47 protein-coding genes, 1 tRNA gene and 1 other RNA gene (1 of these 49 running past the window's edge) are annotated in these 44474 nt (G+C 45.8%); 18 read left to right on the top strand and 31 right to left on the bottom strand.

The annotated features are described in order from the left end of the window. Window positions 1–59 precede the first annotated feature (59 nt). From ACF8OV_RS02690 to mutY, 4 genes are all read right to left on the bottom strand, one after another. Window positions 60–135, bottom strand: a tRNA-Phe gene (locus ACF8OV_RS02690). Window positions 136–235: 100 nt separating this feature from the next. Further along, the gene (mltC, locus tag ACF8OV_RS02685) at window positions 236–1375 is read right to left on the bottom strand and encodes a membrane-bound lytic murein transglycosylase MltC (RefSeq protein WP_005490305.1); all 1140 of its coding nucleotides are present in this window, start codon (window positions 1373–1375) and stop codon (window positions 236–238) included. 88 nt (window positions 1376–1463) lie between these two features. Continuing rightward, entirely contained in the window at window positions 1464–1736 is a 273-nt protein-coding gene (locus tag ACF8OV_RS02680) for an oxidative damage protection protein (RefSeq protein WP_005482430.1), read from the bottom strand. Between the two features lie 19 nt (window positions 1737–1755). After that, complete coding sequence (gene mutY, locus ACF8OV_RS02675) at window positions 1756–2832, bottom strand: A/G-specific adenine glycosylase (protein ID WP_005482480.1); 1077 nt, start codon at window positions 2830–2832, stop codon at window positions 1756–1758. 203 nt (window positions 2833–3035) lie between these two features. Here mutY and trmB point away from each other — a divergent pair, with 203 nt between their 5' ends. The 3 genes from trmB (at window position 3036) to glsB (ending at window position 5808) form a co-directional block, all read left to right on the top strand. After that, entirely contained in the window at window positions 3036–3755 is a 720-nt protein-coding gene (gene trmB, locus ACF8OV_RS02670) for a tRNA (guanosine(46)-N7)-methyltransferase TrmB (protein ID WP_025510552.1), read from the top strand. An 11-nt stretch (window positions 3756–3766) separates the two neighbouring features. After that, a complete protein-coding gene (locus ACF8OV_RS02665; protein WP_005482466.1) occupies window positions 3767–4795 on the top strand; it encodes a TRM11 family methyltransferase in 1029 nt (342 codons plus the stop codon). A 92-nt stretch (window positions 4796–4887) separates the two neighbouring features. Then, window positions 4888–5808, top strand: a complete 921-nt coding sequence (gene glsB, locus ACF8OV_RS02660) for a glutaminase B (RefSeq protein ID WP_317676124.1) — start codon at window positions 4888–4890, stop codon at window positions 5806–5808. 61 nt (window positions 5809–5869) lie between these two features. Here the strand turns inward: glsB and hemW are convergent, their stop codons facing one another. The 7 genes from hemW to ACF8OV_RS02625 all read right to left on the bottom strand — a co-directional run bounded on the left by hemW (window position 5870) and on the right by ACF8OV_RS02625 (window position 10897). Further along, on the bottom strand, window positions 5870–7048 hold the full coding sequence (gene hemW, locus ACF8OV_RS02655; RefSeq protein WP_005482442.1) for a radical SAM family heme chaperone HemW: 1179 nt from the start codon (window positions 7046–7048) through the stop codon (window positions 5870–5872). A gap of 18 nt (window positions 7049–7066) precedes the next feature. Next, the gene (locus tag ACF8OV_RS02650; RefSeq protein ID WP_140292787.1) at window positions 7067–7669 is read right to left on the bottom strand and encodes an XTP/dITP diphosphatase; all 603 of its coding nucleotides are present in this window, start codon (window positions 7667–7669) and stop codon (window positions 7067–7069) included. 117 nt (window positions 7670–7786) lie between these two features. Beyond that, window positions 7787–8218, bottom strand: a complete 432-nt coding sequence (locus ACF8OV_RS02645) for a DUF4426 domain-containing protein (protein WP_203505266.1) — start codon at window positions 8216–8218, stop codon at window positions 7787–7789. A gap of 127 nt (window positions 8219–8345) precedes the next feature. Continuing rightward, window positions 8346–8636: a DUF167 family protein YggU gene (gene yggU / locus ACF8OV_RS02640; RefSeq protein ID WP_005482461.1), complete on the bottom strand. Its 291-nt coding sequence runs from the start codon at window positions 8634–8636 to the stop codon at window positions 8346–8348. Continuing rightward, window positions 8636–9193, bottom strand: coding sequence for a YggT family protein (locus ACF8OV_RS02635; protein WP_005482440.1), 558 nt, complete (start codon window positions 9191–9193; stop codon window positions 8636–8638). Before ACF8OV_RS02635 ends, yggU begins: the two co-directional genes overlap by 1 nt. A gap of 52 nt (window positions 9194–9245) precedes the next feature. Further along, the gene (gene proC / locus ACF8OV_RS02630; protein WP_005482485.1) at window positions 9246–10064 is read right to left on the bottom strand and encodes a pyrroline-5-carboxylate reductase; all 819 of its coding nucleotides are present in this window, start codon (window positions 10062–10064) and stop codon (window positions 9246–9248) included. Between the two features lie 119 nt (window positions 10065–10183). Further along, complete coding sequence (locus tag ACF8OV_RS02625; protein WP_021450047.1) at window positions 10184–10897, bottom strand: YggS family pyridoxal phosphate-dependent enzyme; 714 nt, start codon at window positions 10895–10897, stop codon at window positions 10184–10186. Window positions 10898–10925: 28 nt separating this feature from the next. Here ACF8OV_RS02625 and ACF8OV_RS02620 point away from each other — a divergent pair, with 28 nt between their 5' ends. Both ACF8OV_RS02620 and ACF8OV_RS02615 read left to right on the top strand, forming a co-directional pair. Then, window positions 10926–11966 (top strand): type IV pilus twitching motility protein PilT, encoded by a 1041-nt coding sequence (locus ACF8OV_RS02620; protein ID WP_005461712.1) that lies wholly within the window; start codon window positions 10926–10928, stop codon window positions 11964–11966. 30 nt (window positions 11967–11996) lie between these two features. Then, the gene (locus ACF8OV_RS02615; RefSeq protein ID WP_005461714.1) at window positions 11997–13103 is read left to right on the top strand and encodes a PilT/PilU family type 4a pilus ATPase; all 1107 of its coding nucleotides are present in this window, start codon (window positions 11997–11999) and stop codon (window positions 13101–13103) included. 61 nt (window positions 13104–13164) lie between these two features. Here ACF8OV_RS02615 and ruvX read toward each other — a convergent pair whose 3' ends face one another. The 8 genes from ruvX to metK form a co-directional block, all read right to left on the bottom strand. Next, window positions 13165–13590: a Holliday junction resolvase RuvX gene (ruvX, locus tag ACF8OV_RS02610; RefSeq protein WP_005461715.1), complete on the bottom strand. Its 426-nt coding sequence runs from the start codon at window positions 13588–13590 to the stop codon at window positions 13165–13167. Window positions 13591–13638: 48 nt separating this feature from the next. After that, on the bottom strand, window positions 13639–14202 hold the full coding sequence (locus ACF8OV_RS02605) for a YqgE/AlgH family protein (RefSeq protein WP_193294127.1): 564 nt from the start codon (window positions 14200–14202) through the stop codon (window positions 13639–13641). A 113-nt stretch (window positions 14203–14315) separates the two neighbouring features. Then, window positions 14316–15266 carry a glutathione synthase gene (gene gshB, locus ACF8OV_RS02600; protein WP_005425823.1) on the bottom strand — a complete coding sequence of 317 codons (951 nt, stop codon included), beginning with the start codon at window positions 15264–15266 and terminating at the stop codon, window positions 14316–14318. A 14-nt stretch (window positions 15267–15280) separates the two neighbouring features. Then, complete coding sequence (rsmE, locus tag ACF8OV_RS02595) at window positions 15281–16012, bottom strand: 16S rRNA (uracil(1498)-N(3))-methyltransferase (protein WP_005461719.1); 732 nt, start codon at window positions 16010–16012, stop codon at window positions 15281–15283. Between the two features lie 124 nt (window positions 16013–16136). After that, window positions 16137–16832 (bottom strand): deoxyribonuclease I, encoded by a 696-nt coding sequence (endA, locus tag ACF8OV_RS02590; RefSeq protein ID WP_023585351.1) that lies wholly within the window; start codon window positions 16830–16832, stop codon window positions 16137–16139. Between the two features lie 119 nt (window positions 16833–16951). Beyond that, window positions 16952–17449, bottom strand: coding sequence for a SprT family zinc-dependent metalloprotease (locus ACF8OV_RS02585; RefSeq protein WP_025554527.1), 498 nt, complete (start codon window positions 17447–17449; stop codon window positions 16952–16954). Window positions 17450–17515: 66 nt separating this feature from the next. Next, window positions 17516–18313, bottom strand: a complete 798-nt coding sequence (locus ACF8OV_RS02580) for a DUF2189 domain-containing protein (RefSeq protein ID WP_005461722.1) — start codon at window positions 18311–18313, stop codon at window positions 17516–17518. Window positions 18314–18657: 344 nt separating this feature from the next. Further along, window positions 18658–19812: a methionine adenosyltransferase gene (metK, locus tag ACF8OV_RS02575; RefSeq protein ID WP_005461723.1), complete on the bottom strand. Its 1155-nt coding sequence runs from the start codon at window positions 19810–19812 to the stop codon at window positions 18658–18660. 316 nt (window positions 19813–20128) lie between these two features. On the opposite strand from metK, the gene tkt reads away from it, so the two are divergent. Beyond that, entirely contained in the window at window positions 20129–22123 is a 1995-nt protein-coding gene (gene tkt / locus ACF8OV_RS02570) for a transketolase (protein WP_086585629.1), read from the top strand. A gap of 77 nt (window positions 22124–22200) precedes the next feature. Here tkt and ACF8OV_RS02565 read toward each other — a convergent pair whose 3' ends face one another. Further along, the gene (locus tag ACF8OV_RS02565; RefSeq protein ID WP_203503792.1) at window positions 22201–23094 is read right to left on the bottom strand and encodes a LysR family transcriptional regulator; all 894 of its coding nucleotides are present in this window, start codon (window positions 23092–23094) and stop codon (window positions 22201–22203) included. 136 nt (window positions 23095–23230) lie between these two features. Between ACF8OV_RS02565 and ACF8OV_RS02560 the strand changes: the two genes are divergently transcribed. The 5 genes from ACF8OV_RS02560 to mscS all read left to right on the top strand — a co-directional run bounded on the left by ACF8OV_RS02560 (window position 23231) and on the right by mscS (window position 30220). Further along, entirely contained in the window at window positions 23231–25189 is a 1959-nt protein-coding gene (locus tag ACF8OV_RS02560; protein WP_203503802.1) for a ligand-gated channel protein, read from the top strand. Window positions 25190–25319: 130 nt separating this feature from the next. Next, window positions 25320–26357: an erythrose-4-phosphate dehydrogenase gene (epd, locus tag ACF8OV_RS02555; RefSeq protein ID WP_005461726.1), complete on the top strand. Its 1038-nt coding sequence runs from the start codon at window positions 25320–25322 to the stop codon at window positions 26355–26357. 153 nt (window positions 26358–26510) lie between these two features. Then, on the top strand, window positions 26511–27671 hold the full coding sequence (locus ACF8OV_RS02550) for a phosphoglycerate kinase (protein WP_005482432.1): 1161 nt from the start codon (window positions 26511–26513) through the stop codon (window positions 27669–27671). A 154-nt stretch (window positions 27672–27825) separates the two neighbouring features. Further along, window positions 27826–28902 carry a class II fructose-bisphosphate aldolase gene (fbaA, locus tag ACF8OV_RS02545; RefSeq protein ID WP_005482445.1) on the top strand — a complete coding sequence of 359 codons (1077 nt, stop codon included), beginning with the start codon at window positions 27826–27828 and terminating at the stop codon, window positions 28900–28902. A gap of 451 nt (window positions 28903–29353) precedes the next feature. Next, on the top strand, window positions 29354–30220 hold the full coding sequence (gene mscS / locus ACF8OV_RS02540) for a small-conductance mechanosensitive channel MscS (protein ID WP_005482477.1): 867 nt from the start codon (window positions 29354–29356) through the stop codon (window positions 30218–30220). Between the two features lie 46 nt (window positions 30221–30266). On the opposite strand, the gene ACF8OV_RS02535 is transcribed toward mscS, so the two are convergent. Continuing rightward, entirely contained in the window at window positions 30267–30749 is a 483-nt protein-coding gene (locus tag ACF8OV_RS02535; protein WP_005493893.1) for a YbaK/EbsC family protein, read from the bottom strand. Window positions 30750–30773: 24 nt separating this feature from the next. Further along, complete coding sequence (locus ACF8OV_RS02530; RefSeq protein WP_021450042.1) at window positions 30774–31403, bottom strand: LysE/ArgO family amino acid transporter; 630 nt, start codon at window positions 31401–31403, stop codon at window positions 30774–30776. A 139-nt stretch (window positions 31404–31542) separates the two neighbouring features. Between ACF8OV_RS02530 and ACF8OV_RS02525 the strand changes: the two genes are divergently transcribed. Both ACF8OV_RS02525 and ACF8OV_RS02520 read left to right on the top strand, forming a co-directional pair. Then, entirely contained in the window at window positions 31543–32439 is an 897-nt protein-coding gene (locus tag ACF8OV_RS02525; protein ID WP_005482449.1) for a LysR family transcriptional regulator ArgP, read from the top strand. 223 nt (window positions 32440–32662) lie between these two features. After that, window positions 32663–33355 carry an oxidative stress defense protein gene (locus tag ACF8OV_RS02520; RefSeq protein ID WP_005482489.1) on the top strand — a complete coding sequence of 231 codons (693 nt, stop codon included), beginning with the start codon at window positions 32663–32665 and terminating at the stop codon, window positions 33353–33355. A gap of 64 nt (window positions 33356–33419) precedes the next feature. On the opposite strand, the gene serA is transcribed toward ACF8OV_RS02520, so the two are convergent. The 5 genes from serA to ACF8OV_RS02495 all read right to left on the bottom strand — a co-directional run bounded on the left by serA (window position 33420) and on the right by ACF8OV_RS02495 (window position 36757). Next, the gene (serA, locus tag ACF8OV_RS02515) at window positions 33420–34652 is read right to left on the bottom strand and encodes a phosphoglycerate dehydrogenase (RefSeq protein ID WP_005482463.1); all 1233 of its coding nucleotides are present in this window, start codon (window positions 34650–34652) and stop codon (window positions 33420–33422) included. Between the two features lie 274 nt (window positions 34653–34926). Continuing rightward, window positions 34927–35583, bottom strand: coding sequence for a ribose-5-phosphate isomerase RpiA (gene rpiA, locus ACF8OV_RS02510; RefSeq protein ID WP_005493901.1), 657 nt, complete (start codon window positions 35581–35583; stop codon window positions 34927–34929). 59 nt (window positions 35584–35642) lie between these two features. Then, complete coding sequence (locus ACF8OV_RS02505) at window positions 35643–36236, bottom strand: 5-formyltetrahydrofolate cyclo-ligase (RefSeq protein WP_024699283.1); 594 nt, start codon at window positions 36234–36236, stop codon at window positions 35643–35645. 19 nt (window positions 36237–36255) lie between these two features. Further along, window positions 36256–36440: non-coding RNA, 6S RNA (gene ssrS, locus ACF8OV_RS02500), on the bottom strand. 8 nt (window positions 36441–36448) lie between these two features. Beyond that, the gene (locus ACF8OV_RS02495) at window positions 36449–36757 is read right to left on the bottom strand and encodes a cell division protein ZapA (protein WP_392404322.1); all 309 of its coding nucleotides are present in this window, start codon (window positions 36755–36757) and stop codon (window positions 36449–36451) included. Window positions 36758–37006: 249 nt separating this feature from the next. On the opposite strand from ACF8OV_RS02495, the gene ACF8OV_RS02490 reads away from it, so the two are divergent. Genes ACF8OV_RS02490 through ACF8OV_RS02480 form a run of 3 tightly spaced genes read left to right on the top strand, consistent with a single transcriptional unit; the run spans window position 37007 to window position 40044 of the window. Continuing rightward, window positions 37007–37585, top strand: a complete 579-nt coding sequence (locus ACF8OV_RS02490; protein ID WP_005457285.1) for a YecA family protein — start codon at window positions 37007–37009, stop codon at window positions 37583–37585. Between the two features lie 22 nt (window positions 37586–37607). Next, on the top strand, window positions 37608–38786 hold the full coding sequence (gene ubiH, locus ACF8OV_RS02485) for a 2-octaprenyl-6-methoxyphenyl hydroxylase (RefSeq protein ID WP_203503804.1): 1179 nt from the start codon (window positions 37608–37610) through the stop codon (window positions 38784–38786). 49 nt (window positions 38787–38835) lie between these two features. Beyond that, on the top strand, window positions 38836–40044 hold the full coding sequence (locus ACF8OV_RS02480; protein ID WP_203503806.1) for an FAD-dependent 2-octaprenylphenol hydroxylase: 1209 nt from the start codon (window positions 38836–38838) through the stop codon (window positions 40042–40044). A gap of 82 nt (window positions 40045–40126) precedes the next feature. On the opposite strand, the gene ACF8OV_RS02475 is transcribed toward ACF8OV_RS02480, so the two are convergent. The 3 genes from ACF8OV_RS02475 to ygfZ form a co-directional block, all read right to left on the bottom strand. Beyond that, a complete protein-coding gene (locus tag ACF8OV_RS02475; RefSeq protein ID WP_005380970.1) occupies window positions 40127–40333 on the bottom strand; it encodes a DUF1107 domain-containing protein in 207 nt (68 codons plus the stop codon). Between the two features lie 647 nt (window positions 40334–40980). Beyond that, complete coding sequence (locus tag ACF8OV_RS02470) at window positions 40981–41454, bottom strand: aminoacyl-tRNA deacylase (protein ID WP_005481229.1); 474 nt, start codon at window positions 41452–41454, stop codon at window positions 40981–40983. Next, a complete protein-coding gene (ygfZ, locus tag ACF8OV_RS02465) occupies window positions 41447–42415 on the bottom strand; it encodes a tRNA-modifying protein YgfZ (protein WP_086609278.1) in 969 nt (322 codons plus the stop codon). The genes ACF8OV_RS02470 and ygfZ overlap by 8 nt, the downstream gene beginning before the upstream one ends. A gap of 404 nt (window positions 42416–42819) precedes the next feature. Here ygfZ and ACF8OV_RS02460 point away from each other — a divergent pair, with 404 nt between their 5' ends. Together ACF8OV_RS02460 and ACF8OV_RS02455 are read left to right on the top strand one after the other, a co-directional pair. Beyond that, on the top strand, window positions 42820–43080 hold the full coding sequence (locus ACF8OV_RS02460; RefSeq protein ID WP_005458651.1) for a succinate dehydrogenase assembly factor 2: 261 nt from the start codon (window positions 42820–42822) through the stop codon (window positions 43078–43080). Continuing rightward, a complete protein-coding gene (locus ACF8OV_RS02455; RefSeq protein WP_074531431.1) occupies window positions 43040–43474 on the top strand; it encodes a protein YgfX in 435 nt (144 codons plus the stop codon). The genes ACF8OV_RS02460 and ACF8OV_RS02455 overlap by 41 nt, the downstream gene beginning before the upstream one ends. Window positions 43475–43492: 18 nt before the next feature. Here the strand turns inward: ACF8OV_RS02455 and nadB are convergent, their stop codons facing one another. Continuing rightward, window positions 43493–44474, bottom strand: the 3' portion of a protein-coding gene (gene nadB / locus ACF8OV_RS02450; RefSeq protein ID WP_021450035.1) for an L-aspartate oxidase. Its footprint extends 641 nt past the window's final position; only the last 982 of its 1623 coding nucleotides appear in the window; its start codon lies beyond the right edge, outside the window; the stop codon is at window positions 43493–43495.

Below are 44474 nucleotides of genomic sequence, written 5' to 3'. Positions count from 1 at the left end.
TATTCTTTGTGCTTTTGTTCGTGTAATAACTTTTGCTAAGACACCAACAAATCAAATTGTGGTGCCCGGAGGCGGAATCGAACCACCGACACGAGGATTTTCAATCCTCTGCTCTACCGACTGAGCTATCCGGGCAACGGAGCGCTATTAAACGGATTTTCCCGCTTTGCGTCAACCACTTTTTTTAAATAATTTCAAAAAAGTGGTTGTTCGAACGCTTTTTATTCAACTGTCATTACAAAGTGTGCTCAGAGTTAAATTCCTTTTTGAAATTTGTAACTTTTTCTAGGTAACGACGCGCTTCAGCGTTCGGATGTTTCTTAGTTAGCGCCCAATAAACTTGGTTGGGTTGCAAAGAATTGAGATCTCGCATCGCGCGTTTTCGGTCACTGCGATTAAATGTGTTTAAAACACCACCAGTTCCACCGTTGTAAGCGGAAATCATACTGTACTCTAACGAAGTTGGATGCTGAACTTCGCGTAAATAACGGTTTTTGAGGATGTAGAAGTAGGCGGTTCCTGTGTCAATATTGTTTTCTGGGTTGAACAAATACTCTGGGCTAGGTTGTCCTGATTTGTTCTTTACGAGCTTAAATACATCACGACCAGCGGTTTTAGGCACTACTTGCATCAATCCATAAGCATTGGCCCAACTTACTGCGTAAGGGTTAAAACTGCTCTCGGTTTTGATGATGGCGTAAATCAGATCTTCAGGAATGTCGTATTTTTTTGACGCGCGACGCACGATATCCGCGTATTGGTAACTACGCTGAGAGAAGTGATCCTCTACCATTGGAATCTCAACGTAATACGCTTTTTTAAAGTCTACATCTTTGGTTTTGATATTATTGGCAATCAGATAGTCAGCGAAGCGATTCGCGCGCCATGACCATTGAATGGGCTTTTTATCTTGATCGAGCACCTGTTTGTACAAAAAGGGTTGGCCTTCGAGTTTGATCTCTTTCGATGAGAACAAGTCGACGTTTGCTGGATCATCTGGCGTTAGCAATGTGGTGATGATCGCGTTCTTCAAGTGTTTTTGTGGTTCGGTCGGAGAAACGGTCTCGATAGTGATAAGACCTTTCTGGAAATCCACTTCTGCCCGACTTAAATAATTGTCGATGTACTTAACGTAGTTACTTTTACCTGCGAACTTCACTTCACGTTGTCCCCAACGCTTTTTGATATTGCCTGAGAAGCTATTGATCAACGCATCGAGTGCGGCGGTATCTTTCTCAAACTGACCTGGTAGCTCTGCTAGGTTGTTTGCAAAGCGGTTGGTTGGCTCGTAGTTCACGTCATAAATTTTTTCGACGAATTCGCGGCTACAGCCCGCCAATAAGAGAGCGGTGGCAATAAAAGCAATTTTCTTCATAAGTTTTTAGGTGATGAGGACAAGACGCTGGAGGAAAAATGACATCACAGTTTAGGTTGTGATGTCATTGCTTTTGAACAAATTGGCTTTATTCGCTTGGTGGTGTGTAACCTTCAATGTGAACGTCTTTGCCTTCGAATAGGAAGTTCACCATTTCGGTTTCGAGCAGTTTACGATGCTCTGGATCCATCATGTTGAGCTTTTTCTCGTTGATCAACATGGTTTGTTTGTGTTGCCACTGAGCCCAAGCTTCTTTCGAGATGTTATCGAAAATGCGTTTACCTAGTTCACCTGGGTAAAGTTGAAAGTCCAGACCTTCGCCTTCTTTCTTTAGTCGAGCACAAAACACAGTGCGGCTCATAATGACTCCTTGTATTCAATTAACGAAGTTCGTGAGGTAGCGCTTCCAATAAAAGTTTTACTGGTGCGGCTAACCCCACTTCTTCAGGTTGAGATAAGTTATACCAAAGACCTTTGCTGCCTTCCATTACCACATCGGGTTGCTTTGACAGGTCAATCAAAATCGGTGTGATATCTAGGTGGTAATGACTAAATGTATGGCGAAACGTGATTAACGTTTCCTGCTTATTGATGTCGCTGGCTTTTATACCACGTTGCTCAAGTAGTAAATCGATATCGCTTTCGACGTCCACATGTTCGGTTTGTGGGAAGCAAAATAAACCTCCCCAAATACCAGTTTGTGGTCTTTGTTCTAGCCAGACTTCGTGTCCGTTCTCATTGTGGTGATGAAGCATCACGAAGCGGGTTTGTTTGACCGGTTTTTCTTTCTTCGGCTTTTTACCCGGGTAGTCGAGCACGTTCCCTTGTTTTTTCGCCACACATAAATCAGCAACAGGGCATAGGGTGCACTTAGGTTTGCTGCGGGTACAAACCATCGCCCCCATGTCCATCATGGCTTGGTTATACTTATCTACATCAGTTTGCGGAGTATGCGCTTCGGCAATTTCCCATAACTGATTTTCAACTTTCTTCTGGCCTGGCCAACCTTCTACAGCAAAGCAGCGTGATAGCGTTCGTTTTACGTTGCCATCAAGAATGGCATGCGGTTGCTTGTGTACCGATGACAATACGGCTGCTGCGGTTGAGCGACCAATTCCAGGAAGCGCATTCATTTGTTCTAGATTAAGTGGAAACTCGCCACTGTATTTATGGGCGACCTCTTTAGCTGCTTTATGAAGGTTGCGAGCACGCGCGTAATAACCTAGGCCAGTCCAAAGGTGTAGCACTTCATCTTGCTCTGCGTTTGCAAGGTCGACGACAGTCGGAAAGCGTTCCAAGAAGCGTTGGTAATAAGGAATAACGGTAGTGACCTGTGTTTGCTGAAGCATGATTTCAGACAACCAGACACTGTATGCGGTTTTGTTTTGTTGCCACGGAAGATCTTTTCTTCCGTATGCGTCATACCATTCTAAGATGGCACTGGCGAAAGGGGTCACGACTTGCTCTGTATTCTATTATTGGTTAGGGGCAAAATTGCACCACAGAATGGGTAAGAAGTACAACTGGTAAACAGTGGGGATATTACAGGGGGTGTGATGGCTTTTGGGTAGCGATAGGCCACAAGCTCAACAAATACTTGCACCCGAGTAAATTCTTTGGATAATCCCCGCTTTGATTAATCAATGTGCAGGCAAAATCAATGAGTGAAGTAACCACTAACGAATACAACGAAGACGGCAAGCTGATCCGTAAAATCCGCAGTTTTGTACGTCGCGAAGGTCGTCTAACGAAAGGCCAAGAGAACGCGATGAACGAGTGCTGGCCAACAATGGGTATCGACTACAAAGCAGAACTTCTTGATTGGAAAGAAGTGTTTGGTAACGATAATCCAGTCGTACTAGAAATCGGTTTTGGTATGGGTGCTTCATTAGTTGAAATGGCAAAGAATGCGCCTGAGAAAAACTTCTTCGGTATTGAAGTACATAGCCCAGGTGTTGGTGCTTGTCTTTCAGATGCACGCGAAGCGGGTATCACTAATCTTCGCGTAATGTGTCACGATGCGGTTGAAGTGTTTGAGCACATGATCCCAAATGACAGCCTTGCTACGCTACAGTTATTCTTCCCAGATCCTTGGCACAAAAAGCGTCACCACAAGCGTCGTATCGTGCAGCTTGAGTTTGCTGAAATGGTTCGTCAAAAGCTTATCCCGAACGAAGGCATTTTCCACATGGCAACAGACTGGGAAAACTACGCAGAGCACATGATTGAAATCATGAACCAAGCGCCAGGTTTCGAAAATATTGCGCAAGACGGTGACTTTGTTCCTCGTCCTGAAGATCGTCCACTGACGAAGTTTGAAGCTCGTGGTCACCGTCTAGGTCACGGTGTGTGGGATATTAAATACAAACGCACTGCTTAAGGAGTCAGTTGATGTACCACTACGCGATATTAGCGAATCCGGGTCACAACCGAATTTACTTTGATAGCGCAATGACCATTGCATGCTCAGAGCTTAAAGCGATTTTGGCCTCTGAAGGTGTTGAAGTGACTGAAATTGGCAGCAAAGACGTGGGTTTACCTGCGGCGCTGGTGTTTTCTTGTGAGCAAGCGTTAAGTGAAGCGCAGTCTCGTAAGATTGCCGCATCTTCTATCTATTACGCGCTGTTTGAAGTGCGTGAAGATGGTTTGCTTCGTCCAATTCAGGCGCCTGCATTCAATACTTTCCCTGAGAGCATGAGCCAGATCCTGCGTTATACAGGTAAAACCAATGAGCAGTTTACTCGCTTGATGGTTAACCTTGGCGTGAGTGCTGCAAATACTGACAGCACGCAGCTAACGCTGATGGATCCAATGTGTGGTAAGGGTACGACACTGTTTGAAGGTTTGATCCATGGCTTGAATGTCGTGGGTGTGGAGATCAACCAGAAATGGGTTCAAGAGATCCAAACCTTCATCGTTAAGTTTATGAAGAATGGCCGCTTCAAGCACAAAGTGAGCAAAGAAAAGCGCACTTCTGGTGGCAAGAAAGTGGCAGATGGCTTCGTTGTTGAAGCGGCTGCAAGTAAAGAAGACTACCTCCAGGGTAATCTTCAAACCATGAAGTTGTATTCAGCAGATACCCGTATCGCTGACCAAGTTGTGAAGAAAAACTCGGTTGACGTCATGGTGTCTGACCTACCTTATGGTGTGCAGCACGGTAGCAAAAATGCCAAAGACAGCAAGCTGAACCGTAGCCCACTAGAGCTTTTGAAAGAGGCTCTGCCTGCATGGAAAGTGGTGCTGAAAAAACAAGGTTCTGTAGTGCTGTCTTTCAATGAATTCACGTTGAAATGGAAAGATGTCGCGGCATTATTTGAAGAGCAAGGGTGGAAGGTACTTTCAGAAGAGCCTTACATCGGTTATCTTCACCGTGTTGATCAATCTATCAACCGCAATATTATTGTGGCAGTGAAACCATAATCGAATCTTCGATAACGAATCCGATGAAAAGCCAACGCTCTGTTGGCTTTTTTTACCTCTGAGCGAATACTCTTGTGACAAGAAGGTAGACAATGAAACCGACAGCGGAAATTTTGACAGATATTCTGGCGGAAGTGCGCCCTTTGATCGGCCAAGGAAAAGTGGCGGACTACATTCCGGCTCTGGCAAAAGTACCGAATAATAAATTAGCTATTGCGGTATACACCAATGAAGGTGAAGTGATTAAGGCTGGCGATGCCGATGAGTCTTTTTCTATTCAGTCTATTTCGAAAGCACTGAGCCTAACGTTGGCCATGTGCTTGTACAAACGAGAAGAAATTTGGGCAAGAGTAGGTAAAGAGCCATCCGGTCAGGCGTTTAACTCGCTGATTCAGTTGGAGATGGAACAGGGTATTCCACGCAACCCGTTTATTAACGCGGGTGCAATTGTTGTGGCTGACTTGCTGCAAAGTCGTTTGTCTGCACCTCGTCAGCGCTTACTTGAGTTTGTTCGTCAGTTGTCGGGCGATACTCACATTGTCTATGACAAAGTCGTGGCCGCGTCGGAAATGATGCACGGTGATCGCAACGCGGCGATTGCTTACCTAATGCGTTCATTCGGGAACTTCGAAAACGAGGTTATTCCTGTGCTACAAAACTACTTCCATGCCTGTGCTTTAAAGATGAGCTGTGTGGATTTAGCAAAAACCTTTAGCTACCTTGCTAATAAAGGCACTTCCGTGCAAACGGGCAAGCCAGTGGTGTCACCAACACAAACGAAGCAACTGAATGCATTGCTTGCGACTTGTGGTTTGTACGATGGCGCAGGTGAGTTTGCTTACCGTGTCGGTATGCCGGGTAAATCTGGCGTTGGCGGCGGTATTATTGCCGTAGTGCCGGGAGAAATGACCATTGCGGTTTGGTCTCCAGAACTTGATGCGTCAGGGAACTCGCTGGCGGGTACGAAAGCACTGGAACTGCTCTCTGAGCGAATTGGCCGTTCGATTTTTTAGTGTTAACTGTTTCTATACAAAAAGCCTCTCGTCTGAGAGGCTTTTTTGTAGTTCGCGTGGTTTACTCTTCGTCTTCTTCAGCCATAAAGGCTTCAAGTAAGTCGTTGAGGAACAGCTTTCCTTTCTCGGTGATCTGCCAGTGCGTCTCCGTTTCACTCAAATAGCCCATCTCTAACGCCCAATCAATGGTGTCTTGAATGGTACTGAGCGGTAAGCCCGTGGTATCCACATAATCTTGCTTCGGACACGCTTCCATCAAGCGGAAGCGGTTCATGAAGAACTCAAATGGGCGGTCTTCATCGGCAACGAGCTGCTCGGTATGCAAATACGGTTTTACCATATTTTGATAAGCGGCCAAGTAGCCACGAGGATGCTTCACTTTCGTGGTACGAATGATGCGGCCATCAGCGAAACTCAATTTGCCGTGTGAGCCACAGCCGATGCCGAGGTAATCACCAAAGCGCCAGTAATTCAGGTTGTGCTGACACTGATAGCCCGGTTTGCTGTAGCCAGAGATTTCGTACTGAACGTAACCTGCTGCTGCTAGCTTTTCATGCCCTTGTTCGAAGATGTCCCACAAGTCATCGTCATCTGGTAGTGTCGGTGGCTTGTAGTAGAACATGGTGTTTGGTTCGATGGTGAGCTGATACCAAGACAGGTGCGGCGGTGCGAGCTCAATCGCTTTGTCCAAATCGGCTAGCGCTTGTTCGATGCTTTGATCGGGTAAGCCGTGCATTAAGTCGAGGTTAAAGCTGTTCAAACCAATTTGATGGGCAAGTTTCGCTGCATTAACGGCTTCGTCTTGACCATGAATTCGTCCTAGACGCTCCAACTTCTCCTGCTCAAAGCTTTGAACTCCGATGGAAATTCGCGTGACGCCCGCTTTACGATAACCCACGAAACGCTCTGCTTCGATGGTGCCAGGGTTTGCTTCCATAGTGATTTCAATGTCTGGCTTGAATGGAATTCGCGCTTCGATGCCTTTTAGCAAACGCTCAATGCCTTCTGCAGAAATCAAACTTGGCGTACCACCGCCAATGAAGATGGAATGCAGCGGACGCGGTGCGTCATTTAAGCGGTACTTATCAATATCGGTATCCAGATCTTCTAGAAGGGCACTGATGTACTCTTCTTCTGGGATCTCCGCTTTAAGCGCATGGGAGTTAAAGTCGCAATAAGGGCACTTTTGTACACACCATGGGATGTGTACATACAAGCTGAGTGCTGGGGGCGTTAACATGGACAAGTTCACTCGATCTTACTGTGCGGCTTGCGCTGATAACTGAGCAAACAGTGATTTCAGTGCTTTACCGCGGTGAGACAACTGCTTTTTACGTGCCGGCTCTAGCTCTGCTGACGCACAGTTATCTTCTGGTACGAAGAAGATAGGGTCGTAACCAAAGCCATTTTCGCCATGTGCTTCAGTCAGAATGCGACCTTCCCATTTGCCATGACAAACGATAGGTGTTGGATCGTTCTCGTGACGCATCAATACCAATACGCAGTGAAAACGCGCGGTACGCTCTGCTTCTGGCACGCCTTCCATTGCGGCTAGCAATTTCTCTAAGTTCTCTTGGTCAGAGGCTTTTTCGCCTGCGTAACGTGCTGAGTAGATGCCCGGTGCACCTTTTAGGAAATCGACTTCCAGACCAGAATCATCTGCAATCGCTGGTAAGCCAGTTTCTTGCGCGGCATGGCGAGCTTTAATGATTGCGTTCTCAATGAATGTGGTGCCCGTTTCAGCAACTTCTGATACGTTGAATTCACTTTGCGCTAATACTTCAAAACCGAAGTCAGACAGTAGATCTGCCATCTCGCGAACTTTGCCTTGGTTGCCTGTTGCTAGCACAATTTTTTTCATGGGAATCTCTTTTAATAGTGATAGAGGAGAACAAATCGTTCTCCTCTAGATATTCTGGAACTGATAGAGGCTTTTGGCCTACTTAGATCAAAAAGCATTTAGATCATCACAACCCAATTACTCTTCGACCAAAAATTTCTGGGTGAATTTAAGCTTACCTGAGCCTTTGTTTCCAGCTTTAACGTCAATATCGAAGGTAAAAGTTTCTTCGTGAGTAATTGGCAGCTCGGCTAAGTAGTAAATGGCTTCACCTTCTTTAATTTCACGAAAGGTCAACTTTTGAGTTTGACCAATTAAGTTTTTCGCGTGTCCGCCTACCTTCGCCTCGACCGCTGGCTTACCTAAAGAGGCGCTGTCTAACACGCTGATGTTCACTACAGCCACGTAACCATTACGTTTGATGTCGTAGCTGCGAGCGACTTTAGGTGTCAGGAAAGTCGAGTTAAAAGCCACATAGTGTACTTCGATGTCTTTCATGTTTTTGAACTGTTCAGCAAAGGTCGGTAATGACAACAGACTGATCAGTAATGCGGTAATCCATTTGCTCATTGTTACTTCCTCAAAGCACTCGTTATGAGCCAACCATAGTTGCAATTTTACCCGAGTGGCAGGTTAAAAAAGCATGTCCGATAGTTGGTACTAGTAAGTGTGGTACAAAATTATAAATAAAAAGCCATCATAAGATGGCTTTTACTTCAGCAGGTATCTGTACGGGCGATTCTATCCGAATTTGTTTGTGCCGTCCTAGTTCACCTTTTTCTATGTGAACCAAACCCTTAGCGATTTTGAACTGCTTGGCTAAGAACTTGGTGAGGTGAGCATTGGCTTTGCCATCGACAGGCGGTGCAGTGATGGCGATTTTGAGCTCTTCACCGTGCAAGCCGACGATTTTATCGCGGCTTGCTTTTGGTTGAATATAAAGCTTAAGGACGATGTCCTCGCCATCTTGCCAAACTGCTGCGGACATTACAGTTGGAACCAAATAGGACCAATAATATCGCCCATCAAGAAGTTTGCGAATTGTAAACCGATGAACAGAACCAGCACGCTCAAATCCAAGCCGCCAAAAGCAGGAAGTACGCGACGAATTGGTGCGCACATTGGCTCGGTTAATTGATGGAACACGTATTCAATTGGGCTACGGCCTTGGCTCACCCAGCTTAGGATTGCGCGAATCAACAATACCCAGAACAGAAGGCCACCAGCAGCTTTTAGTAGCGATAACAAGCCTAAGAATAGGAAATCAACACTAAAAGAGACAGAGCCGTTAGACGCAATCAGAATCAGCGCGACAAATTTCAATACACACAGCACGTAAGCGAACAGAACCGTTGCAAGGTCAATATTGCCGATTGATGGAATAACACGACGCAGTGGGCCAATGACTGGCTGAGTCGCTTTTACAATAAATTGCGAGAACGGGTTGTAGAAATCTGCACGTGCAGCTTGCAACCAAATTCGCAAAATCACGACCATGATATACAGGTCAAATAGGGTTGAGATGAGAAAACTCATTGAATTCATAAGGTACCCTTAACAAGTAGTGGATGATGTTTCTTGAGAATCATCCAGATAATTAAAACAGTTTTTCCATTTCTTCTGCGCGAGCAACCGCAGCTTGCATGGCTTTTGCAACGATGTCCGTTAACTGATGTTCGTTGAATGTACGAAGTGCTTCGGCGGTTGTGCCGCCTTTCGAAGTCACGTTTTCACGCAGTGTCGAAAGTTCAGTGTCTGGATTGCTCACCACCATACTTGCCGCACCCAGCGCTGCTTGTTGAACCAACAAACGAGCCGTTTCTTTATCAAAACCTTGAGCTATCGCTTCAGCTTGCATCGCTTCCATAAACAGGAAGAAGTATGCCGGAGCGCTGCCTGCGGCTGCAATCACATTGTTGATGCCAGATTCTTGTTCCACCCAGCAAACTTTACCAACCGCTTGCATCAGTTCTGCGGCAAAGGCTCTGTCTTGTTCTTTGACATGTTCTGGAGCGAATAAGCCACTCATGCCCAAACCCAACTGAGATGGAGTGTTTGGCATTACGCGAACCAAATTCAATTTTGTCGCTAGCATCTCATCCAAACGTGAACAATTGATGCCTGCCGCAATAGAAATCACGAGCTTGTTGCTAAAGTCGATAGATTGCAGAGGTTTACAAACATCCGCCATCATTTGTGGTTTCACAGACAGAACCACCACATCGGCCTCGGACGCTGCCAGCATGTTGTCGCTGGTGGTACGGATACCAAAATCTTGCTCAAGCGGCAGACGACGCGCCTCTGATGGGGCGGTTGCAACAATGTTTTGTGCAGGGTAGCCGTTAGCCACGAGGCCAGAAACAATGGCTCTGACCATGTTTCCCGCACCGATAAAGGCGATCTTTTTATGTTCCATTTGTCTGATTTCCATCATGATATTTACGATTTATTGTGCGCTCAGGTGTATAATGGCGCCGCTTTGCGTTAACCGCTGTTTCATCGCGGTATCAATTAAGCATTTTCGCTCTTAAATGACTATTCACTTTTCGTGCTGTAGTCTCGCGCGCCAAAGATAGCCGTTCCGATACGAACCATGGTGCTGCCTGCTTCAATCGCAGCGGTCATGTCGCCACTCATGCCCATCGATAAGGTATCGATTTCTGGGTATTGCTGTTCAAGGGCTTGCTTCAGTGTCGCTAGCTTCTCGAATTCACGAAGCTGGGCGTCGTAGTCTGACACGTTCGCAGGAATCGACATCAATCCTCTTAAAGTGAGGTTGGGAAGGCGAGAAATCAACTCAGCCAGTTCGAATATTTCTGCGTCACTAACGCCAGATTTGGAATCTTCACCACTGGTGTTGACTTGAATCAGCACTTGCAATGGTTTGAGTTCTTGCGGACGTTGCTCATTGAGTCGCTGTGCGATCTTAGCGCGATCAATGGTGTGAACCCAATCGAAATGTTCAGCAACAAGTCGCGATTTATTAGATTGAATCGGGCCAATGAAGTGCCATTCGATTCGATTATCTGGATAATGCTCGGCAAAGTGCTGAACTTTACTGACGCCTTCTTGGACGTAGTTTTCACCAAACGCGGTTTGTCCCGCTTGGTAGGCTTCGAGAATTGCCTCGACAGGTTTAGTTTTGCTTACCGCTAGAAGTTGCACTGACTCTGGAGATCGACCACATTTTTGTTCGTCGCGTCGAATTTGAGAGGTGATATGTTCAATATTTTGTTGAATACTACTCATAGCTGTACTTTAGACTTAAGGATTTTAAATGGATATCACTGAGTTACTGGATTTTAGTGTAAAACATAATGCTTCGGATCTACATCTTTCTGCAGGTGTACCACCAATGGTTCGTATTGATGGTGATGTGAGAAAACTGGGCATTCCAGCGTTTACACACCAAGAAGTGCATCGTTTGGTTTTTGAAATCATGAACGATGCCCAGCGCAGTGAGTTCGAAGAAAAACTCGAAGTCGATTTCTCTTTTGAATTGCATAACGTTGGCCGTTTTCGTGTCAACGCTTTCAACCAATCTCGCGGTTGTGCGGCAGTGTTCCGTACCATCCCAAGTAGCATCCCAACTCTGGAAGAGCTAGAAGCGCCAGAGATCTTCAAAAAAATCGCGAATGCTGAAAAAGGTTTGGTTTTGGTTACTGGCCCAACGGGTTCTGGTAAATCGACAACCTTAGCAGCCATTGTTGACTACATTAACCGTAATCACAACAAGCATATCCTCACAATTGAAGATCCGATTGAATTTGTTCACAACAACAATAAGTGTTTGATCAACCAACGTGAGGTTCACCGTGATACCCATAGCTTCCAAAACGCGCTACGCAGCGCATTGCGTGAAGACCCAGATGTGATCCTTGTCGGTGAGATGCGTGACAAAGAAACCATCAGCCTAGCGTTAACGGCGGCGGAAACGGGTCACCTAGTTTTCGGTACGTTGCACACCAGTTCAGCAGCAAAAACCATCGACCGTATCATCGATGTGTTCCCTGGTAGTGACAAAGACATGGTGCGTTCCATGTTGTCTGAATCCCTTCGTTCAGTTATCGCGCAAAAACTGTTGAAACGTAATGGCGGTGGTCGTATCGCTTGTCACGAAATCATGATGGCAACGCCCGCGATTCGTAACTTGATTCGCGAAGACAAAGTCGCGCAGATGTACTCAATCATTCAAACGGGTGCCGCGCATGGAATGCAAACCATGGAACAAAATGCCCGTCAGTTGATGGCGCAAGGTATGGTTTCGCGCGAAGAAGTCGACAGCAAGATTGGGCTTGAAGTGCAGCAATTCTCGTAACGCTCATACAGATAATGGTGAATACGGAAGATGGATCTGAATAAATTTCTTGAAGGTATGTTGACGCTAAAAGCGTCGGATCTTTACATCACGGTTGGTGCGCCAATTCTATTTCGTGTGGATGGCGAATTGCGTCCGCAAGGGGAGAAACTCACCGAACATGATGTTGCAAAGTTGCTTGATAGCGCAATGGATCCGGATCGGCGTCAGGAGTTTCGCAAAAGCCGCGAATCAAACTTTGCTATCGTCAGAGATTGTGGTCGCTTCCGTGTTAGTGCTTTTTTTCAGCGAGAACTGCCGGGTGCAGTTATTCGCCGTATCGAAACCATCATTCCTACTTTTGAGCAGTTAAAACTGCCTTTAGTGCTGCAAGACTTAGCGATTGCCAAGCGTGGTTTGGTGCTGGTGGTCGGCGCGACTGGCTCGGGTAAATCGACCACGATGGCGGCGATGACGGGCTATCGAAACAGCAACAAAACCGGTCACATCTTGACGGTCGAAGATCCGATCGAATTTGTGCATGAGCATAAGCGTTGTATCGTGACTCAGCGTGAGGTGGGTTTGGATACCGAAAGCTATGAAGTCGCACTGAAAAACTCGTTGCGCCAAGCGCCAGATATGATTTTGATTGGCGAGATCCGTAGCCGAGAAACGATGGAATACGCGATGACCTTCGCCGAAACGGGTCACTTGTGTATGGCAACGTTGCACGCCAACAACGCCAACCAAGCGTTAGAGCGTATTCTCCATTTGGTGCCTAAAGATCAAAAAGAGCAATTCTTGTTTGATTTGTCGATGAACCTAAAAGGCGTGATTGGTCAGCAGCTGATCCGTGATAAGAATGGTCAAGGGCGACATGGTGTGTTTGAGATCTTGCTAAACAGTCCACGAGTGTCGGATTTGATCCGTCGTGGTGATTTACACGAATTGAAATCAACCATGGCACGATCCAATGAGTTTGGTATGCTGACGTTTGACCAATCGCTCTACAAGCTGGTGATGCAAGGTAAGATCAGCGAAGAGGATGCACTGCACAGTGCGGATTCTGCCAACGATCTTCGTTTAATGCTGAAAACACAGCGTGGTGAGCCGTTCTCTACAGGCAGTCTTGCCAACGTCAAAATCGATATGGATTAAGCGTATTCAAGACACAAAAAAGGTTGGCTTCTGCCAACCTTTTTCATTGTGCTTGCGAGGTTTATTCGCCCCAAAGCGCTTCAAACCAACTTTCCAGAATGACCACGGCAGATTGGCAGTCGATATTGCCTTTGGATAAGGCTTTGTAGCCACCCATACTGAACAATTCTGCGCGCGCTTCTGAAGTTGATAAGCGCTCATCATGCAATTCAACAGGCAAGCCATAACGACCTTGCAGACGCTTCGCGAATTTTTTCGCTCGCGGGGTGATGGTTTCTAAATCTTTACCATGCAAATCCGTTGGCAGGCCTACGACCAATAAGTCTGGCTGCCATTCTTTAATTTGCTTTTCGATGTCATCCCAATTTGGAATGCCATCATTGGCTTTAAACGCTTTCAGTGGTGAAGCGGTGCCAGTGATTTCTTGACCAATCGCGCTACCAATACTTTTAGTACCGAAGTCGAAGGCCATTATTGTACGTGACATACAGTGTCTCAAATCTTAATGAAGTGGAAGTTAAGGAAGGCAGTTGCGTTACGCATGACCTGCGTCTGCCGATAATTGGCTTGGGTCGATACCTAGCTTTTCTACCGCTTTTTTCCAGCGCTCTGTAATGGGCGTATCGAAGATGATTTCTGGTGTGGCTTCGATGGTTAGCCAAGAGTTTTCAACCAGTTCATTTTCTAACTGACCAGCACTCCAACCGGAATAACCAAGAGCAACCAAATAGTCACTTGGCTCAGCCTCTGTCCCCAATACGGAAAGAATATCTCGCGAAGTGGTGACAGCAAGGTCGTCGGTCATTTGAATGCTGGATTCATAGTAATCTTTCGGTTTATGTAGAATAAAACCACGGTCTTCTGAGATTGGACCGCCATTGTAGACGGGTCTATCTAAGCTGGCTTCAAACAGGCGCGGGTGAACAGGCTGCACGTTAACTTGCTTGAGCATGTTGCCTACGGTGATATCAACAGGCGCGTTGATCATCAGTCCCATAGCGCCTTCTTCGTTATGTTCACAAACGTAGATAACGCTATTCTGGAAATACGGATCTTTCATTCCAGGCATGGCTACTAAAAAATGGTTTGTGAGGTTCATTCTCATACCGACCTTTAAGACTCGTAAATGCACTTAAGCAAACTCGCGACTATGTGCATGAGTTTGCTTAAGATAATGTCTGGTTCTCTACTATAACTGTACTATAAATTCAGTTATTCGCCTTTCACACGACGTTCAATGGCATCCATCAGTTTGCCAGTGATAGAAATGTCGAATGCCGCTTCGATTTCACGAATACAAGTTGGGCTAGTCACGTTGATTTCAGTTAGCTTGTCGCCAATCACATCAAGACCAACAAAGATAAGCCCTTTTTCTTTTAGAGTCGGAGCAACAGCTTGAGCAATCTTCATATCTGTTTCGCTTAGCGGACGAGCTTCACCAGTACCACCAGCAGCTAGGTTGCCGCGCGTTTCGCCTTTAGCAGGAATACGCGCAAGACAGTAAGGCATCGGTTCACCGTCAACAACAAGAATACGCTTATCACCATTGCTGATGTCTGGCACGAAGGTTTGCGCCATCGCGTAGTTTTGACCATGGTTAGTCAGCGTTTCGATGATCACCGACACGTTTGGATCGTTTTCTTTTACGCGGAAAATTGAAGCGCCGCCCATACCATCAAGAGGTTTTAGGATCACATCGCCGTGCTCTTCACGGAAGGCTTTAATTTTTTCTGCTTTGCGTGTCACGATTGTGGTTGGCGTAAGTTCTGGGAACCAAGCGGTAAACAGTTTTTCGTTGCAGTCGCGTAGGCTTTGAGGTTTGTTAACGATCAAGGCGCCTTGTTCTTCAGCACGCTCAAGAATGTAAGTCGCGTAGATGTACTCGGTATCAAACGGAGGATCTTTGCGCATGAGTACCGCGTCGAGCTCAGACAGTTCGATCGTCTGCTCTGATTTGAACTCGTACCAGCCGTTTGGATCTTCTTTCAGCTCAACCACTTTAGTGTCGGCAATCGCTTTGCCTTGGTCTAGGTGAAGATCGTTCATTTCCATGTAGTGGATTTCATAGCCGCGGCGTTGCGCTTCAAGCATCATGGCAAAGCTAGAGTCTTTCTTGATGTTAATGGACGAGATTGGGTCCATTACAATACCGAGTTTGATCATTATTTTTCTCCGTTTTAACCAAGATCGCCGAAACGAACTTGTAAGGCTGTAATTGCTGTCAAAGCCGCAGTTTCGGTGCGTAGAACGCGCGGGCCGAGTAGCGTCTCTTCAAATTGGTATTCGCGAGTCATGTCGATCTCTTCTGACGACAAGCCACCTTCAGGGCCGATCAGAAGACGCACTTTCTCTACAGGTGTCGGCAGGGTATTGATTGAGTATTTTGCACGAGGGTGAAGGTTGAGCTTTAGACCATCGTACTCTTCTTGGCACCACTGTTCCAAGCTCATGATTGGGCGAATTTCTGGTACTACGTTGCGACCACATTGTTCACACGCACTGATCGCAATCTTCTGCCACTGCGCGAGCTTTTTCTCAAAACGTTTTTGATCCAGCTTTACGCCACAACGTTCAGAAATAAGTGGTGTGATGGTATTAACGCCAAGCTCTACTGATTTCTGAATGGTGAACTCCATCTTATCGCCACGTGAAATGACTTGGCCAAGATGTAAGTCGAGAGGGGATTCAATGTTGCTTTCGACGCGCTCAGTCACGTCAACGAGAACGTTCTTTTTACTGACTTCACTGATCACTGCTGGGAACTCTGCGCCACTGCCGTCAAATAATAGAACTTCTTGGCCTTCTTTCATGCGAAGTACTCGGCCGATATGGCCTGCAGCGTCTTCACTTAAAGCGATGGTACCAAGTTGATGAATGGTTTCTGGATGATAAATTCGAGGGATACGCATGAGATTTCCAGCAAGAGAATAAACTTAGTTCCTAACATGGATGCTTTCCACCGAAAAAACAAGGGGCAAGAGGCGTTTCGAATGAAGGAAACGCCTCAAACAAAGCTCGGGTGCGCTTGTGTTTTTACAGTGCGCGGCAAGCCTCTTGAACAAACGGGTTGTGGTTACCTTGTACTTTGGCGATGCGCTCGTCACGCTCACATTCCCATTTGTCTACCGGATAGGTTTTGTTCCAAGCACTCATTAGCTGAGTTTGCTGTTTGGAGAGTTTGAATCCGTACTCCTTGCTCATGTACAGGTATGTGCGTGCAATCGAGCCGCGAGCTCTGTCGGGTGGCATTACTTTGCGTTGCTTGAAGTTCACTTGCATGTCGCAGCGGCCATAGCTGACACCATCCATGCCGTTCCATTGGCTGAAGTTGAAGTTAGAACGGTCACCGTTCACCTCACCAACCGCTGGGGTCAGGTTGTGTAAATCCGCTTCCATGAGTTTAAAAGCCGTGTCGTTGCGCGAACAGTTTTTACGCCCACCGCTTTGCCAACACTGGAGCTGGTGGCCGAATTGCCAGGCAGGAACCACATGTTCCCATTCAATGCGAGCTGCGCGTTTTTCTTGTTTGCGAACTTGGTAACCGCAAGAGGCTAAGTCAGGAACCCCTTTTTTGCCTTGCCACTGGATATCACAACCGCAGTAAAAACTGCTTGGGTGGTCTTGATAGATTTTCACCGCTTCACGTTTGGCGGCAGAAAATGAGCTAGGAGGGGCAGAAAAAGCGGAAGTAGAAAGAACAAAGAGAAACAGAGTAAACAAGTATTTCATGATTAAAGTCTTTAAAAAGTATGACTTTAATCATTCTACCACTCAGAGATTGGCTTTCGTAATGAGTCTGTTAATAATAAAAATAAACAAGTGATCGTCGCTGTTTCTCACCGGAGAAATTAAGAAAGTTGAACACCTGTAAAATTCAAAGGCTGGTGGCATTTTTGACAGGAGTAGGTTGCCTCTTTGCGCAGAACTTTATTGTGTCGGCGAATCGAGAGCGGGTAGGTCATGCAGCTGCAACGATATTCAAACGTCTTGCCCTGGACTGAGGTAACTTCAAAGCGGTGTGTGGTGTTGGCAGGAATACCAAATACGGATTCCATGACGCCCCGCCACTCTTTTCCGTGTGGTCGAACTCTGCCGTACACTTGGTAGGTGATTAAGTGGGCGACTTCATGAGGAATTACTTCTTCCAAAAACGCCTGTGGATTTTCTCTAAATAAAATAGGGTTGAGACGAATCTGATTTAATTGAAGGTAGGCTTTTCCCGCTGCTTTGCCACGAACGTTGAATGTGATGCTTGGGATAGGGAATGAGCGCTTAAATGCCTGCTGTGCCAAAGAGATACAATCAACCATGACTTGCTTGGCTTTATAACTCAGTTCAATGTCCATCCATACTCCGGTGTATTCAATAAAAAGCCCCCGCGTTGGCGAGGGCTGAATCATAGCATTTGTCCGTTAAGGCGTGTGTTTTTTCTTGATGGTTGCATGGTAGGCGTGCCATGTACCGTAGCCCAAAATTGGCATGGTAAACAACATACCGATTCCGTAGGTAGCAAAGCCAATTAAGATACCGCCACAAATAATCGCTGCCCAAACAATCATGGCCGGAATATTGGATTTCACTGCGTTAAAGCTAGTAAACACCGCTGTCATCATGTCGACACGGCGCTCCATCATTAATGGAATCGAAAATGCAGAGATACTAAATACGATACACGCCAACACGAATCCAACCAATGAACCTATGACCAGAAAAGGCAAAAACTCAGTCAGTGGTGCGCCTTGTACGGATGGGTACAACGCGTGGAGCAGCGCAGCGATACGCATCCAGAAAATCATACAGACGGCGAGCAATACTGCGAACGCCCATTGTGAGCTGGAGTTACGACCAATCGCTTTCATGGAATGGAGCAGGCGCGCTTTGTGCCCACGTTCTCTCTCCCAACTCGCATCATAAAGACCCAGTGCTAAAAACGGACCTATGAGCATATAGACGATGAGGCTTGGCATCACCACTAAGTGTGTGCCTTGCCATTGCACCAGAAGCACAATACCAATCGCTGCTGCCATAAAACAGATGCCGTAAAAAGCACTGATGAGAGGCATACGTACGAAATCATGTAACCCCAGAGCTAACCAATGAAAGGGGGCACTCAGATTGACGGTGTTACACGGAATGGTTCTGGCGTATTCATTATCTGGCACTTCCTTTCGTTTGCTTTGGAAGTCAGATGGATTCACGGTACGAGGCATAACTCCTCCTTGATTAATTCCCACGGTGTCAACGCTTACCAAGGTCGTCAGTACTCGATCATCTCAATGGTTATCTTAAGGAGTACAGTGACTTGGTATCGAGCCATACAAAAGGATGTTTGGTTTACGTGTTTTAATCACGGACTTCACCACGTGAACCTACATCTTATTACTCGGTGTTATATGCATCGAAAAGTGCATTTAACATTATGTTAACTATTGGCGGTGATAGGGGAATTTACAAATAATTGCTGAATTTTTGTTCGGCAAGGGGAGGGAGGAATGTTCGATACAAAAAGCCCCCGCCATAAGGCGAGGGCTTTGTTGATTCTTGCGTGGCTCGATTACTTGATGCCAGCGAAATCGCGTAGAAGCTCAGCTTTATCAGTCGCTTCCCATGGGAACTCTTCGCGACCGAAGTGACCGTATGCTGCTGTCTTCTTGTAGATTGGTTGAAGTAGGTTAAGCATTTCTTGTAGACCGTATGGACGTAGGTCGAAGAATTGACGAACCGCTTCAATGATGATGTCGTGAGATACTTTCTCGGTACCAAACGTTTCAACCATGATAGACGTTGGATCAGCAACACCGATTGCGTAAGAAAGTTGGATTTCACAACGGTCAGCCATACCAGCCGCTACGATGTTTTTCGCTACGTAACGTGCTGCGTAAGCTGCAGAGCGGTCTACTTTCGATGGATCTTTACCAGAGAATGCACCGCCACCGTGACGAGCTGCACCGCCGTAAGTATCTACGATGATTTTACGACCAGTTAGACCACAGTCACCCATTGGGCCACCGATAACGAAACGACCGGTTGGGTTGATGAAGAAGTTAGTGTCTTTGCTGATCCACTCTGCAGGAAGAACAGGTTTGATGATCTCTTCCATTACTGCTTCACGTAGGTCAGGCGTAGAGATTGAATCACAGTGCTGAGTTGAAAGAACAACAGCATCGATACCAACAATCTTACCTTGGTCGTACTGGAACGTTACCTGAGATTTTGCGTCTGGACGCAACCAAGGTAGTGTGCCGTTTTTACGAACTTCTGCTTGCTTTTCAACAAGACGGTGAGAGTAAGTGATTGGCGCTGGCATGAGTACTTCAGTTTCGTTACATGCGTAACCAAACATGATGCCTTGGTCGCCTGCACCTTGCTCTTTAGGGTCAGCTTTATCAACACCTTGGTTGATATCTGGAGACTGTTTACCGATTGTGTTTAGAACTGCACAAGAGTTCGCGTCAAAGCCCATATCTGAGTGTACGTAGCCGATTTCACGAACGGTTTCACGAGTTAACTCTTCGATGTCAACCCATGCTGAAGTCGTGATTTCACCACCCACCATTACCATACCGGTTTTAACGTAAGTCTCACATGCAACACGAGCCTTTGGATCTTGCTCTAGAATCGCGTCAAGAACCGCATCAGAAATCTGGTCTGCAATTTTATCTGGATGACCTTCTGATACTGACTCAGAAGTAAACAGGTGCTTAGCCATGTTAGCTCCACTATATCTGGTTTAAAACTGAGGAATGATAAACTCCCCAGCGCAAATTAATACTAATATTTGTAGGTGTATCTACATCTAGACGTCTATTCTAATTTTGATTGCTCGAATTACAAGCTCTTTTTTGGTTTTTGTTATAACCAAACGTTTGCTTGAATTATTGATAATTTTTAGAACTTCGATGTATTTGAACTGAAAGGTGCAATATTTGTGAGGTTTTGGGTTGGAAAACGTTTGCACACCCCACTTGGCTTTGAGAGAATTGTGACCTCTTTTTTCGTTTCGCTTAATGTACTCAGGAGCAGACATGTCGTCTCGTAAACATCTTGCCAATGCAATTCGTGCTCTAAGCATGGATGGTGTTCAACAAGCTAACTCTGGCCACCCAGGCGCACCTATGGGTATGGCTGATATCGCTGAAGTTCTTTGGCGCTCTCACCTAAACCACAACCCAGCTAACCCAGAGTGGGCAGATCGCGACCGTTTTGTACTTTCAAACGGCCACGGTTCTATGCTGATCTACTCTCTACTGCACTTGAGCGGTTACGAGCTATCTATCGATGATCTGAAAAACTTCCGTCAGCTTCACTCTAAGACTCCAGGTCACCCAGAGTACGGCTACGCACCAGGCATCGAAACGACAACAGGTCCTCTAGGTCAAGGTATCACGAACGCTGTTGGTATGGCTCTAGCAGAAAAAGCGCTAGCAGCACAATTCAACAAAGAAGGCCACGACATCATTGACCATTTCACTTACGTGTTCATGGGTGATGGCTGTCTGATGGAAGGTATCTCGCATGAGGCATGTTCTCTTGCTGGTACGCTAGGCCTAGGTAAACTGATCGCATTTTGGGATGACAACGGCATCTCTATCGATGGTCACGTTGAAGGTTGGTTCTCTGACGATACACCTAAGCGTTTCGAAGCGTACGGTTGGCACGTAATCCCAGCAGTAGATGGCCACGATTCTGAAGCAATCAACGCAGCGATTGAAGCTGCAAAAGCAGATCCTCGTCCTACGCTAATTTGTACGAAGACTATCATCGGTTTTGGTTCTCCAAACAAATCGGGTTCTCACGACTGTCACGGTGCACCACTAGGCGCTGAAGAAATCGCAGCAGCACGTGAATTCCTAGGTTGGGAACACCCTGCATTTGAAATCCCTGCTGATGTATACGCAGAGTGGGATGCAAAAGCAGCTGGCGCTGAAAAAGAAGCGGCGTGGAACGCGAAGTTCGAAGCATACGCAGCGGCTTACCCAACAGAAGCAGCAGAGCTTAAGCGTCGTCTAAACGGCGAACTTCCTGCAGAGTGGGAAGAGAAAGCAAACCAAATCATTGCTGATCTTCAAGCAAACCCAGCAAACATTGCGTCACGTAAAGCATCTCAAAATGCTCTAGAAGCTTTCGGTCAAATGCTACCAGAATTTATGGGCGGCTCTGCTGACCTAGCACCTTCTAACCTAACCATGTGGTCGGGTTCTAAGTCTCTAGAAGCGAACGACTTCTCTGGTAACTATATCCACTACGGTGTACGTGAATTTGGTATGACTGCTATTATGAACGGTATCGCACTACACGGCGGTTTCGTTCCTTACGGCGCAACATTCCTAATGTTCATGGAATACGCTCGTAACGCAATGCGTATGGCTGCTTTGATGAAAATTCAGAACATCCAAGTGTACACACACGATTCTATCGGTCTTGGCGAAGATGGCCCAACTCACCAACCAGTTGAGCAAATGGCGTCTCTACGTTTGACTCCAAACATGAACACATGGCGCCCATGTGACCAAGTTGAGTCTGCTGTAGCATGGAAACTAGCGATTGAACGTAAAGATGCACCAACAGCACTTATCTTCTCTCGTCAAAACCTAGCGCAACAACCACGTAGCGCTGAGCAAGTTACAGACATCGCGAAAGGTGGTTACATCCTGAAAGACAGCGATGGCAAGCCTGAGCTAATCCTAATCGCAACAGGTTCTGAAGTTGAGCTAGCAGTGAAAGCCGCTGAACAACTAACCGCAGAAGGTAAGAAAGTACGCGTTGTTTCAATGCCATCAACAGATGCATTCGACAAACAAGACGCAGATTACCGTGAAGCAGTTCTACCATCAGACGTAACAGCTCGTATCGCTATTGAAGCGGGCATCGCAGACTTCTGGTACAAGTACGTTGGTTTCGACGGTCGCATCATCGGTATGACAACATTCGGTGAATCTGCACCTGCTGACCAGTTGTTCGAAATGTTTGGTTTCACTGTAGAAAACGTAGTGAACACAGCAAAAGAACTACTAGCGTAATCGAGGCAGTTGTTTAAACCGGCTCTGTTGAGCGGTTGTGAGAAAAGGCCATCATGTTGATGGCCTTTTTATTTGTCTCAATATTTCCAATCTAGCGGAATACTTTGGTGAATATCTTCAAGCAGTACGGATAAGCGAAGAGGATGACGCCCTGCTGGTGTATAACAGTTGATCGTTATTGGCTCTGAAAGCCAGCCTTCAAGGCATGGGGTGATACGGCCGGGGTGATGTTTCTCATACCCTTGTGCAGTCCAAGTTGGCAAGAGACCAATGCCGTGTCCGTTGGCGATACTATCGATCTGCATAGCAATGTTGTCGCTATAGAGTCGGCTGACAAATGGTTCTAGAAAAAACTCCCCTTGTTCTGGGTGCGAGAGTAGCAAACCATTCTCTTGTATCGACCCAAAATCTATCCACGGATGTTTGTTTAGTTCTCTCGGGTGGTGGATGGAGCCATGTTTTTCGATGTAGTTTGGCGACGCGAATGGGGTGTAACGAAATACGCCAAGCGTTTCTTTGCGCCAATCCAGCCCTTTGTGTTCACCTAGCCAGATAAACAAATCTGGATCGTGGTGTGTATCGGAAAAATCACTGGTGAGCTGGACTCTGACATCAGGGTTCTCCGCCAGAAATTCATTGAGCACATCGCCTAACCAACTGCGAACTAACGCTGCGTGGCAAACGATATGTAGAGAGCCTGATACTTGATTATTTAAGCCTTGAAGCGCCTCATAACTTTCCTCGCTGAGCTCTAGGATCTGGCGGCTGTAGTCGGCAAAAATCTCCCCTGCGCGTGTCAGAATCAAGCGGTTGCCTTGTCGAGTTGTTAGCGCTTGGCCAAAGTCGGCTTCTAATTGTGCTAAGCGGCGGCTCACGGTGGATTTCGGCTGATTCAGTGCTTTGGCGGCTGCGGTCAAACTTTTGTGTTGGTTAAGCGCATCAAAAGCACGAATTGATGCTAAGTCGTGCATATCTTACTCCTTACTGCGTTATGTACGGATTCCATATATGGGAAGAACCGTTCCATAACTCTCACTATGCATCTCATTCTATTTATGAATAATTCCACTTCGAAAATAATAATCATTATCAATTATGGAGATGTAGATGTCCACTCTTAGACTGCCAGTGCTAACTGCTACTGGTGTTTTAGCCTTCGTCAGTGTCCCTCATGTATTTGCTAACGACTCAGTTTCTAAAATGGAAACCGTCGTGGTGACAGCGTCAAGTTATGAGCAATCCCAAGCGGATGCGCCTGCAAGTATTAGTGTTATCTCGCGAGAAGAATTGGACTCGCGCTACTACCGCGACGTGACTGATGCACTGAAAAGTGTGCCGGGTGTTGTTGTGACTGGTGGTGGTGATACAACCGATATCAGCATTCGTGGTATGGGCTCTAAGTACACGTTAATTCTTGTGGATGGTAAGCGCCAAAGTACTCGCGAAACTCGCCCAAATAGCGATGGCCCTGGTATTGAACAAGGTTGGTTGCCACCACTTCAAGCCATTGAGCGAATCGAAGTGATCCGTGGCCCGATGTCGACGCTGTATGGTTCCGATGCGATTGGTGGTGTGATTAACGTGCTCACCCGTAAAGATGCGCTTGAGTGGACAGGTAATGTGCAGCTGGGGACGGTTATCCAAGAAAACAGCCGTTCTGGTGGTGAACAGAGTGCAAACTTCTTTGTAAATGGCCCTCTTGCAGAAAACTTGTTGCTACAGGTTTATGGTCAATACACCGCAAGGGAAGAAGATGACATTGATTATGGTTATGAAGACAAAGATATGCAGAGCATCTCTTCAAAACTGATCTATCAAATCAATGATCGTCACTCTGTGCAGTTAGAGGGTGGTACATCGGCACAAAGTCGTCGCGGTAATGTTGGTCTTTCTGTACCTACGACGGGCTGTCGTAGAGGCTGTGAAGATTCATTGAATGAATATCGTCGTAACTACGTTACGCTTAGTCACACCGGGGAGTGGGAGTTATTGGGTAACTCTGATACCTACTTGCAGCGCGAGGAGAGTGAAAACAAATCTCGCGAAATGACTATTGTAAATACCACGTTTAAATCCAGCGTAGTTAAAGGGCTGGGCGCGCATACTCTAACAACTGGTGTCGATGCAACGCATGCCGAGTTGGAAGATTTTACGTCCAACAAAGCATCATCTAAAACGAAAGCATCAAATACACAATGGGCAGTGTTCATCGAAGATGAATGGAAGATCGCAGAACCTTTTAGTCTGACATTAGGTGGTCGTTTGGATCACGATGAAAACTATGGCGCGCATTTTAGCCCGAGAGTGTATGGTGTGTGGCGTGTTGATCCTGCTTGGACGGTCAAAGGCGGTGTGGCGACAGGCTTCCGCTCTCCTCAGTTACGTGAAATTACCCCAGGTTGGGCGCAAGTCAGTGGTGGCGGTAATATTTATGGTAACCCAGATTTGGATCCGGAAACTTCCCTGAACAAAGAAATCAGTGTGCTTTACCAAGGTGATTCTGGTCTTGATGTGACATTAACCGCCTTCCACAATGAGTTTAAAGATAAGATTACTCGCGTGGTGTGCCCAGATACAATTTGTACGGATGGCCCAAACCAATGGGGGGCGGATCCTACTTACCGCATTAATGTGGATGAAGCTGTTACTCAGGGTGTAGAAGCAACGTTGGCGAAACCACTAACCGAGACTATCTACTTAAGCTCAAGCTATACCTTTACCGACTCGGAGCAAAAAACGGGTGAATACAAAGGCATGCCACTTCAGCAACTTCCAAAGCATCTGTTTAATGTTGATGTCACTTGGCAAACAACAGACAACCTAGAGAGTTGGACGAAAGTGACCTACCGAGGCAAAGAAATGGATCCGGTCACTGGCCCATCACGCAACAGTATCGTTGAACCTGCTTATACGTTTGTAGATGCCGGCGTAACGTATCAGTTGACGGATAACACCAAGATCAAAGGTGCGATTTACAACCTGTTCGATGAAGACATCAACTACAAAGAATATGGGTACGTCGAAGATGGACGTCGTTACTGGTTAGGGTTAGACGTAGCGTTCTAATCTCTTTCAAAGAAGGCTGGGCTATGTCCCAGCCTTTTTAAATCATGCTTTACTATGATTCATTAGGTGCGTTTTTCAGCCTTATCAGGTACTATCTGTGCCACGAAATTTTTGGTGGGGCGAAGGATAAATGCTAAAAGTTGCGATCAATGGATTTGGACGTATAGGTCGTAATGTTCTGCGAGCTGTCTATGAAAGCGGCAAACATCAGCAGATTAAAGTGGTAGCGGTTAATGAGCTTGCTCAACCAGAGGCAATGGCTCACCTTCTACAATATGACACCAGTCATGGCCGTTTTGGTAAGAAAATCTCCCACGATCAAGAACATTTGAATGTTCACCATGAAAGCGGTGAATATGATGCCATCCGAATTCTTCATCTCTCTGAAATTGAACTGCTTCCGTGGCGCGACCTTGAGGTCGATATCGTTTTAGATTGTACCGGCGTTTATGGTTCAAAGGCGGATGGTCTTGCCCATATCGAAGCCGGAGCGAAGAAAGTGCTCTTCTCTCACCCAGGAGCGAACGATCTCGATAACACCATTATTTACGGTGTGAACCACGAAACTCTCAAAGATGAACACCGCGTGGTGTCCAATGGTTCATGTACCACCAACTGTATTGTTCCCATAATCAAAGTATTGGATGAAGCATTTGGGATTGAGTCAGGTACCATTACCACAATCCACTCATCCATGAACGACCAACAAGTTATTGATGCCTACCATAATGACTTACGTCGTACTCGAGCTGCGAGCCAATCTATCATTCCTGTTGACACCAAGTTGCATAAAGGAATTGAAAGAATCTTCCCGAAATTTTCCAACAAATTCGAAGCCATTTCCGTTCGAGTTCCGACAGTTAACGTCACTGCAATGGATTTAAGTGTCACAATTAATACAAATGTGAAAGTTAATGACGTAAATCAAACCATTGTTAACGCATCTCAGTGTACATTACGTAACATTGTTGACTATACTGAATCGCCACTCGTTTCCATCGACTTTAACCACGATCCCCATAGCGCGATAGTGGATGGAACTCAGACAAGAGTGAGTAACGGGCAATTAGTAAAAATGCTCGTTTGGTGCGATAACGAATGGGGCTTTGCTAACCGGATGCTGGATACCGCTTTAGCAATGAAAGCTTCTTCACAAGTGGAGCTTTAAAGGTGAAGAAGTGATGGAGAGAATTTTTATTTCAAGCCTTGAAATAAATCTGACGTATCTCCATATCTATAACCAGTTTGAAGAATTAACAGGCTTGGCAGGGTTGCCGAGTTTTCAAAAACTTTAATTATTAAATATTTGAGAGGACACATCATGTCTGTAATCAAGATGACTGACCTGGATCTTGCAGGTAAACGTGTATTCATCCGTGCTGACCTAAACGTGCCAGTAAAAGACGGTAAAGTAACTTCTGATGCACGTATCATCGCATCTCTTCCAACTATTAAGCACTGCCTAGAAGCTGGCGCTAAAGTAATGGTTACTTCTCACCTAGGTCGTCCAACTGAAGGTGAATACGCTGAAGAGTTCTCTCTACAACCAGTTGTTAACTACCTAAACGACGCACTAGATTGCGAAGTTAAACTTGCTAAAGATTACCTAGATGGCCTAGAGCTAAACGCTGGTGAGCTTGTTGTTCTAGAAAACGTTCGCTTCAACAAAGGCGAGAAGAAAAACGAAGAAGAGCTATCTAAGAAATACGCAGCACTATGTGACGTATTCGTAATGGATGCATTCGGTACGGCTCACCGTGCTCAAGCGTCAACTCACGGCGTTGGTATGCACGCTCCTGTAGCTTGTGCTGGTCCTCTACTAGCAAACGAACTAGAAGCTCTAGGCAAAGCAATGGACAAGCCTGCTCGTCCAATGGTTGCTATCGTAGGTGGTTCAAAAGTTTCTACTAAGCTAACTGTTCTTGAATCTCTATCTAAAATCGCTGACCAACTTGTTGTTGGTGGTGGTATTGCTAACACATTCATCGCTGCTGCTGGTCACAACGTTGGTAAATCTCTATACGAAGCTGACCTAGTAGACACTGCTAAGAAGCTAATGGACGAGTGTGCAATTCCAGTGGCAACTGACGTTGCATGTGCGAAAGCATTCGACGAGAACGCAGAAGCAGAAATCAAACACGTTTCTGAAGTACAAGACGACGATATGATCTTCGACCTTGGTCCAGAATCAACAGCAGCTCTAGCTGAAATCCTTAAAAACGCGAAAACTATCCTATGGAACGGTCCTGTAGGTGTATTCGAATTCAAGAACTTCGAAGCAGGTACTAAAGGTATCTCTGAAGCTATCGCAGCTTCTGAAGGTTTCTCTGTTGCAGGTGGTGGTGACACGCTAGCAGCTATCGACAAGTTCGGTATCAAAGCTGACGTATCTTACATCTCTACTGGCGGCGGCGCTTTCCTTGAGTTCGTAGAAGGTAAAGTTCTTCCAGCAGTAGAAATGCTAGAAGCACGCGCTAAGTAATTAAAGCAAAGCGGGGGAGTTACTCTCCCGCTTTCTTGTTTGCTGCAACGTGAGAGGAACTCTGCTAGAATAGCCTCAGTTGTGAGCAAACGTTTGCAAGATTTTCAACTTAACAAGTTTTGTTTAAAAACGACAGATAAATAGGATTACATCCATGTCTAAGATCTTCGACTTCGTAAAACCAGGTGTTATCTCTGGCGATGACGTTCAGAAAGTATTTGAAGTTGCAAAAGAAAACCACTTTGCACTTCCAGCAGTAAACTGTGTTGGTACTGACTCTGTAAACGCAGTACTTGAAGCAGCTGCAAAAGTTAAAGCTCCAGTTATCGTTCAGTTCTCTAACGGTGGCGCTGCTTTCTTTGCTGGTAAAGGTCTAAAACTTGAAGGTCAAGAAGCTCAAATCCTAGGTGCTGTTGCTGGTGCGAAATACGTTCACGCTGTAGCTGAAGCTTACGGTGTTCCAGTAATCCTACACACTGACCACGCTGCTAAGAAACTTCTACCATGGATCGACGGTCTACTAGACGCTGGTGAAGAGTACTTCGCGCAAACTGGTAAACCTCTATTCTCTTCTCACATGATCGACCTTTCTGAAGAGTCTCTAGAAGAGAACATCGAAATTTCTGCTAAGTACCTAGAGCGCATGGCTAAAATGAACATGACTCTAGAAATCGAACTTGGTTGTACTGGTGGTGAAGAAGACGGCGTTGACAACTCTGATATGGACGCGTCTGAGCTATACACTTCTCCAGAAGACGTTGCATATGCATACGAGAAACTAAACGCAATCAGCCACCGTTTCACTATTGCAGCATCTTTCGGTAACGTACACGGCGTTTACAAGCCAGGTAACGTTGTTCTAACTCCAACTATCCTACGTGATTCTCAAGCGTACGTTTCTGAGAAATTCGGTCTTCCAGCGAACTCTCTAAACTTCGTATTCCACGGTGGTTCTGGTTCTTCTCTAGAAGAAATCCGTGAATCTATCGGCTACGGTGTTATCAAAATGAACATCGATACAGATACACAGTGGGCAACTTGGGATGGTATCCGTCAGTACGAAGCTGAAAACCACGATTACCTACAAGGTCAAATCGGTAACCCAACTGGCGAAGACGCGCCAAACAAGAAGTACTACGATCCACGCGTATGGCTACGTGCTGGTCAAGCTTCAATGGTTACTCGTCTTGAGCAAGCATTTGCTGACCTTAACGCAATCGACGTACTATAATTCGTCTGAATTGAGTTATCTAAAAACCCGCTCTTTGAGCGGGTTTTTTTGTGTCTGTCATTTGGCTTTCTTCAACGTTAAATAGATTTATACCCATGCTGAATAGAATAATGGATGGGGGCATGTAAGCACGTATCAATAATACGCCAATAATCATTAGGTTGTTTTTTAGCCGCTTCGCATGAATCTAGGTAATAGAAGTGGCGAAATGTTAAAGCATTGCGTACTCTGTAACAGGTCGATATCAGAAAATTCTGATAAAGCCTTGTTTTGCATATCTTTGCGAAACTCTGACTTTGCAAAATGTCAAAGTTGGGATATCGTGCCAAAAATCTGACACTGTTCAGTTGGGCAATAGGGATATTGTTGTAGATAAGGGCCTATAAAAAACAAGGCTCATAAGTTAACGGCAATTAGATTTATATATCTTTATTTTTTGAGGATAAGAATTATGGCAGGTGAATCGATGGGTATCGATACCACTCTAACAGATGGGCTGACTCAAGCTGAGACTTGGCTTACAAACAACTCAGACCTACTTATTCAGTACGGTGTGAACATTATTTCAGCGCTGATTATCCTATTTATCGGTAATATTATCGTTAAAGCAGTCGCTGGCAGTGTTTCCAAAGTACTTGAAAAGAAAAACATGGATAAGGCGGTCGTAGAATTTATTCACGGTCTTGTTCGTTACCTACTATTCGTTATCGTACTTATCGCAGCTCTGGGCCGCTTAGGTGTTCAAACGGCATCGGTTGTTGCTGTAATCGGTGCGGCAGGTCTTGCTGTTGGTCTTGCTCTACAAGGTTCTCTATCAAACTTTGCGGCAGGCGTACTGATTGTTGCATTCCGTCCATTTAAATCTGGCGACTATGTAGAGATTGGCGGCGTAGCGGGTAGTGTTGAAGCGATTCAAATCTTCCAAACAGTTCTAAAAACACCAGACAACAAAATGGTTGTTGTACCTAACTCGTCTGTTATTGGTGGTGCAATCACGAACTACTCTCGTCATGCAACACGACGCGTTGATTTGGTCATCGGCGTTTCATACAAAGCCGATCTTAAGCTAACGAAGAAAGTGATTCGCGAAACGCTAGAAAAAGATCCTCGTATCTTGAAAGATCCTGATATGACTATCGGTGTTCTAACACTAGCAGATTCTTCAGTTAACTTCGTAGTGCGCCCTTGGGTTAAAACTGCGGATTACTGGGGTGTGTACTTCGATTCAATGCAAGGCATTAAAGAAGCATTGGACGAGAACGGTATCGAAATTCCATTCCCACAAATGGATGTTCATTTGAACCGTGTCGAATCTTAATTCGAACGATAGATAATCTAAAAAGCGAGGCACTAGCCTCGCTTTTTTATATTTCAAACAGAGGGTTATTACCTATCTGTAAGAGTGGTTTTAAATGAATGCCTGCAATACCGAAGGTGCGCTCTGGTAGCCCTGGTGTATAAAGCAACTCTTCGTGATGATAGAGCTTGGTATCCACCACGATCGCAACCTCTGGTGGTAAACCTATCGGGCAAACAGCACCGGGTAGGCAGCCAAGTAATTCCTGCATGAGTTCATCACTGCCAATAGAAGGTCGCTTGCCTAATATTGCTTTAATCGTGTTGGCATCAAGGCGAGAGTCTTTATCAGTAATGAACACGGCATACCCGCCACCTTTGAGTGTTAAAAACAGGCTTTTGCTATGTGTGCCTTGCCAGCCGAGTTCTTTCGCGACTTTAAGGTCGGTGTCGAAGTCGAGAATGGCTTCATGTCGCCATTCTCGAAATGGAATCGAGAGCGAATGCAATCGCTCTTTGTTGATGCGATAGATGTTTTCCAGTGACTCCATGTCATTCATATCCTTTGGTTTTGGTTACCAGTATTTAGTGATGAGCTCGCTCGCGAGTACATAAGCAATGGTGAACATCATCAGTGCAACGGCGATATCGATGCCTTTTTTCACTTTCGGTTTAGATAGCGTAGGCCCGAGTTTTGCGGCGCCCATCGACAAGGTATAGAACCAAACAAATGACGCCATAATAGTGCCTAACGCGAAAGCGATTCGATCATGGCCTTCAAATTGTCCACCGATTGAGCCTAAGATAACAACGGTATCTAAGTACAAATGTGGGTTGAGCACGGTGACAGCTAATGCGCCTAAAATGACCGTTCGGCGTCCACGAGCTACGACTTCCCCTTTTGATTCCGATTCATTCTCTGGCTTGAATGCGCTTTTAAGCGAAAGTAGTCCATAGAAGCTCAGGAAGGCAATACCACCAAGCGTCACCGATGTCAGTAGGACTTCATTTTGAGACAGAATAGCACCACCACCAAAGATACCTAGAGAAATGAAGATCATATCTAGGACGCTACAAATAGTGGCTGTCGTCAGGTGGTGATTGCGCTTTATGCCTTGATTCAAGACATACGCATTTTGTGCTCCGATCGGAATGATCATCGATGCCCCTAAACCAAATCCTTGCAATAAAACCCAAAAGCTCACAATACACCTCAAATAATTAAGAAAACGACAGAGAGGGGAAAGATAATGGCTTTGGTTAAATAAGTATAATTAATGATTTTAATATATTATTAGAGTTACTTATTTGGTGGTTTGGTGTCGGGTTTTTGGGAGAAAGTGAATGCGAGGGTTGGATTACAAATGGATAGAAGCCTTGGATGCCGTTGTTTATCAAGGCAGTTTTGAACGAGCTGCTGAGCATCTGTTTGTCTCACAATCTGCCATTTCGCAGCGTATTAAACAGCTCGAAAAATTCTTGGCGCAACCTGTGTTAATTCGAGAGCAGCCACCCAAGCCAACTCCTATTGGAAAAAAACTATTGGGGCTTTACCGTCGAGTTCGGTTGCTAGAGCACGAAATTTTACCTGAGATCAAAAACGATACTACAACGCGCCCAGTGCAACTGTCTTTGGCTACTAACGCCGACAGTTTGGCAACGTGGTTACTGCCAGCTTTGCAAGACGTCATGAAAACTCGTCAAGTAGAGTTGAAGCTGACGATTTACGGTGAATCACGTTCAATAGAAAAACTGAAAAGTGGTGAGGTCGCAGGGGCGATCAGTTTAGAGTCTCAAGCGATACCAAATTGTCGCGCCGATTACTTAGGACGAATTGATTACGTTTGTGTGGCTAACCCTGAGTTTTATCAGCGTTACTTTTCTGAAGGTGTAAACAATCAGACCTTAGCAAAGGCGCCAGCGGTTTCCTACGATCAGTATGATGACTTACATAAAAAGTTTCTCACAGAGCATTTCAATGTGCGTCCTGATAGCGTGATTCATCATAACATCAGTAGCTCAGAGGCCTTTCTCAAAATGGCGTTAGCTGGAGTGGCATATTGTTTGATCCCTCGTTTGCAAATTACTGATGAGCTAGAGCAAGGCTCGTTAATTGATATTACGCCTGGCTTCCTGATGTCTTATCGTATTTATTGGCACCATTGGCAGTTGGAAACTGGCGTATTGCAGGAGATTTCACAAGCGATTGTCAATTATGCACAGCGTCATTTACCACAGTAGTGATTGAATAGACGACCATTTCTGACGAATATTAAATGACGAATGGTTGAAATTACACCAAAGTTACACAGTCAAAGTTGTGTTAGAAGTGAAGTTAGGAGCTTGGATAATCACCGGAAGTTTCTATTATGAAACCACTTACTCCTACAGCTCGGCGACTTAACAAAGTCGGTGATGCTGATTTGTGGAGACACTTCACTATTGATATGGATGGATTTGTCGAATGAAACTGTATTCGTGTTTGCTGGCTTCAGCACTTAGTCTTAGCAGTGTTTCAGTCTTGGCTGATGTGCCTGAATTTGCTCACGTAACAACAACGGGTTACGGTGAGGTGGTCGCAACACCAGACATGGCGACCTTTTCTGTAAAAGTGGTGGATACCACCATGACAGCGGAACAAGCAAAACAATCAGTCGATAAAACAGTCGAAGATTTTCTCCAATATCTGTCTGATGCTGGTTTATCAAAGGACAATATCACCAGCTCAAACCTGTATCTTGCGCCTCAGTATCACTACCCTAAATCGGGCAAAGCGGAGTTGGTTGGATACAGAGCATCACGCAGCATCAATGTAACAGTGACAGATTTAGCCGATCTTAACCAGTATTTGGATATGGCGTTGAAAGCTGGCATTAATCAGGTCGACAACATCCAATTGAAAGTGAGCAATCAAGCGGAATACCAACAAAAAGCACGCATGGCTGCGATCAAAGATGCGAGAGAAAAAGCGGCATCGCTTGCATCTGGCTTTGATAAAAAACTCGGCGGCATCTGGCAAATTAACTATAACCAAATGCATGTACAGCCTGTGTTGATGCGCTCAATGGCGATGGACAGCAAGCAAGGTTCGAACAGTTACCAAGACTCGACTCTTGTAATTCGTGACCAAGTGGATGTGGTTTACAAATTAAAATAATTTGTTTTGGTAACACAAAAAGAAAAGGCAGGGATAATCCCTGCCTTTGTTGTATGGATTCTTCTTAATGAAGAATACGAGCACGAATCGTGCCTTCAATGCTTTTCAGCTTAGTTAGTGCTTCTTCTGAACGCTCAGTTTCCACATCAATAACTACGTAGCCGATCTCAGCTTCAGTTTGTAGGTACTGCGCTGCGATGTTGATGCCTTCTTCTGCGAAGATGGTGTTAATTTGAGTCAGAATACCTGGGCGGTTTTTGTGAATGTGCAGTAAGCGAGAGCACTCACGACCGTGTTCAGGCAGAGATACTTCAGGGAAGTTAACGCTTGATAGTGTTGAACCATTATCTGAATATTTCGCCAGTTTACCCGCTACTTCCACGCCGATGTTTTCTTGTGCTTCTTGAGTAGAGCCGCCCACGTGTGGCGTTAGAATGACGTTATCGAATTTCTGTAGTGGAGATTCAAACGGGTCAGCGTTTGTTTTTGGTTCAACTGGGAATACGTCGATTGCTGCGCCAGCTAAGTGACCTGCTTCTAGGCTGTGGCAAAGCGCAGGAATATCAACAACGGTACCGCGAGCGGCGTTGATGAAGATTGCGCCAGGCTTCATGCGAGCAAATTCTTCTTCGCCCATCATATTCTTCGTTTCAGGTGTTTCTGGTACGTGCAGCGAAATAACATCACATTTGTTTAGCAGCTCGCTCATCGTGTGGATTTGCGTTGCGTTGCCAAGTGATAGTTTGTTTTCGATGTCGTAGTAGTACACGCGCATACCTAAGTTTTCAGCAATAATGCCCAGCTGAGTACCGATATGGCCGTAACCAATGATACCAAGACGTTTACCACGCGCTTCGTAAGAGTTGTCTGCGCTCTTCTTCCAAATACCACGGTGTGCTAAAGCGTTCTTTTCAGGAATCCCACGAAGGAGCAGAAGAATCTGACCAAGCACGAGTTCTGCTACACTTCGCGTGTTTGAAAACGGTGCATTGAATACAGGAATACCACGTTTTGCCGCCGCACCAAGATCGACTTGGTTAGTTCCGATACAAAAACAGCCAATCGCAACCAGTTTGTTTGCCGCATTGATCACTTCCTCGGATAGATTCGTTCGGGAGCGGATACCGATGAAGTGCGTATCTTTAACTGCTTCAATCAGTTCTTCCTCTGAAAGCGAACCTTTGTGATATTCAATGTTGGTGTAACCAGCTGCTTGAAGAACTTCAACTGAAGAAGGGTGAAGTCCCTCGAGTAAGAGGATCTTAATCTTTTCTTTTTCCAGTGAAACTTTGGCCATTTTTTCTCGTCCTTAAAATGGAAAGGTGGGCTAATGTGGCGCACATTGGGCAAAACCATTAAAAAGGGGATAATTAATAGTTTTGTAGGAGGACAAACGTTTCCTTGTGCGTCTTCTGTTCAATAAAGTAACAAAAAAAAATTGCTTTGGGTAAGAAAATTACGGAATAAGAGATAATTTTCTTAGAGAAAGGAATAAAAAACGGTGCCTTGCAGCACCGTCTGTAATGAAATAACAGAAAACTGAATCAGATAGACCTATTCATGGCTGTTATTTACTCTTCAATTTTTGCGCCTTCTGGCGTGCCAGTGATCACAACATCAGCACCTCGGTGAGCAAAAAGACCAACCGTTACCACACCCGCGATGCCGTTGATTTTGTCTTCCATCTCTTTCGGGTTGGTGATTTGCATGTTGTGTACATCTAGGATGATGTTGCCGTTATCCGTTACAACACCTTCACGGTATGCAGGGTCGCCACCAAGTTTCACCAACTCACGAGCAACGTAAGAACGTGCCATTGGAATCACTTCCACTGGAAGAGGGAACTGGCCAAGTACGTCAACCGCTTTCGTGTCGTCAACGATACATACAAACTTTTCAGAGATTGCTGCAACGATTTTTTCACGAGTTAGCGCTGCACCGCCACCTTTGATCATTTCACGCGCAGGGTTGATTTCGTCTGCGCCATCAACATATACGTCTAGCTTAATTACGTCGTTGCACTCAAAAACTTCAATACCAAGCTCTTTTAGACGCTCTGTAGAAGCAACTGAGCTAGACACTGCACCTTTGATATCATCTTTGATAGTGCCTAGTGCATCGATGAAGTGATTCACGGTAGAGCCTGTGCCAACACCGACAATGCTGCCTTTCTCAACATATTTAAGTGCTGCCCAACCAGCCGCTTTTTTCATTTCATCTTGAGTCATGCCAATCTCCTGAATAGATGTTCGTTAACGTTTGCGGGCGTGATTATAGCGGCTAAGCGTTACTTTTCCCATTGCCATATTTGGCTTGGAGTCACGATCTTAGGTAATGGAATATCCCAGCTTTCAATTGGTAAGCGTTCTACATGCTGGCAATCGTGAGCAATGCCAATCGGTTTGGCACCTTCTCCTGTCTTGAACCAATGAGAAAGAGTGCGATCGTAGTAGCCTCCACCCATACCTAAGCGGTGCCCGATGCTGTCGAAGCCGACCAAAGGCGTGCAGATTACATCTAATTGTTTGACGGGAAGAAGGTGGCGAATATCGAGCTTTGGTTCGAGAATGCGGTACTTATTGTAGACCAGTTGATCTTCATTCACGTATTGAAGAAACAATAACTGGCCTTTTGAGAACGGATGGATGACGGGTAAATACACCGACTTTCCCTGTTGCCATAACCATTCAATCAGTGGCTTCGTATCGAGTTCACCATCGGCAGAGAGATAAATGGCAATGTTCTGCGCTTGTTGGATTTCTGGAAGTTGGGCGAATTGAGTAACTAGGTCTAGCCCCGCTTGAAACTGCGTATCGCTACACAAGGCGTTACGTTTTTCACGGATAAGTTTGCGGAAGTCTTGCCGGGAGCGTGATGATATGGATTGTGATGACATAAAGGAATACCCCAGGGTGCCGTTGAGGATTGTGGCCCTTGAACCAGCTGGTTCAAGGCGGATCAGCAATGATAACCGTAGGCTTCTCGGTGCATGCCAAGCTTGCTCAATAGCTATCAAGTACTAACCCTTTGGTATTGCTTATCGGCTCAGGGACTTAAATCCGTCTGACGAACACCCCAGGGTAAATTTTGTATCTACGGCTGTCCTTGCGTAACTTTACTTAGTGCGTTCTCTAAAGACGCGGTGAGCTTTTCCATGCGCTCAGTAATTTCTTGCTGTTGACCGTTTGATTCGTATGACTTGGTGTGCAACTCATAACAAATGTTTAATGCAGCAAACGTCAGCAGTTGAATTTCATTGGTTACCTTAGTACGTTCGCTCATCTCTTTCAATCGGCGATCAAGATCTTTTGCTGCTGCAGCGAGAGACTCTTCTTGCCCTGCTGGACAATTTACTCGTGTAACTTTGCCTAGTATTTCTACGTCGATCGCTTGATTGCTCATGATGAATAAACTCTATATTCGCGCTATCTAAGGTGTTGCTACGTGCAACTACCGAGGAGGAAACTATAGGAAAACCGTTATTAAGATTCAAGCATTTCCCATCACAGAAAGAGAAATGATGACGTGATCACACAGGAATTGGGCAAATTGAGCAAATGGTGTTCAAAATTGAATTTGATAGCCGTTTCAGACGACTAACCTTGATGGTAGGATATGTCGATACATTATTACGCAAGAATGAGCCAAGTTATGAGTGAAATCACCCTTCCAGAATATCAATCTATTGCTGCAGAGCTACAATCTGCAAGTTTAGCTGTGACACCTGCGGAGCTGCACGGTTTGCTTGTCGGCATGCTAAGTGGTGGATTGGCGATTAACGATCAAACCTGGCAACCAATTCTATTCGATTACACCAATGATGGCATGGGCTGGCCAACGACTGCGTTAGCTTTTGCACAGACGGTCTTCAAAGTGACGGCGAACGAGCTAACGGGTTCATCCATGGAGCTGTCACTACTTCTGCCGGATGAGTCGGGCGAAGAGGGTTTATTCGCGTTGGCAGATAGCTTGTCTGATTTTGTGAATCACTTTATCTCTGGTCTTGGTTTAGCAGGCATTGCGCTGAACAATGCATCGGATGATGCAAAAGAAGCGTTGGCTGACCTAGAAGAAATTGCCAAGTTAGGCATTGATGAAGATGATGACTTTGGTGAACAAGCACAATTGCTGGAACAAGTCATTGAACACGTGAAAGCTTGCGTACTTACCATTCATGCAGAGTTCGGAGCTCGCCCAGAAAGCAGCGAAAGCAAACCGACGATTCATTAATCTAGATAGACCAGAGGTTAACATGAAGCAATATGACGTAGTAATTGCTGGTGGTGCCATGGCTGGGGCTACACTAGCTTTAGCGATTGAGCATTTGTCTCAAGGGGCTTTGCGTGTTGCCGTTGTTGAACCGTTTAAAGCGCAATCTGATCAGCATCCGGGCTTTGATTCGCGCTCGATTGCTTTGTCTTATGGTACGGTTAACCTGCTGCGTCACTTAGCGTTATGGTCTGCGATTGAACCTTTTTCGACCCCGATTGAACACATCCATGTGTCCGATCGTTCTCATGCGGGAATGACGGACATCACTAAGCACGACGTTGGCGTTGAAGCGTTAGGTTATGTCGTAGAGTTAGCCGATGTTGGTCGTGTTTACCAAGAATTGCTGACTCACAGTACCGCTATCGATTTGTACTGCCCAGACTCCGCGAAGCACATTACCCGAACTCAAGAAAATGTGACGATTGAGCTTGCTAGTGGTGAGTTGCTTAATGCGAAATTACTTGTTGCCGCCGATGGTGCGGTTTCGCAATGTTGTCAGCAAATTGGTTTGGAGCTTTCTGAGCATGATTTCGACCAAGTTGCCGTAATTGCCAATATTGTGACTCAAGAGCTGCATCAAGGTCGCGCATTTGAGCGTTTTACTGAAAACGGCCCAGTTGCCCTGCTGCCAATGAGTGATAATCGAATGTCGCTCGTATGGTGCTTACGCCCTGATGAAGCTCAAATTGTAATGGAATTGTCTGAAAGCGAATTTCTTGAACGGCTTCAGCAAGATTTTGGTTGGCGATTAGGTGCGATGCAAAAAGTGGGCCTCCGTGCGAGCTATCCGTTGTTGCTTCGTCACCGTAAGCAAAATATTTCACACCGTTTTGCGATAGTCGGTAACGCAGCACAAACGCTGCATCCGATTGCTGGGCAGGGCTTCAACTTGGGGATCCGAGACGTGGTCACTCTCGCTGAGGAACTGGTCAAGCAAGGTGAAGATGTTGGGCGTTACCAAGGCCTGATCCGCTTTAGTCAACGCCGAGAAGCAGACCGCAACGAAACCATTTGGCTAACAAGCTCGTTAGTCCATGTGTTTTCAAACGATTTACTCGCGATGCGAATTGGGCGAAATACAGCCTTAGCCGCGATGGATAACCTTTCTATTTTTAAGCAGCCGCTCTTGCGCCATACTCTTGGTTTAGTGAAACGATGATTGACTGCAACAAACTAGGTAACAACCAGTTATTAGGTAATAAATAGCAATGATGCAAAGTGTAGATATCGCCATCATCGGCGGAGGGATGGTTGGGTTGGCGCTTGCCGCCGCATTCAAAGACAGTGACCTGCGTATCGCCGTGATCGAAGGTAGCGTGCCAGATGAAACGTTGAATGAACTGCCTGATGTGCGAGTTTCTGCACTGAGCCGCTCAAGTGAAACCATTTTACGTAAGCTAGGAGCTTGGCAGGGTATTGAGCAACGCCGTGCTGCACCTTACTACGGTATGGAAGTGTGGGAGCAAGACAGCTTCGCAAAAATAGAGTTTGATGCACAAAGTATGGCGCAACCTGATTTGGGTCACATCGTTGAAAATCGCGTGATCCAGTTAGCGTTGTTGGAACAAGTGCAAAAGCTAGAGAATGTGACGCTATTCATGCCAGCGCGCTGTGCGACACTCGCGGTCGGTGAACAAGAGAGTTGGTTAACGCTCGATAACGGCCAAGCGATGACAGCGAAGCTGGTGGTTGGCGCAGATGGCGCGAATTCGTGGCTGCGTAACCAGATGGATATTCCTTTGACGCATTGGGACTACGGTCACCATGCGTTGGTTGCTAATGTGAAAACAGCGGATCCGCACCACAGCATCGCGCGTCAGATTTTTACACCTCACGGGCCTTTGGCATTTTTACCGATGTCTCAACCAAACATGTGTTCTATCGTCTGGTCGACAGAGCCAAACCGAGCGGAAGAATTGCTGGCCATGAGCGATGAAGCGTTCAACAAAACGCTAACCAGCGAATTCGATGCTCGTTTAGGCGTGTGTGAAGTGGTGGGAGAGCGAGCGGCGTTTCCGCTAAAAATGCGCTATGCCCGAGACTTTGTGGTTGAGCGTGTTGCACTGGTTGGCGATGCGGCTCATACCATCCACCCTTTAGCTGGCCAAGGCGTGAACCTCGGCTTATTGGATGCTGCCGGTCTGGCGCAAGAAGTACTGACTCTTTGGAAACAAGGGCAAGACATTGGTAGTAAACGCAATCTGCGTGGCTATGAGCGTTGGCGTAAGGCTGAAGCGGCGAAGATGATTGCGGCGATGCAAGGTTTCCGTGATTTATTCTCTGGTGACCATCCAGCGAAAAAACTGGTTCGCGGTATTGGCTTGAGTTTAGCGGGACAATTACCGGGTGCTAAAGATGAGATCATGAAACGTGCACTGGGTTTGAAGGGGCACCTACCAGAACTGGCTCGTCAATAGCTCTGAGTTACATTACCTAAAAACACAAAAGGCTGGATAATCCAGCCTTTGTTTTACTTGTCTTTTTGACATCGATGAAGTGCTAAGCGTATGCGCATCGGAGTTTCATTATTTCTTGGTTAATCTCTTTTACCGCTCGAAAATGACGTTGCTCCGCTTTTTCCGGTAGTATCAATTTACCGTTATCAAACTCGAATCTTCCGACCCCGTAAATATAGATTCTTCCCTTAAAAAGACGACTTATATGTTTAGCAATCATACTTGGTGTATAGCGCTTAAACAGTCTCATATTTACTTTCCTTTTCTCTTACCTAGCCCAGTTATTCTACGTTTTGGACGTAAAAATTATTGTGACAGCAATAGTATTAAGTACAGGTGAAATGTATCGCTTTGGAGAATTGTGCTGCCTTAGACAAATTGACAGACTGATATCTCAAATAGCGTGAGGATTACCCCAAAAAATTACACTGGAAGGAACCCAAATGTTTCTGTTCTCCTTCATACGTGGTGCATTAAGCAATAGTTTTGTTACAGAAATAAGAATAGAAGGAAAATGATTGTTTGCTAATTGTTTCTTTTTCAAACCTACACCTTCTATCTAAGTGTTATAGCTTGCTTACACAAGATTAGATGAGACTGCTTGAAAAAAGTTCCAAGCAAAAAAAAGCCCGCTTGAGCGGGCGAATAGTCACAGATGCATTACACAAAAGTGGATAGCTGACATCACGAGCGTGGTCATGTCTGTCAGCCGATTCACTTTATGTTGGTTAAGTGCTTGTTGAAAACTTAACCAACAGAATCAGCATATACGAGTTTTATAATGGTGACTATTTATGTTTTAATTTTGATTAAAAATTCTGCGGCGTGTTTTTATAGATATGAGGGAGATCACGCAGTGATGAGAACACTGCGCTTTATTGCATTATGAATTGGATGTTAACGACAGATTTCGGCCACGGTGGGTTGGCATAGCTGAACCAAATCGTCGATGGATAACGCCAGCCCTGCCATGCGGTCCCCACTGCTGATGGTGACTTCACGTTCTTCCAATAAGCTTGGGTCAAACACAATCGGCATCTGTCGTTTGAGTAATAACGGCGTCACAGTGCCAATTTTATAACCAGTGATGGCTTCTACATCGGCCTGGTCGACACAAGTCATGCGGCGACATTGCAGTAAAGCTCGTACCTTTTTGGGATCCACACTGCGATCACCAGGGGCGCAGGCGAGGGCGTATTGATTGCCCATGTCTCGCAGCAATATCGCTTTGACCATTTGAGAAGGGCGAATGCCGCGTTGTTGCGCGGCATCCTCAATTGTTGTGGCTGGTCTTTGATGCGGAAGCAGACGAAACGTGATGTTTTGGTCGGCAAGAAACTGCATCAAAGGAGTATGAATGGCATTATTCATCATCAAGGCTGTAAGGCAATTCTGCGATGGTCCATTCACAATCAGGTTGAGACGACAAACGAAGGCGAGTGTCTTCATCCAGATTATTTGGTAACACGATCAAACCCATAGCTTGGTTATCACTGAATTGATAGTGAGTCAGTAACGTGCCGACTGAGCGCCAGTTGTCGCCTACGCTGCGTTCTAGTTCAATCGCATCATCGTTTAACGCGGTCGACGTTGCGCCTTTCACGATGTACATAGCGCGCTTGTTTGTGCCGCGGTATTTCGCTCGAGCTACGGTTTCTTGGCCTGTGTAACAGCCTTTAGTGAAGCTAATGCCACCTAGGGCTTGAATGTTCAAGGCTTGTGGAATGTGCTCGTTTTGCGCTGTGGCAGAAACGAATGGCAGTGCTGATTCAATGTCGAAACGAGTCCAAAGCTCGTGTGTTGTCAGCGTTGCATCGCTGTTTTCGATCAGTGCTTGCGCCGCTTCTTCTGTCACAACAAGTAGCCAACGGTTCGCCTCTACTTTTACCGCAGTGCCGCCATTGATGATGCGTACATCACCGGCATCTTCATTTAAAGCAGACACAAACGCATCGGCGTTGACACCCGCAACGCCAAGAATCACATCGTTAGATTCTTCAATCGTGACTTTGGAAAATACGGCGTATTTTTTTATTTCTTTCAGTTCGATTTCAATCGCAGATTTCGGCTGGATCATGCCGTAGCCATCACCATGATGGAATAAGCGGAATACACTCCACACTTTACCTTTCGCGTCGCAGTGCGCACCGAGTGTTGATTGGTCTTTTTCTAGAGAAACCACATCACAGGTAACTTGACCATGCAGGTACGATTTTTTGTCATCGCCTACCATGGTGATCATGCCTAGATGATCGAGTCGCGAGATAGACAGTTCTGGTAGAGCATCTTGAGTCGATAGGTTGAGCGGTGAAAAGCGAGTTTGCCATTCCATGATTACAATGCCTTTTGAAGATATTTTTCAGCTATGTTAAATGCAGATTCACGATTTGTCAGCTTTCAATATGCCCAAGTCACCTTAAGGTGTTCGGTTTAGCGAGAACCGCTCAGTTTTCAGATGTAGCGGTAATTTGGAAATCTAATCAACCTTGAGTAAGAAACGTCAACAACGTATGCCAATCAAGGATAGGTGACGTTTTCTATCGTGATTTCATGGCAGAATAATTAGGAAAGAGCTCGCTGTTGCTAAACGTGAGGTTCAGTGGTGTTGAATCAGTGACCAGCTTTGAATCTGACACCTTGAAGTTACTTAACGTATTGTGACCCGCACACTAGTGACGTAGCACATCCCTTGTTACACTCCGCATTAATAACAAGACATCTATGAAGGAATAATGAATGTACACTCCTGAAGAAAAGGCGCGTATTAAATGGGCTTGTCGTCGTGGCATGCTTGAGCTGGATGTGGTGATTATGCCGTTTTTTGAAGAGTGCTTTGATGCGCTGAACGAACAAGAACAGCGTGACTTTGTTTCTCTGCTTGAATGTGATGATCCAGATCTGTTCACTTGGGTGATGGGACATGGTCGTAGCGAGAACCTAGGCCACGCAGCAATGGTTGATAAAATTGTTGCCCACAACCTCAGCAAAGTTCGTTAATCTTAACGTATCTTCCTCAATTACGGCTCAAGTCAGCAATCTGACCGTTTTCTTAAGCTTGACTTGGGCCGTGTCGCTTTCCGACATTCCGCTCGTATTATCGATTTATTTGTTATTACTGATTGCTAGCAAGCTACGTGATCCAGGCTTTGTCCTTTTGTCGAGTCAAGGACATTGGTATGTGCACAGCGACGGCACGGTAAAAAATGAAACGAGTAATTCGCATATCAAACACGTCAACCTGACGACGCTGCCTTTTAAACTCTCCTTTACGCTAGAGTCGGGTGAAATGGTGACGATTTGGCGAGACAGTTGTGATGAACGGTGCTATCGGCAACTTTCCTTGATTTTGCGTCAATGGAAAATGAAACAGGGAGCCAAAGCTCCCTGTTGATAAGCGTTACATTCGATATTAATTATCGGTTAACTGCTTTGCTGGTACCAGAATTGTCGGGCCGCTGTTTTCCAGTTGATTTGGGTAATCAAGCGTGTAGTGCAGGCCGCGGCTCTCTTTACGCTGCATTGCACAGCGAACCATAAGCTCTGCAACTTGCAGTAGATTACGCAGCTCCAACAAGTTATTAGATACGCGGAAGTTACTGTAGTACTCATGCGTTTCTTGTTGTAGCAGTTGAATGCGGCGCAATGCACGCTCTAAGCGCTTATCGGTACGCACAATGCCCATGTAGTCCCACATGAACAGGCGAAGTTCGTGCCAGTTGTGTTGAATAATAACTTCTTCATCACTGTTGGTGACTTGGCTTTCATCCCAACATGGAACACGTGAAGGCAGCTCAATGCTGGTGTGATGTTTCAGAATATCTTTTGCAGCAGACCACGCATAAACCACACATTCCAACAGTGAGTTCGATGCCATACGGTTAGCACCATGCAAGCCGGTATAGCTCACTTCGCCAATCGCGTATAGATTTTTCAAATCCGTATGACCGTTTTGATCCACCATCACGCCGCCACAGGTATAGTGCGCAGCTGGTACGATTGGAATAGGCTCTTTGGTCATATCAATGCCCAAGTCCATCAAGCGCGAGTAAATGGTCGGGAAGTGCTTGGTGATGAAGTCCGCTGGTTTATGACTGATGTCGAGATACATGCAGTCTGCACCCAAGCGTTTCATTTCGAAGTCGATGGCACGAGCGACAACATCGCGGGGGGCGAGTTCTTTACGCTCATCAAAATCTGGCATAAAGCGAGTGCCGTCTGGGCGACGAAGGTAGGCGCCTTCACCACGAAGGGCCTCGGTCAGCAAGAAGTTGCGAGCTTCAGGGTGGTAAAGGCAAGTTGGGTGGAACTGGTTGAACTCTAAGTTCGCCACTCGACAGCCAGCTCGCCACGCGATAGCAATACCATCACCCGATGAGACATCAGGGTTAGAG

This window comes from Vibrio sp. GLN_1 (assembly GCF_043106015.1).
Taxonomy (GTDB): Bacteria; Pseudomonadota; Gammaproteobacteria; order Enterobacterales; family Vibrionaceae; genus Vibrio; species Vibrio parahaemolyticus.
Note: the sequence above shows the minus strand (reverse complement) of the source record. Positions and strands in the feature narration are given on the sequence as shown.

Excerpts from the sequence above, each read along its gene's own strand:
- mltC (WP_005490305.1), bottom strand. The coding sequence starts at position 1,375 with ATGAAGAAAATTGCTTTTATTGCCACCGCTCTCTTATTGGCGGGCTGT.
- ACF8OV_RS02680 (WP_005482430.1), bottom strand. The coding sequence starts at position 1,736 with ATGAGCCGCACTGTGTTTTGTGCTCGACTAAAGAAAGAAGGCGAAGGT.
- trmB (WP_025510552.1), top strand. The coding sequence starts at position 3,036 with ATGAGTGAAGTAACCACTAACGAATACAACGAAGACGGCAAGCTGATC.
- ACF8OV_RS02665 (WP_005482466.1), top strand. The coding sequence starts at position 3,767 with ATGTACCACTACGCGATATTAGCGAATCCGGGTCACAACCGAATTTAC.
- glsB (WP_317676124.1), top strand. The coding sequence starts at position 4,888 with ATGAAACCGACAGCGGAAATTTTGACAGATATTCTGGCGGAAGTGCGC.
- hemW (WP_005482442.1), bottom strand. The coding sequence starts at position 7,048 with ATGTTAACGCCCCCAGCACTCAGCTTGTATGTACACATCCCATGGTGT.
- ACF8OV_RS02650 (WP_140292787.1), bottom strand. The coding sequence starts at position 7,669 with ATGAAAAAAATTGTGCTAGCAACAGGCAACCAAGGCAAAGTTCGCGAG.
- ACF8OV_RS02645 (WP_203505266.1), bottom strand. The coding sequence starts at position 8,218 with ATGAGCAAATGGATTACCGCATTACTGATCAGTCTGTTGTCATTACCG.
- yggU (WP_005482461.1), bottom strand. The coding sequence starts at position 8,636 with ATGTCCGCAGCAGTTTGGCAAGATGGCGAGGACATCGTCCTTAAGCTT.
- ACF8OV_RS02635 (WP_005482440.1), bottom strand. The coding sequence starts at position 9,193 with ATGAATTCAATGAGTTTTCTCATCTCAACCCTATTTGACCTGTATATC.
- proC (WP_005482485.1), bottom strand. The coding sequence starts at position 10,064 with ATGGAACATAAAAAGATCGCCTTTATCGGTGCGGGAAACATGGTCAGA.
- ACF8OV_RS02625 (WP_021450047.1), bottom strand. The coding sequence starts at position 10,897 with ATGAGTAGTATTCAACAAAATATTGAACATATCACCTCTCAAATTCGA.
- ACF8OV_RS02620 (WP_005461712.1), top strand. The coding sequence starts at position 10,926 with ATGGATATCACTGAGTTACTGGATTTTAGTGTAAAACATAATGCTTCG.
- ACF8OV_RS02615 (WP_005461714.1), top strand. The coding sequence starts at position 11,997 with ATGGATCTGAATAAATTTCTTGAAGGTATGTTGACGCTAAAAGCGTCG.
- ruvX (WP_005461715.1), bottom strand. The coding sequence starts at position 13,590 with ATGTCACGTACAATAATGGCCTTCGACTTCGGTACTAAAAGTATTGGT.
- ACF8OV_RS02605 (WP_193294127.1), bottom strand. The coding sequence starts at position 14,202 with ATGAACCTCACAAACCATTTTTTAGTAGCCATGCCTGGAATGAAAGAT.
- gshB (WP_005425823.1), bottom strand. The coding sequence starts at position 15,266 with ATGATCAAACTCGGTATTGTAATGGACCCAATCTCGTCCATTAACATC.
- rsmE (WP_005461719.1), bottom strand. The coding sequence starts at position 16,012 with ATGCGTATCCCTCGAATTTATCATCCAGAAACCATTCATCAACTTGGT.
- endA (WP_023585351.1), bottom strand. The coding sequence starts at position 16,832 with ATGAAATACTTGTTTACTCTGTTTCTCTTTGTTCTTTCTACTTCCGCT.
- ACF8OV_RS02585 (WP_025554527.1), bottom strand. The coding sequence starts at position 17,449 with ATGGACATTGAACTGAGTTATAAAGCCAAGCAAGTCATGGTTGATTGT.
- ACF8OV_RS02580 (WP_005461722.1), bottom strand. The coding sequence starts at position 18,313 with ATGCCTCGTACCGTGAATCCATCTGACTTCCAAAGCAAACGAAAGGAA.
- metK (WP_005461723.1), bottom strand. The coding sequence starts at position 19,812 with ATGGCTAAGCACCTGTTTACTTCTGAGTCAGTATCAGAAGGTCATCCA.
- tkt (WP_086585629.1), top strand. The coding sequence starts at position 20,129 with ATGTCGTCTCGTAAACATCTTGCCAATGCAATTCGTGCTCTAAGCATG.
- ACF8OV_RS02565 (WP_203503792.1), bottom strand. The coding sequence starts at position 23,094 with ATGCACGACTTAGCATCAATTCGTGCTTTTGATGCGCTTAACCAACAC.
- ACF8OV_RS02560 (WP_203503802.1), top strand. The coding sequence starts at position 23,231 with ATGTCCACTCTTAGACTGCCAGTGCTAACTGCTACTGGTGTTTTAGCC.
- epd (WP_005461726.1), top strand. The coding sequence starts at position 25,320 with ATGCTAAAAGTTGCGATCAATGGATTTGGACGTATAGGTCGTAATGTT.
- ACF8OV_RS02550 (WP_005482432.1), top strand. The coding sequence starts at position 26,511 with ATGTCTGTAATCAAGATGACTGACCTGGATCTTGCAGGTAAACGTGTA.
- fbaA (WP_005482445.1), top strand. The coding sequence starts at position 27,826 with ATGTCTAAGATCTTCGACTTCGTAAAACCAGGTGTTATCTCTGGCGAT.
- mscS (WP_005482477.1), top strand. The coding sequence starts at position 29,354 with ATGGCAGGTGAATCGATGGGTATCGATACCACTCTAACAGATGGGCTG.
- ACF8OV_RS02535 (WP_005493893.1), bottom strand. The coding sequence starts at position 30,749 with ATGGAGTCACTGGAAAACATCTATCGCATCAACAAAGAGCGATTGCAT.
- ACF8OV_RS02525 (WP_005482449.1), top strand. The coding sequence starts at position 31,543 with ATGCGAGGGTTGGATTACAAATGGATAGAAGCCTTGGATGCCGTTGTT.
- ACF8OV_RS02520 (WP_005482489.1), top strand. The coding sequence starts at position 32,663 with ATGAAACTGTATTCGTGTTTGCTGGCTTCAGCACTTAGTCTTAGCAGT.
- serA (WP_005482463.1), bottom strand. The coding sequence starts at position 34,652 with ATGGCCAAAGTTTCACTGGAAAAAGAAAAGATTAAGATCCTCTTACTC.
- rpiA (WP_005493901.1), bottom strand. The coding sequence starts at position 35,583 with ATGACTCAAGATGAAATGAAAAAAGCGGCTGGTTGGGCAGCACTTAAA.
- ACF8OV_RS02495 (WP_392404322.1), bottom strand. The coding sequence starts at position 36,757 with ATGAGCAATCAAGCGATCGACGTAGAAATACTAGGCAAAGTTACACGA.
- ACF8OV_RS02490 (WP_005457285.1), top strand. The coding sequence starts at position 37,007 with ATGAGTGAAATCACCCTTCCAGAATATCAATCTATTGCTGCAGAGCTA.
- ubiH (WP_203503804.1), top strand. The coding sequence starts at position 37,608 with ATGAAGCAATATGACGTAGTAATTGCTGGTGGTGCCATGGCTGGGGCT.
- ACF8OV_RS02480 (WP_203503806.1), top strand. The coding sequence starts at position 38,836 with ATGATGCAAAGTGTAGATATCGCCATCATCGGCGGAGGGATGGTTGGG.
- ACF8OV_RS02475 (WP_005380970.1), bottom strand. The coding sequence starts at position 40,333 with ATGAGACTGTTTAAGCGCTATACACCAAGTATGATTGCTAAACATATA.
- ACF8OV_RS02470 (WP_005481229.1), bottom strand. The coding sequence starts at position 41,454 with ATGAATAATGCCATTCATACTCCTTTGATGCAGTTTCTTGCCGACCAA.
- ygfZ (WP_086609278.1), bottom strand. The coding sequence starts at position 42,415 with ATGGAATGGCAAACTCGCTTTTCACCGCTCAACCTATCGACTCAAGAT.
- ACF8OV_RS02460 (WP_005458651.1), top strand. The coding sequence starts at position 42,820 with ATGTACACTCCTGAAGAAAAGGCGCGTATTAAATGGGCTTGTCGTCGT.